Source organism: Enterobacter sp. 01-M-03-SI-ECC (assembly GCF_047530215.1).
Lineage (GTDB): Bacteria > Pseudomonadota > Gammaproteobacteria > Enterobacterales > Enterobacteriaceae > Enterobacter > Enterobacter chengduensis.
On sequence record NZ_JBLKDA010000025.1, the window covers coordinates 1 to 57,671 of the forward strand.

General features: G+C 56.6%; 50 protein-coding genes (1 of these 50 running past the window's edge). 31 read left to right on the plus strand and 19 right to left on the minus strand.

Annotation, left to right across the window (positions count from 1 at the left end):
• Positions 1 to 280 precede the first annotated feature (280 nt).
• Complete coding sequence (locus ACMWKK_RS19645; RefSeq protein WP_045327762.1) at positions 281 to 2,671, minus strand: glucose/quinate/shikimate family membrane-bound PQQ-dependent dehydrogenase; 2,391 nt, start codon at positions 2,669 to 2,671, stop codon at positions 281 to 283.
• Positions 2,672 to 2,879: 208 nt separating this feature from the next.
• Here ACMWKK_RS19645 and hpt point away from each other — a divergent pair, with 208 nt between their 5' ends.
• Positions 2,880 to 3,416: a hypoxanthine phosphoribosyltransferase gene (hpt, locus tag ACMWKK_RS19650; RefSeq protein WP_112781042.1), complete on the plus strand. Its 537-nt coding sequence runs from the start codon at positions 2,880 to 2,882 to the stop codon at positions 3,414 to 3,416.
• 86 nt (positions 3,417 to 3,502) lie between these two features.
• Here hpt and can read toward each other — a convergent pair whose 3' ends face one another.
• Entirely contained in the window at positions 3,503 to 4,165 is a 663-nt protein-coding gene (gene can, locus ACMWKK_RS19655; protein ID WP_014882586.1) for a carbonate dehydratase, read from the minus strand.
• Positions 4,166 to 4,272: 107 nt separating this feature from the next.
• Here can and ACMWKK_RS19660 point away from each other — a divergent pair, with 107 nt between their 5' ends.
• From ACMWKK_RS19660 to ACMWKK_RS19675, 4 genes are all read left to right on the plus strand, one after another.
• Positions 4,273 to 5,199: an ABC transporter ATP-binding protein gene (locus ACMWKK_RS19660; protein WP_023332105.1), complete on the plus strand. Its 927-nt coding sequence runs from the start codon at positions 4,273 to 4,275 to the stop codon at positions 5,197 to 5,199.
• Complete coding sequence (locus ACMWKK_RS19665; RefSeq protein ID WP_023334536.1) at positions 5,196 to 5,966, plus strand: ABC transporter permease; 771 nt, start codon at positions 5,196 to 5,198, stop codon at positions 5,964 to 5,966. The genes ACMWKK_RS19660 and ACMWKK_RS19665 overlap by 4 nt, the downstream gene beginning before the upstream one ends.
• Before the next feature lie 104 nt (positions 5,967 to 6,070).
• Positions 6,071 to 6,511: a PTS sugar transporter subunit IIA gene (locus ACMWKK_RS19670; protein ID WP_112781043.1), complete on the plus strand. Its 441-nt coding sequence runs from the start codon at positions 6,071 to 6,073 to the stop codon at positions 6,509 to 6,511.
• A gap of 64 nt (positions 6,512 to 6,575) precedes the next feature.
• The gene (locus tag ACMWKK_RS19675) at positions 6,576 to 7,823 is read left to right on the plus strand and encodes a polysaccharide deacetylase family protein (RefSeq protein ID WP_406542916.1); all 1,248 of its coding nucleotides are present in this window, start codon (positions 6,576 to 6,578) and stop codon (positions 7,821 to 7,823) included.
• 3 nt (positions 7,824 to 7,826) lie between these two features.
• On the opposite strand, the gene panD is transcribed toward ACMWKK_RS19675, so the two are convergent.
• From panD to thpR, 9 genes are all read right to left on the minus strand, one after another.
• Positions 7,827 to 8,207, minus strand: a complete 381-nt coding sequence (gene panD / locus ACMWKK_RS19680) for an aspartate 1-decarboxylase (protein ID WP_003856284.1) — start codon at positions 8,205 to 8,207, stop codon at positions 7,827 to 7,829.
• 33 nt (positions 8,208 to 8,240) lie between these two features.
• Positions 8,241 to 9,092, minus strand: coding sequence for a pantoate--beta-alanine ligase (gene panC, locus ACMWKK_RS19685; protein WP_045327771.1), 852 nt, complete (start codon positions 9,090 to 9,092; stop codon positions 8,241 to 8,243).
• Positions 9,093 to 9,103: 11 nt separating this feature from the next.
• Positions 9,104 to 9,895, minus strand: a complete 792-nt coding sequence (gene panB, locus ACMWKK_RS19690; protein ID WP_112781044.1) for a 3-methyl-2-oxobutanoate hydroxymethyltransferase — start codon at positions 9,893 to 9,895, stop codon at positions 9,104 to 9,106.
• Between the two features lie 123 nt (positions 9,896 to 10,018).
• Positions 10,019 to 10,498, minus strand: coding sequence for a 2-amino-4-hydroxy-6-hydroxymethyldihydropteridine diphosphokinase (gene folK / locus ACMWKK_RS19695; protein ID WP_112781045.1), 480 nt, complete (start codon positions 10,496 to 10,498; stop codon positions 10,019 to 10,021).
• Positions 10,495 to 11,892: a polynucleotide adenylyltransferase PcnB gene (gene pcnB / locus ACMWKK_RS19700; protein WP_072254544.1), complete on the minus strand. Its 1,398-nt coding sequence runs from the start codon at positions 11,890 to 11,892 to the stop codon at positions 10,495 to 10,497. The genes folK and pcnB overlap by 4 nt, the downstream gene beginning before the upstream one ends.
• A 42-nt stretch (positions 11,893 to 11,934) precedes the next feature.
• Complete coding sequence (gluQRS, locus tag ACMWKK_RS19705; protein ID WP_112781047.1) at positions 11,935 to 12,825, minus strand: tRNA glutamyl-Q(34) synthetase GluQRS; 891 nt, start codon at positions 12,823 to 12,825, stop codon at positions 11,935 to 11,937.
• Positions 12,826 to 12,883: 58 nt separating this feature from the next.
• Complete coding sequence (dksA, locus tag ACMWKK_RS19710) at positions 12,884 to 13,339, minus strand: RNA polymerase-binding protein DksA (RefSeq protein WP_001155232.1); 456 nt, start codon at positions 13,337 to 13,339, stop codon at positions 12,884 to 12,886.
• 176 nt (positions 13,340 to 13,515) lie between these two features.
• A complete protein-coding gene (gene sfsA / locus ACMWKK_RS19715; RefSeq protein ID WP_045327782.1) occupies positions 13,516 to 14,220 on the minus strand; it encodes a DNA/RNA nuclease SfsA in 705 nt (234 codons plus the stop codon).
• Positions 14,210 to 14,764: an RNA 2',3'-cyclic phosphodiesterase gene (gene thpR, locus ACMWKK_RS19720; RefSeq protein ID WP_112781048.1), complete on the minus strand. Its 555-nt coding sequence runs from the start codon at positions 14,762 to 14,764 to the stop codon at positions 14,210 to 14,212. The genes sfsA and thpR overlap by 11 nt, the downstream gene beginning before the upstream one ends.
• Positions 14,765 to 14,837: 73 nt before the next feature.
• Between thpR and hrpB the strand changes: the two genes are divergently transcribed.
• The 10 genes from hrpB to fhuB all read left to right on the plus strand — a co-directional run bounded on the left by hrpB (position 14,838) and on the right by fhuB (position 31,331).
• Positions 14,838 to 17,267, plus strand: a complete 2,430-nt coding sequence (gene hrpB / locus ACMWKK_RS19725) for an ATP-dependent helicase HrpB (protein WP_161656597.1) — start codon at positions 14,838 to 14,840, stop codon at positions 17,265 to 17,267.
• 190 nt (positions 17,268 to 17,457) lie between these two features.
• Positions 17,458 to 19,977: a bifunctional glycosyl transferase/transpeptidase gene (mrcB, locus tag ACMWKK_RS19730; RefSeq protein WP_045327787.1), complete on the plus strand. Its 2,520-nt coding sequence runs from the start codon at positions 17,458 to 17,460 to the stop codon at positions 19,975 to 19,977.
• Between the two features lie 343 nt (positions 19,978 to 20,320).
• Positions 20,321 to 20,893, plus strand: coding sequence for a fimbrial protein (locus ACMWKK_RS19735; protein ID WP_112781067.1), 573 nt, complete (start codon positions 20,321 to 20,323; stop codon positions 20,891 to 20,893).
• A gap of 42 nt (positions 20,894 to 20,935) precedes the next feature.
• Positions 20,936 to 21,649 carry a molecular chaperone gene (locus ACMWKK_RS19740; protein WP_072049975.1) on the plus strand — a complete coding sequence of 238 codons (714 nt, stop codon included), beginning with the start codon at positions 20,936 to 20,938 and terminating at the stop codon, positions 21,647 to 21,649.
• 20 nt (positions 21,650 to 21,669) lie between these two features.
• Positions 21,670 to 24,147, plus strand: a complete 2,478-nt coding sequence (locus ACMWKK_RS19745; protein ID WP_112781050.1) for a fimbria/pilus outer membrane usher protein — start codon at positions 21,670 to 21,672, stop codon at positions 24,145 to 24,147.
• 11 nt (positions 24,148 to 24,158) lie between these two features.
• Positions 24,159 to 25,157 carry a fimbrial protein gene (locus tag ACMWKK_RS19750; RefSeq protein ID WP_161656344.1) on the plus strand — a complete coding sequence of 333 codons (999 nt, stop codon included), beginning with the start codon at positions 24,159 to 24,161 and terminating at the stop codon, positions 25,155 to 25,157.
• Between the two features lie 204 nt (positions 25,158 to 25,361).
• Positions 25,362 to 27,617: a ferrichrome porin FhuA gene (fhuA, locus tag ACMWKK_RS19755; RefSeq protein ID WP_112781052.1), complete on the plus strand. Its 2,256-nt coding sequence runs from the start codon at positions 25,362 to 25,364 to the stop codon at positions 27,615 to 27,617.
• A gap of 50 nt (positions 27,618 to 27,667) precedes the next feature.
• Positions 27,668 to 28,465: a Fe3+-hydroxamate ABC transporter ATP-binding protein FhuC gene (gene fhuC, locus ACMWKK_RS19760; protein ID WP_032644120.1), complete on the plus strand. Its 798-nt coding sequence runs from the start codon at positions 27,668 to 27,670 to the stop codon at positions 28,463 to 28,465.
• Entirely contained in the window at positions 28,465 to 29,352 is an 888-nt protein-coding gene (gene fhuD, locus ACMWKK_RS19765) for a Fe(3+)-hydroxamate ABC transporter substrate-binding protein FhuD (RefSeq protein WP_112781053.1), read from the plus strand. The genes fhuC and fhuD overlap by 1 nt, the downstream gene beginning before the upstream one ends.
• Positions 29,349 to 31,331, plus strand: coding sequence for a Fe(3+)-hydroxamate ABC transporter permease FhuB (fhuB, locus tag ACMWKK_RS19770; protein WP_112781054.1), 1,983 nt, complete (start codon positions 29,349 to 29,351; stop codon positions 31,329 to 31,331). Before fhuD ends, fhuB begins: the two co-directional genes overlap by 4 nt.
• Before the next feature lie 67 nt (positions 31,332 to 31,398).
• On the opposite strand, the gene hemL is transcribed toward fhuB, so the two are convergent.
• A complete protein-coding gene (gene hemL, locus ACMWKK_RS19775; protein ID WP_032644123.1) occupies positions 31,399 to 32,679 on the minus strand; it encodes a glutamate-1-semialdehyde 2,1-aminomutase in 1,281 nt (426 codons plus the stop codon).
• Between the two features lie 112 nt (positions 32,680 to 32,791).
• On the opposite strand from hemL, the gene clcA reads away from it, so the two are divergent.
• Both clcA and erpA read left to right on the plus strand, forming a co-directional pair.
• The gene (gene clcA / locus ACMWKK_RS19780) at positions 32,792 to 34,192 is read left to right on the plus strand and encodes a H(+)/Cl(-) exchange transporter ClcA (protein WP_112781068.1); all 1,401 of its coding nucleotides are present in this window, start codon (positions 32,792 to 32,794) and stop codon (positions 34,190 to 34,192) included.
• Between the two features lie 85 nt (positions 34,193 to 34,277).
• Positions 34,278 to 34,622: an iron-sulfur cluster insertion protein ErpA gene (gene erpA / locus ACMWKK_RS19785; protein WP_008501923.1), complete on the plus strand. Its 345-nt coding sequence runs from the start codon at positions 34,278 to 34,280 to the stop codon at positions 34,620 to 34,622.
• Positions 34,623 to 34,680: 58 nt separating this feature from the next.
• On the opposite strand, the gene ACMWKK_RS19790 is transcribed toward erpA, so the two are convergent.
• The 3 genes from ACMWKK_RS19790 to mtnN are packed head-to-tail and all read right to left on the minus strand — an operon-like array spanning position 34,681 to position 36,823.
• Positions 34,681 to 35,304 carry a TRIC cation channel family protein gene (locus tag ACMWKK_RS19790; protein ID WP_045327799.1) on the minus strand — a complete coding sequence of 208 codons (624 nt, stop codon included), beginning with the start codon at positions 35,302 to 35,304 and terminating at the stop codon, positions 34,681 to 34,683.
• Positions 35,305 to 35,331: 27 nt separating this feature from the next.
• Positions 35,332 to 36,132, minus strand: coding sequence for a vitamin B12 ABC transporter substrate-binding protein BtuF (btuF, locus tag ACMWKK_RS19795; protein WP_045327802.1), 801 nt, complete (start codon positions 36,130 to 36,132; stop codon positions 35,332 to 35,334).
• The gene (mtnN, locus tag ACMWKK_RS19800; protein WP_032644127.1) at positions 36,125 to 36,823 is read right to left on the minus strand and encodes a 5'-methylthioadenosine/S-adenosylhomocysteine nucleosidase; all 699 of its coding nucleotides are present in this window, start codon (positions 36,821 to 36,823) and stop codon (positions 36,125 to 36,127) included. Before mtnN ends, btuF begins: the two co-directional genes overlap by 8 nt.
• Positions 36,824 to 36,905: 82 nt before the next feature.
• On the opposite strand from mtnN, the gene dgt reads away from it, so the two are divergent.
• The 3 genes from dgt to cdaR all read left to right on the plus strand — a co-directional run bounded on the left by dgt (position 36,906) and on the right by cdaR (position 41,295).
• Positions 36,906 to 38,420 (plus strand): dGTPase, encoded by a 1,515-nt coding sequence (gene dgt / locus ACMWKK_RS19805; protein WP_112781055.1) that lies wholly within the window; start codon positions 36,906 to 36,908, stop codon positions 38,418 to 38,420.
• A gap of 131 nt (positions 38,421 to 38,551) precedes the next feature.
• Positions 38,552 to 39,991 (plus strand): serine endoprotease DegP, encoded by a 1,440-nt coding sequence (gene degP, locus ACMWKK_RS19810; protein ID WP_112781056.1) that lies wholly within the window; start codon positions 38,552 to 38,554, stop codon positions 39,989 to 39,991.
• A gap of 146 nt (positions 39,992 to 40,137) precedes the next feature.
• Positions 40,138 to 41,295: a DNA-binding transcriptional regulator CdaR gene (gene cdaR / locus ACMWKK_RS19815; protein WP_045327810.1), complete on the plus strand. Its 1,158-nt coding sequence runs from the start codon at positions 40,138 to 40,140 to the stop codon at positions 41,293 to 41,295.
• Positions 41,296 to 41,384: 89 nt separating this feature from the next.
• Here the strand turns inward: cdaR and ACMWKK_RS19820 are convergent, their stop codons facing one another.
• The 4 genes from ACMWKK_RS19820 to map all read right to left on the minus strand — a co-directional run bounded on the left by ACMWKK_RS19820 (position 41,385) and on the right by map (position 46,275).
• Entirely contained in the window at positions 41,385 to 41,774 is a 390-nt protein-coding gene (locus tag ACMWKK_RS19820) for a DUF3461 family protein (protein ID WP_008501916.1), read from the minus strand.
• A gap of 111 nt (positions 41,775 to 41,885) precedes the next feature.
• A complete protein-coding gene (gene dapD / locus ACMWKK_RS19825) occupies positions 41,886 to 42,710 on the minus strand; it encodes a 2,3,4,5-tetrahydropyridine-2,6-dicarboxylate N-succinyltransferase (protein WP_008501915.1) in 825 nt (274 codons plus the stop codon).
• Positions 42,711 to 42,742: 32 nt separating this feature from the next.
• A complete protein-coding gene (gene glnD / locus ACMWKK_RS19830; RefSeq protein ID WP_045327869.1) occupies positions 42,743 to 45,418 on the minus strand; it encodes a bifunctional uridylyltransferase/uridylyl-removing protein GlnD in 2,676 nt (891 codons plus the stop codon).
• 62 nt (positions 45,419 to 45,480) lie between these two features.
• Positions 45,481 to 46,275: a type I methionyl aminopeptidase gene (gene map, locus ACMWKK_RS19835; RefSeq protein WP_015572721.1), complete on the minus strand. Its 795-nt coding sequence runs from the start codon at positions 46,273 to 46,275 to the stop codon at positions 45,481 to 45,483.
• 321 nt (positions 46,276 to 46,596) lie between these two features.
• Between map and rpsB the strand changes: the two genes are divergently transcribed.
• From rpsB to lpxD, 11 genes are all read left to right on the plus strand, one after another.
• On the plus strand, positions 46,597 to 47,322 hold the full coding sequence (gene rpsB, locus ACMWKK_RS19840; RefSeq protein WP_003856207.1) for a 30S ribosomal protein S2: 726 nt from the start codon (positions 46,597 to 46,599) through the stop codon (positions 47,320 to 47,322).
• Between the two features lie 116 nt (positions 47,323 to 47,438).
• A complete protein-coding gene (gene tsf / locus ACMWKK_RS19845) occupies positions 47,439 to 48,290 on the plus strand; it encodes a translation elongation factor Ts (RefSeq protein WP_014882627.1) in 852 nt (283 codons plus the stop codon).
• A gap of 150 nt (positions 48,291 to 48,440) precedes the next feature.
• On the plus strand, positions 48,441 to 49,166 hold the full coding sequence (pyrH, locus tag ACMWKK_RS19850) for a UMP kinase (RefSeq protein WP_008501910.1): 726 nt from the start codon (positions 48,441 to 48,443) through the stop codon (positions 49,164 to 49,166).
• A gap of 167 nt (positions 49,167 to 49,333) precedes the next feature.
• On the plus strand, positions 49,334 to 49,891 hold the full coding sequence (frr, locus tag ACMWKK_RS19855; RefSeq protein WP_014882629.1) for a ribosome recycling factor: 558 nt from the start codon (positions 49,334 to 49,336) through the stop codon (positions 49,889 to 49,891).
• Positions 49,892 to 49,985: 94 nt separating this feature from the next.
• On the plus strand, positions 49,986 to 51,185 hold the full coding sequence (gene ispC / locus ACMWKK_RS19860; RefSeq protein ID WP_112781058.1) for a 1-deoxy-D-xylulose-5-phosphate reductoisomerase: 1,200 nt from the start codon (positions 49,986 to 49,988) through the stop codon (positions 51,183 to 51,185).
• 186 nt (positions 51,186 to 51,371) lie between these two features.
• Complete coding sequence (gene ispU / locus ACMWKK_RS19865) at positions 51,372 to 52,130, plus strand: (2E,6E)-farnesyl-diphosphate-specific ditrans,polycis-undecaprenyl-diphosphate synthase (RefSeq protein ID WP_024907522.1); 759 nt, start codon at positions 51,372 to 51,374, stop codon at positions 52,128 to 52,130.
• Positions 52,131 to 52,142: 12 nt separating this feature from the next.
• Positions 52,143 to 53,000: a phosphatidate cytidylyltransferase gene (cdsA, locus tag ACMWKK_RS19870; RefSeq protein WP_047716626.1), complete on the plus strand. Its 858-nt coding sequence runs from the start codon at positions 52,143 to 52,145 to the stop codon at positions 52,998 to 53,000.
• An 11-nt stretch (positions 53,001 to 53,011) separates the two neighbouring features.
• On the plus strand, positions 53,012 to 54,364 hold the full coding sequence (rseP, locus tag ACMWKK_RS19875; protein WP_032644133.1) for a sigma E protease regulator RseP: 1,353 nt from the start codon (positions 53,012 to 53,014) through the stop codon (positions 54,362 to 54,364).
• A 31-nt stretch (positions 54,365 to 54,395) separates the two neighbouring features.
• Positions 54,396 to 56,813, plus strand: a complete 2,418-nt coding sequence (gene bamA / locus ACMWKK_RS19880; protein ID WP_045327819.1) for an outer membrane protein assembly factor BamA — start codon at positions 54,396 to 54,398, stop codon at positions 56,811 to 56,813.
• Positions 56,814 to 56,935: 122 nt separating this feature from the next.
• Entirely contained in the window at positions 56,936 to 57,430 is a 495-nt protein-coding gene (gene skp / locus ACMWKK_RS19885) for a molecular chaperone Skp (protein ID WP_032644135.1), read from the plus strand.
• A 3-nt stretch (positions 57,431 to 57,433) separates the two neighbouring features.
• A protein-coding gene (gene lpxD / locus ACMWKK_RS19890) for a UDP-3-O-(3-hydroxymyristoyl)glucosamine N-acyltransferase (protein WP_045327820.1) crosses the window boundary here: on the plus strand, positions 57,434 to 57,671 show its 5' portion. The gene runs 788 nt beyond the window's last position; the window shows 238 of its 1,026 coding nt (coding positions 1–238); it begins with the start codon at positions 57,434 to 57,436; its stop codon lies beyond the right edge, outside the window.

Here is a 57,671-nt window from a genome sequence, read left to right on the forward strand (position 1 = left end):
TCGGGCATGAGCCTGCATCCCTGCAGGCCACGCCCTCTCGGCGCATCCCTGCGCCTCGCCCCGGCCTTCCGGAAACGCTTCGGCGATTTACAGCCGGACCGGGGCATCGCTGTAAGGCATTCATAACCCTGATGGCACATACATTGCTTTAGGTTTGAAAATTACTGGGGATTTCTCAGCCCACGGGGAGAGGGAACAAACATAAAAACGGCAACCGAGGTTGCCGTTTTGCATCTTTCCGTAGGCCGGGTAAGGCGTAGCCGCCACCCGGCTTTTTCAGTTACTTGTTTTCGTCAGGCAGCGCATACGCGACGATATAGTCGCCCATCTTCGTGCCAAACGAACCGTGACCGCCCGCAGAGATGACAACGTACTGCTTGCCATTCACTTCATAGGTCATCGGGGTAGCTTGTCCACCCGCTGGCAGACGGCCTTGCCACAGTTTTTCACCGTTGGTCATGTTGTACGCGCGCAGGTAGTTATCTGCGGTTGCCGCGATGAACAGCACGTTACCGGCGGTGGAGATTGGGCCACCCAGCATTGGCATACCCATATTGAACGGCACCGGAACCGGCATCGGGAACGGCATGCTGTCCTGTGGTGTGCCAATACGTTTTTTCCACACGATCTGGTTAGTTTTCAGATCCAGACCGGAGATATAACCCCAGGCAGGCTGTTTACACGGCAGGCCAAACGGCGACAGGAACGGGTTCAGCGTTACGCCGAACGGTACGCCGTACTGCGGCTGGATGCCGGCTTCGGTGCCGGTTCCTTTCGCGTCTTTTGGCGGCTCCATCGGGTTGCCCGGACCGCGTGGGATCAGGCGGGAAACGAACGGCAGCGCCATTGGGTTGGCGATTGCCACCTGACGGTTAGGATCAACGGAGATACCGCCCCACTCGAACATCCCCAGGTTCCCCGGGAAGACCAGCGTGCCCTGCTCGGAAGGCGGCGTGAAGATGCCCTCATAGCGCAGCTGATGGAACATCACGCGGCACACCAGCTGGTCAAACATGGTGGCACCCCACATGTCTGCCCCGCTGAGGTCTTTCTTCGGACGGAAGCTCAGGTCAGAGAACGGCTGCGTTTTAGAGACGTAGTCGCCTTTCGCCGCGCCCTGCGGGACCGGTTTTTCCGGTGCAGGCACAACCAGCTTGCCGTTGCTGCGATCCAGCACGAAGATGTTGCCGGTTTTCGCCGGAGCGTAAATCACCGGAACGGTTTTGCCGTCAACGGTAATGTCCGCCAGCGTTGGCTGGGACGGCATATCCATATCCCACAGATCGTGGTGTACGGTCTGGTAGCTCCACGCCAGCTTGCCGGTGGTCGCGTTCAGCGCCACGATGGCGCTTGCATAGCGTTCCTGCTCCGGCGTGCGGTTACCGCCCCAGATATCTGGCGTGGTGACGCCCATCGGCAGGTAGACCAGGTCCAGCTTCGCGTCATACGCCGCAGGCGCCCAGGAGTTTGGCGAGTTGAAGGTAAAGGTGTGCTCGTCTGACGGGATCGCGTTCGGATCTTTCGCACCCGGGTCGAAGGCCCACAGCAGTTTACCGGTGTTCACGTCGAAGCCGCGGATGACGCCAGAGGTTTCGCGCGTGGAGAAGTTATCCGTTACCGAACCGGCAATCACGATGGTTTTATCGGTGATGATTGGCGGTGAGGTTGGCTCATACAGACCCGGCGTGGTGTCCGGCATGTTGGTCTGCAGGTTCAGGATACCTTTGTTGGCAAAGGTTTCGCACAGCTTGCCCGTTTCGGCATTGATGGCGAACAGACGACCATCGTTCACCGGCAGCATGATGCGGCGCGGACAGTCGGCAACCACTTCCGGGCTCGCATTATCGGCGCGCGCTTCGTGGTAAGAGACGCCGCGGCAGGTCACGTGCTGGAACGACGGGTTGGAGTTCAGCTGCGGATCGAAGTGCCATTTCTCTTTACCGGTGGCCGCGTCGAGCGCGAACAGACGCTGGTGCGCTGTACACAGATAAAGCATATTGCCGACCTTAATCGGGGTCACTTCGTTGGTCAGTTCACCCGGATCGTTCGGCATCTTCAGGTCGCCGGTACGGAATACCCAGGCTTCCTTCAGGTTCTTAACGTTGTCCGCGTTAATCTGCTTCAGCGGGGAATAGCGTTGACCTTCCTGGTTACGACCATAGGCCGGCCAGTCGCCGTCAGCAACCTGCGAGATAGCCGCAGCTGGCGTCGATTCGGTGTTCAGCGTGCCGTGAATTTCCTGCGGGTCGTTAAAGCCTGCCCAGGTGAGGATACCGCCGCTGATCAGCAGGGCCACCACCAGCGCCGCAACGGCACCGCTGGACGGCACGATCAGGCGACGCCAGACGAACGGCAGGATCAGCCAGATACCGAAGAAGACCAGGATATCGCTGCGCGGCGTCAGTGCCCAGAAGTCAAAGCCGACTTCCCAGACGCCCCAGATCATGGTGGCAAGGAGGAGTGCGGCATACAGCCACAGTGCAGATTGTTTTCTACGCCAGAGCAGGACGGTTACGCCAAGCATAACCAGGCCCGCAATCGGGTAGTACCAGGAGCCGCCGATCGCGACAAGCCAGACGCCACCGATTAACAGGTACAGGCCGCAGAAGGCGGCGAATAACGCTGTTAGTGTCACCAGTAGACGCGGCTGTTTAGAGTGTGTTTCAGCCATAGAAAGTGTACTCGTCAGTTTTTGTTAATAATTTGCTAGCAACTAATTATAGGTATTAACAAGTGTGATCGGAATCACAATATTTGCTTTTTATAACTCATACGCCAGGGTTATCCATTTGCTGATATAATAGCTGGCTTGCGTATCAGTGCTGGATATTAACTCATCCGTATTGAGAGATTTTCATTAAAATCATTTGGTTAGTAATATGAAACATACTGTTGAAGTGATGATCCCGGAAGCCGAGATCAAAGCGCGTATCGCCGAACTGGGTCGTCAAATCACCGAACATTACAAGGACAGCGGCAGCGAAATGGTGCTGGTTGGTCTGCTGCGCGGCTCTTTCATGTTCATGGCCGACCTGTGCCGTGAAGTGCATGTGCCCCATGAGGTCGATTTTATGACCGCCTCCAGCTACGGCAGCGGCATGTCCACCACCCGTGATGTGAAAATCCTGAAAGATCTGGATGAAGATATTCGTGGCAAAGATGTGTTGATCGTTGAGGACATTATCGACTCCGGCAACACGCTCTCTAAAGTGCGCGAGATCCTCAGCCTGCGCGAGCCGAAATCGCTGGCGATTTGTACGCTGCTGGATAAACCTGAGCGCCGTGAAGTACAGGTGCCGGTTGAGTTCGTCGGCTTCTCGATTCCGGACGAATTCGTGGTGGGTTACGGTATCGACTACGCGCAGCGTTATCGCCATTTGCCGTATGTGGGCAAGGTTGTGATTCTCGACGAGTAGCGCTTTTGCCCGGTGGCGCTGCGCTTACCGGGCCTGCGAGTGCGAAAATGTAGGCCGGGTAAGGCGCAGCCGCCACCCGGCTTTGTTTATTTGTGGTTCACATGCTTAAGCTTGAGGTTGGCAATCCCTGAACGGTAACGCTGCTCCAGCGTCTCGCGGTTGGTGGCGGTGACTTCCAGATTGCGCAGCAGACCGTCGTGAATGCCGTACGCCCAGCCGTGGATCGAAACCTTCTGCCCGCGTTTCCACGCTGACTGCATGATGGTCGAATGCCCAAGGTTATACACCTGTTCCATCACGTTAAGCTCGCACAGGGTGTCCATGCGGCGCTCCTGCGGCATTTCACCCAGCAGTGAGCTATGTTTGAACCAGATATCGCGGATGTGCAGCAGCCAGTTATCAATCAACCCAAGCTCCGGGTTTTCTACCGCCGCCTGCACGCCGCCGCAGCCGTAGTGGCCACAAATGATGATGTGCTCGACTTCCAGAACGTCAACGGCATACTGAACCACAGAAAGACAGTTGAGATCGGTGTGAATCACCAGGTTGGCGACATTACGGTGAACAAACAGCTCGCCAGGCTCAAGACCGGTCAGACGTTCGGCGGGCACGCGGCTGTCGGAACAGCCAATCCAGAGAAAGCGCGGGTTCTGTGCCTGCGCCAGTTTTCCAAAAAATCCGGGGTCTTCCTCCACCAGCATTTTTGACCATAGTGCATTGTTGCTAATGAGTGTATCTATGTCGTTCATGGAGGTTAGCGACCTGTAGCCAAGTAATTGCGTTGCGCTACTATAGGGTAACCCGACTTTTAATGAAACCACACAACGTGTGTCAGAACTGAAGGTAAGTTAAATTCATGGCAATTGCACTGGAGCTTGAGCAGCTTAAAAAAACCTATTCGGGTGGCGTTCAGGCGCTGCGCGGAATAGATCTGAAAGTAGAAGCCGGGGATTTTTACGCGCTTCTGGGGCCGAACGGGGCGGGGAAATCCACCACCATCGGGATCATCAGCTCGCTGGTGAACAAAACCTCCGGCCGCGTCAGCGTGTTCGGCTACGATCTGCAAAAAGATGTGGTTAACGCCAAGCGCCAGCTGGGGCTGGTACCGCAGGAGTTCAACTTCAACCCGTTCGAGACGGTGCAGCAAATCGTCGTTAACCAGGCGGGCTATTACGGCGTTGAGCGCAAAGAGGCGCTGGAGCGCAGCGAAAAATACCTGAAGCAGCTCGATCTGTGGGAAAAGCGTAACGAACGCGCGCGGATGTTGTCCGGCGGGATGAAGCGCCGCCTGATGATTGCCCGCGCGCTGATGCACGAGCCAAAGCTGCTGATTCTCGATGAGCCGACGGCGGGCGTAGACATTGAGCTGCGCCGCTCCATGTGGGGCTTCCTGAAAGATCTCAACGACAAAGGCACCACCATTATTCTGACCACCCACTATCTGGAAGAGGCCGAAATGCTGTGCCGCAACATCGGCATCATTCAGCACGGCGAGCTGGTGGAAAACACCTCGATGAAGAACCTGCTCTCCAAGCTGAAATCCGAAACGTTTATTCTCGATCTGGCGGCAAAAAGCCCGCTACCGAAGCTCGAAGGATATCAGTACCGTCTCGTCGACACCTCAACGCTGGAAGTTGAAGTGCTGCGCGAGCAGGGGATTAACAGCGTGTTCTCGCAGCTGAGCGCGCAGGGGATTCAGGTCTTGAGTATGCGTAACAAAGCGAACCGACTGGAAGAGCTGTTTGTCTCTCTGGTGCAGGATAAACAAGGAGACAAGGCATGACGCATCTTTACTGGGTCGCGCTGAAAAGTATCTGGGCGAAAGAGATTAACCGCTTTATGCGTATCTGGGTGCAAACCCTGGTGCCGCCGGTGATCACCATGACGCTCTATTTCATCATCTTCGGTAACCTGATTGGCTCCCGGATTGGTGAGATGCACGGCTTTACCTATATGCAGTTTATCGTCCCGGGGCTGATCATGATGGCGGTGATCACCAACGCCTATGCGAACGTGGCGTCGTCGTTCTTTAGCGCCAAGTTCCAGCGCAATATCGAAGAGCTGCTGGTCGCGCCCGTGCCGACGCACGTCATTATCGCGGGCTACGTCGGTGGCGGCGTGGCGCGCGGGCTGTGCGTGGGGATCCTGGTCACGGCGATTTCGCTGTTCTTCGTGCCGTTCCAGGTCCACTCGTGGCTGTTTGTCGCGCTGACGCTGCTCCTGACGGCAATTCTGTTCTCGCTGGCCGGTCTGCTGAACGCCGTGTTCGCCAAAACGTTTGACGACATTAGCCTGATCCCGACCTTCGTCCTGACGCCGCTGACCTATCTCGGTGGAGTGTTCTACTCCCTGACGCTGCTGCCGCCTTTCTGGCAGGCGCTGTCGCACCTGAACCCGATTGTTTATATGATCAGCGGCTTCCGCTTTGGCTTCCTTGGGATCACCGACGTGCCGCTGTTTACCACGGTGGCGGTGCTGGTGGTGTTCATCATTGCCTTCTACCTGCTGTGCTGGTATCTGATCCAGCGCGGGCGCGGTCTGCGCAGCTAATCTGTTGCCCGGCAACGTGCTGTTTGCCGGGCGCTTTCTTTGACAGCTATCACCGAAAGCTAACCTTCACTCCGCTAAACTACTTGCCTGCTAAGGAGAGAGTTATGCTGGGATGGGTTATCACCTGCCACGATGAACGGGCGCAGGACATGTTGCTGAAGCTGGAAGCCAGGTTTGGTCCGCTGCCACAGTGTCGTGCCGTCAACTACTGGCGCGGCTTAAGCACCAACATGCTGGGCCGGATGATGTGCGATGCCCTGCACGAAACCGACTCCGGAGAGGGCGTCATTTTTCTTACCGATAAATCCGGCGCGGCGCCTTACCGTGCTGCGGCCCTGCTGAGCCACAAGCACGACTGCTGCGAGGTGATCTCCGGTATTAGCTTTCCATTACTTGAAATGATGTATCCCCAGCGCGAAATATTAACCAGCGCGGCGTTCCGTAACGCTATCGTCGGGCAGGGTGCTCCGGACGTCAGCAGCTTATGGCATCAGCAGCAAAAAAATCCGCCCTTCGTCCTGCTCCATGACCTGTATAAGAATTAAACGTTGGTATTGATGTCGCTTTTGCTACAATGACATAAGTATTTCCGCTTCGAATAAGAACCTCATGTTCACGCGTATTGTTTTCCTGTTTTTGATGTTCGTGTCCGGCACGTCTTTTGCCAGTTTATTAAGTCAGCAAAGATTGCCTGCTCAATATATGCAAACCACCGAAGATGCGGCGATTTGGGCCCAGGTCGGCAATAGCGTTATTAACGTCGGCAACGTGCGGGCAGGGCAGATCCTCGCCGTGGTGCCTGCGGCGGCGGACTATTATGAATTTCGCTTCGGCTTCGGCTCGGGCTTTATCGACAAAGGCCACCTGGAGCCGGTGCAGGGCAAACAGCGCGTTGAGGATGGCCTGGGGGATTTGAATAAACCGCTGAGCAATCAAAACCTGATAACGTGGAAAGACACGCCCGTTTATAACGCCCCGAACAACGGCAGTGCCCCCTTCGGCACCCTAAGCGCCAATCTACGCTATCCGATCCTGAACAAACTCAAAGACCGTTTGAATCAGACCTGGTTCCAGATCCGCATCGGCAACCGCCTGGCCTGGATCAGCAGCCTGGACGCGCAGGAAGACAACGGCATTCCGGTGATTACCTATCACCATATCCTGCGTGACGAAGAGAACACCCGTTTTCGCCATACCTCCACGACGACCAGCGTGCGTGCGTTCAGCAACCAGATGACCTGGCTGCGCGACCAGGGCTACACCACACTGACGATGTACCAGCTGGAAGGGTACGTACGCAACAAGATGAACCTGCCGGCGAAATCGGTGGTGATTACCTTCGACGATGGCCTGAAGTCCGTTAACCGCTACGCTTATCCGATCCTCAAAGCGTATGGCTTTAAGGCCACGGCGTTTATTATCTCGTCGCGCATCAAGCGCCACCCGCAAAAGTGGGCGCCAAAATTCCTGCAGTTTATGAGCGTGTCGGAGCTGGAGCAGATGCATGACGTGTTCGACTATCAGTCCCACACGCACTTCCTGCATCGCGTTGACGACAACCATCAGCCCATTTTACTGAGCCGCAGCTATCACAATATTCTGTTTGATTTTAAGCGCTCACGACGGGATCTGGCGCAGTTTAACCCGCACGTGCTTTACCTCTCTTATCCGTTCGGCGGTTACGACGATAAGGCGATCAAAGCCGCGAATGACGCCGGGTTCCATCTGGCGGTGACGACGGTACGAGGGAAGGTTAAGCCGGGGGATAATCCGTTCTTATTGAAGCGTCTGTATATTCTTAGAACGGATTCGCTGGAGACGATGTCGCGGCTGATCAGCAATCAGCCGCAGGGGTAGCGCTTAGGCGACCTGAACCGGAATCGCCTTCGCGGTGCGCTTCATCTCATTGTCGCCTTCAAAGTAGGCGACTTTTGGCTGCCAGCGACGCGCCTCTTCGTCAGACATCATCACGAAGCTGGCGATGATCACGATATCGCCCACGTCCGCGCAGTGCGCTGCCGCGCCGTTGACGGAGATGATTTTGGACCCGCGCTCGGCGGCAATGGCATAGGTGGAGAAACGTTTGCCGTTGTTGACGTTCCAGATATCAATGGCTTCGTTTTCAAGAATACCCGCCGCGTCGAGGAAATCCTGGTCGATGGCGCAGGAGCCTTCATAGTGCAGGTCGGCCTGGGTGACTTTCACACGGTGAAGCTTACCTTGCAGCATTTTGCGAATCATTACGTTTACCTTTTATCTTCCGGCCAGGAGAACCTACGCCAGTTCAACCACTTTATTGTCGATTAGGCGGGCCTGACCAAGCCATGCCGCCACCAGAATGACCGCACGTTTGCTGGTCTGCGTAAGCTCCAGAAGCGTGTCGGCGTCGCGAATTTGAATATCATCAGCGCGGAAGCCTTTATCATTCAGCGCCTGTTCAGCGAGGGCGATAATCTCTTCTGCCGCCAGCTCTTTTGCCAGAAGCTGCTCCGCCATGGTGTTCATGACCTTGCTTAAGCCCGGGGCGATTTTACGCTGGTCGGCGGTCAGGTAGCCATTTCGCGAGCTGAGCGCCAGACCGTCTTTGGCGCGCACAATCGGTACGCCCACAATCTCGATATCGTAACCCATATCCGCAACCATTTTGCGGATCAGCGCCAGCTGCTGGAAATCTTTCTCACCAAAACAGGCCACGTCCGGCTGTACCAGGTTGAACAGCTTGCTGACGATGGTCGACACGCCGCGAAAATGGCCCGGCCGGCTGGCGCCTTCGAGCATGGTGGAAATGCCCGGCACGTCAACGTAAGTGGCCTCATCGGTACCCTGAGGGTACACGTCCGACGGCGCCGGAGAGAAGACAATATCCGCATGGCGTTTTTTGAGCTTCTCGCAGTCTTCCTGCAGGGTGCGCGGGTAGCGTGCCAGATCGTCGGCGCGGTCAAACTGCATGGGGTTAACGAAGATACTGACCACCACGATATCTGCACGGGCTCTGGCTTCGTCGACCAGCTTCATGTGGCCGTCATGCAGGTTGCCCATGGTCGGGACCAGTGCGATACGTTTACCTTCCTGACGCGCGCGGCGGATGTGCTGGCGAAGCAGCGGCAGGGTTTCAATGATTAGCACAACGAGACTCCTTAATGGAAACTGTGTTCTTCACCCGGGTAAACACCGGATTCAACGTCGGCAATATACTGCCTGACCGCGGCGCGCATGTCGCCCGCTTCGCTGAGGAAATTTTTGGCAAACTTCGGAATATGCCCGCCGGTGATGCCAAAGGCGTCGTGCATCACCAGAATCTGACCGTCGGTCACGTTGCCCGCGCCAATACCAATCACCGGAATGGACAGCGCGTCGGTGATACGCTTCGCCAGCTCAACCGGCACGCACTCCAGCACCAGCAGCTGGGCACCCGCGGCTTCCAGCGCCAGGGCATCATCAAACAGCGTCTGAGCGGCGTCACCGCGGCCCTGCACTTTATATCCGCCAAAGATGTTGACGGACTGCGGCGTCAGGCCCAAATGGCCGCACACCGGCACGGCGCGTTCGGTGAGCATTTTCACCGTCTCCACCAGCCAGGCGCCACCTTCAATTTTGACCATATTGGCACCGGCACGCATCACCGTCGCCGCGTTTTCGAACGCCTGCTCCGGCGTGGCGTAGGCCATAAACGGCAGATCGGAGAGCAGCAGGCAGGCCGGGGCACCCCGACGCACGGCGCTGGTATGGTAAGCGATATCCTCAACCGTGACCGGCAGGGTGGAATCATGTCCTTGTACCGTCATCCCTAACGAATCTCCCACCAGCATGACGTTGATACCCTCTTCGGCAAACAGTTTGGCGAAGCTGTAGTCATACGCGGTGATGGTGGCGAAGCGTTTTTTTTCCTGTTTGCATTTCTGCAGTAAGGAGATGGTGGTTGGTTTCATACTGTTTCCTGAGAGCCCAAAAGCGAATCTTTGCGCATTCTAACAGTAACATTCGAGGGAACAATGATTTTAGGTAATCGATTAGCCACAATTATTCTGAGGCTAATCGGCAGGGGAGCCCGATCACCAGCGGGCGGGTCTTTCCGCATTGAGGCTGTCCAGAATGGACCGAAGCGGGAGGCCATCCGGGAAGGTGAGATCGGGGGCGACTTCAAAGAGCGGCCAGAGCATAAACCCGCGATTTTTCATGTCGTAATGCGGAACGGTAAGACGCTCAGTGTTGATGGTCTCGTGACCAAACAGCATGATGTCGAGGTCCAGCGTGCGCGGTCCCCAGCGCTCGGCTTTGCGCACGCGGCCCTGCTGCAGTTCGATGCGCTGGGTGTGGTCCAGCAGCGTTTCGGCACCGAGGGCCGTTTCCAGCACCACGGCGGCATTGAGATAATCGGGCTGATCCTGCGGGCCCAGCGGCGGCGTGCGATAGAACGAGGAGACTGCCACGATCTGGCTCTGTGGGATCTCGCCCAGCGCCTGTACGGCAGCATTCACCTGCTCCAGCGGGGAGGCTAAATTACTGCCGATGGCGATATACGCGAGGGTCATGCTGTCCCTTCACGACGCGGCGCGCGTTTGCGCGGACGACGATGGCGGCGACGCGGTTCCGGCTCTTCATCCAGCCCGGTAAGCATATCTTTTTGCTCCGGCGGGGCGGAGACCTGGAATTCGGCCCACCACTGCGCCAGGCGCTGCAGCTCCTGATTGCGTTCGATTTCAGCACGCAGCGAGAGCAGATCGAACGCGGCGCGGAACTTAGGATGCTCCATCAGCTTCCAGGCGCGTTTACCCTGACGACGGGACATGCGCAGCTGAAGCTGCCAGATATCGCGCACCAGGGTGGTAATACGTTTCGGAATAGCGAGCGTGCGGCACCCTTCGTCCAGCACGTCGTTGGCGGCCAGGGCGAAGGCATCGTAATAGGCGAGCCCGCTCTCCTGGGTAATGCGCTGTGCCGTTTCCAGCAGCGGATACCAGAACATCGCCGCAAACAGGAACGCCGGGTTCACGCGCATGTCGTTGCGAATGCGGGTGTCGGTGTTTTTCAGCACCTGTGCAATCATCCGCTCCATTGGGCTGTCACCGTTTTCGGTGAAGTAGCGGGTAATGGTCGGGAACAGCGGCTGGAACAGGTTGTATTCGCGCAGCAGGTTATAGGTTTCAAAGCCGTGACCGGCCTGCAGCAGCTTCAGCGCCTCTTCAAACAGGCGGGCAGGCGGCACGTCGTTGATCAGCGTCGCCAGACGAGGAATAGGCTCTGCCGTTTCCGGGCTGATGCGCATATTGAGCTTGGCGGCGAAACGCACGGCGCGCAGCATGCGCACGGGATCTTCACGGTAGCGCGTTTCCGGCGTGCCGATCAGGCGAATCAGACCCTCTTTCAGGTCCTGCATGCCGCCGACGTAGTCGCGCACGGTGAAATCCGCCACGCTGTAATACAGGCTGTTGATGGTGAAGTCGCGACGCTGGGCATCTTCTTCAATAGAGCCGAAGATATTGTCGCGCAGCAGCATACCGTTCTGACCGCGTTGCGACGTGGTGCGATCGGACGCGCCCGCTTCGTGGTGGCCGCGGAAGGTCGCCACTTCGATAATTTCCGGCCCAAACATGACGTGAGCCAGACGGAAACGACGGCCAACGAGACGGCAGTTGCGGAATAATTTGCGCACCTGCTCAGGCGTGGCGCTGGTCGTCACGTCGAAATCTTTGGGTTTTTTGCCCAGCAGTAAATCACGCACTCCACCGCCCACGAGATAGGCCTCGTAGCCCGCTTTATTCAGACGATAGAGCACCTTGAGGGCATTTTCACTGATATCTTTGCGGGAAATAGTGTGCTGCTCACGCGGAATAACCGACATGTGTGGCTGTGCAATAGCATCGTTCGCCATGCTCTCTTCGCGGCTTAGCACTTTACGGCAAAAATTAGCGACTCGGGTAAAAATGGTACACCTCGTAGTGTGTTTTGTTATGAAAAAAGCGGCTAATCATAGCTCAGCGCAACGCATTTGAGAATGCTGGATTTTTGGCACCGCCGCGAGCGTCCAGTTGGCAACGGCCATTTTCAGCAGTTCGTCAATACGCAGATCCTGCCATTCGTTGATTACATTCTGGTTGAGAAATCGCAGCGCGTCGATCAAAACAGGACGCGGATCGCCGTCCGGCAGGGCCGGGGCGTGGTTCTGCTTTGACAATTTCAGGCCCTGCGCGTTGACCGCCAGCGGCAGATGAATGTAGTCCGGCGCCGTCCAGCTAAACTGGTGATACAGCGAGATTTGCCGCACGGTCGGCTCGACCAGATCCGCCCCGCGCACGATTTCCGTCACGCCCTGAAAATGATCGTCCACCACCACGGCAAGGTTGTAGGCGAACAAGCCATCGCGACGGTGGATGATAAAATCCTCCCGCGCGAGACGTTCATCGGCATGAATCTCGCCGGAGAGTAAATCGTTAAAGCACGTCACCGGAGAGCGCTGCTTAATGCGCACGGCGGCATTTTCCGAAGGGTGATTAAGCATGCGGCAGTGGCCGTCATAGACGCCCCCCACGCTCTGGATACGCGCGCGGGTGCAGGTGCAGTTATAGGAAAGCCCCCGATCGCGAAGCCAGGCCAGACGTTCCCGATAGGCCTCGTGACGTTTTGACTGCCACAGAACCTCGTCATCCCAGTGAAGACCGTAATGTTCCAGCTGACGCAGAATCCTCTCTGCTGCACCGGGAACTTCACGCGGTGGGTCAATATCTTCAATGCGGACGAGCCATTTTCCCCGACGGGCGTGAGCCTGCAGGTAGCTGCCGAGCGCGGCAATTAATGAGCCGAAGTGTAATTCACCGGAAGGAGATGGCGCAAAGCGCCCAATATAGTGTGATTCAGACATATCAACAGTAACAAGGCGGGAGAGACTCCCGCCTTTGAGTGGGTAAACAGCGCTGGTATTAACCGGCCATCTGTTTTTCGCGGATTTCGGCCAGCGTTTTACAGTCGATGCACAGATCGGCGGTTGGACGCGCTTCCAGGCGACGAATGCCAATTTCAACACCGCAGGATTCGCAGTAGCCAAAATCTTCGTCTTCGACTTTTTTCAGCGTTTTTTCGATCTTTTTGATCAGTTTGCGCTCGCGGTCACGGTTACGCAGTTCGAGGCTGAACTCTTCTTCCTGAGCGGCACGGTCTACCGGATCCGGGAAGTTAGCAGCTTCATCCTGCATATGAGTAACGGTGCGATCGACTTCATCCCTGAGTTGATTACGCCATGCTTCAAGAATACGCTTGAAGTGCGACAGCTGGGCTTCGTTCATATACTCTTCGCCCGGCTTCTCTTGATACGGCTCCACCCCAGCGATGGCGAGAATACTCAGGGACGATGTTTTACGGTTTTGCCCTTCTTGCATGTTGCTTCTCCTTAACACGCACTATCGATCCCCGTGTTGGGGGAAAAATCAGGTCGCTATAAATAGCAGATGCTTTTCCGGATGGCAATTATCTAAACGTAACACTTGACAAGCCTGTGAGGAAAAGCGTATTTGCGCACGCGGCCAGAACACTTAATCGTCAATCGTCTAATCCCTTATAAGACAATGGGAAGAGAGGATCTCAGAGTCATATTATCGGCAGAAAGTTCCGCTTTATAAGCGAAAAGCTCTACCCCCTGCTTTTGTGCCTCATTCAACAATTGCGCGTATTTAGGATCAATATGGCGGGCAGGGGAGAAACGTTCAATGGCTGAATGCAATACCGCAAACAGCAATACGGCGCGTTTGCCCGCCGCCGCAACACTCATTAGCTCTCGCAGGTGCTTCTGACCACGTAGCGTCACCGCATCCGGGAAGTAGCCGTTTTCCTGTTCTGCTAACGTCACTGATTTCACTTCAATATAGCACTCCGGCCTGTCTTCCGCCTGTAACATGAAGTCAATTCTGCTGCCTTCATCGCCATATTTCACTTCACTTTTATGCGTGCCATATCCCACCAGTTCAGGAATTGTGCCATGGGTCAGCGCTTCCTTAACCAGCTGATTTGCGCGCAGGGTGTTAACGCAAATAAATGCCCCGTTTTGGGTTTCAGTCATTTCCCAGGTATGGGCATATTTGCGTTTAGTATTTTCTGATGTGGAATACCAGACCGTGTCACCCGGGGTGGCGCAACCGGTCATGGCTCCGGTATTGGGGCAGTGCAGAGTGAGCGTCTCCCCTTCAGGTGTCACCACGTCGGCGAGGAAGCGTTTGTAGCGTTGGACAAGCGTAGCGTGCTGCAGGGGAGGACTAAACTTCATCAGAATTCCTTTCGGTGTCGCCCAGCGTCCAGCGCTGTAGCGGCGTGTAGCGTGTGCGTCCTTGAGTAAAGACGGATTCGTAAAGCGCGAATTCATTGACCGGGAAGGCCCAGTGAAAGCCCGGGGCCGGGAGGGCAACGGCCTGACCGGCATCGCGCAGCAGCGTGATATGCGGATGAAACGGCTGCGGGCTCTGATAGCAGCCGCTGCGCGCCGCCTGCGCGCGCAGCATATTTGCCAGCTGTAACAAACCGCGCGGCGGCTGGCGCGTGCCCAGCCAGACCACGCGCGAACGCAGCCACTGGCCCGCGTCGTCGAGGTGTAGCGTAAACGGCGGCTGAGAAATCCGCCCGGCCATGGCGGCTAGCGCCCGCTGCTTTTCGGCGCTGACGTCGCCCAAAAAGGCCAGCGTCAGGTGCAGGTTGGCCGCCGCTACGGGGCGGCCTGCCTCCGGCGGGAAGCGATCGGCGCGCCAGCGAACAATCTGACGCTGTATCGTGGTGGGCAATTCAATGGCAAAAAACAGCCGTTTCGACTCGGGCATACGGAGGACTCGGTAATGATATGCGCCGATGCTACAATGTACGCCGACTAATGTTAACCCTCTGGAGCTGTTAGTGTCCTCATTGCCGGTCGCCGTTATTCTTCCCGAGCTTCTCGCTGCCTTACGCCATGCCCCGCAGGTTCTGCTGAATGCCCCGACGGGCGCGGGTAAGTCCACCTGGCTGCCGCTGCAGATCCTGAAAGACGGAAACATCAGCGGGAAAATTATCCTGCTGGAGCCGCGCCGGCTGGCCGCGCGCAACGTGGCGCAGCGTCTGGCGGAGCTGCTGAACGAAAAGCCGGGCGAAACGGTAGGTTACAGGATGCGTGCCGAAACCTGCGTGGGACCCACCACGCGGCTTGAAGTGGTCACCGAAGGCATTCTTACCCGTATGCTGCAAAACGATCCGGAGCTGACCGGCGTCGGGCTGGTGATACTGGATGAGTTCCACGAGCGCAGCCTGCAGGCGGATCTGGCCCTCGCGCTGCTGCTGGACGTTCAGCAGGGGCTGCGCGACGATCTCCGGCTGCTTATTATGTCGGCCACGCTGGACAACGCGCGGCTACGGCAGGCGCTACCCGATGCGCCGGTCATCAGTTCTGAAGGGCGGGCCTTTCCGGTTGAGCGCCGCTATCAACCGCTTCCCTCCCACCAGCGCTTTGACGAAGCGGTCGCCATTGCCGCCGCCGAGCTGCTGCGTCAGGAAGCCGGTTCCCTGCTGCTGTTTTTGCCGGGCGTCGGCGAAATCCAGCGCGTGCAGGAGCAGCTTTCTACCCGCGTTGGCGGCGATGTGCTGCTTTGCCCGCTCTACGGCGCACTGTCGCTTCAGGAGCAGCGTAAAGCCATTCTTCCTCCCCCGGCGGGGCAGCGTAAGGTGGTGCTGGCAACCAATATTGCTGAAACCAGCCTGACCATTGAAGGTATTCGCCTGGTGGTGGATAGCGCGCAGGAGCGGGTGGCAAGCTTTGACCCGCGCACCGGGCTGACAAAACTCCTGACGCAGCGCATCAGCCAGGCGTCGATGGTGCAGCGCGCGGGCCGCGCGGGGCGTCTTGAGCCGGGTATCTGCCTGCATTTGACCAGCGCGGAACAGGCGGAGCGCGCCGCGCAGCAAAGCACGCCGGAAATTCTACAAAGCGATTTGTCTGGCCTGGTGATGGATCTGCTGCAGTGGGGCTGCCCGAACCCTGAGCAGCTCACCTGGCTTGATGCTCCGCCTGTTGTGAACCTTGCTGCCGCGCGCACCCTGCTGACCGCGCTTGGCGCGCTGGAAGGCGAGCGTCTGACGGCGCGGGGCCAGAAAATGGCGGCGCTGGGCAACGATCCGCGTCTGGCCGCGATGCTGGTGGCCGCGCAGGGGGATGATGAAATTGCCACGGCGGCCAAACTGACGTCTATCCTTGAGGAGCCGCCGCGCGGTGGCAGCAGCGATCTGGGGCAGGCGTTTTCACGCAGTCAGGGAAACTGGCAGCAGCGGGCGCAGCAGCTGTGTAAACGCCTCAATAGCCGGGGAGGGTCGCCCGACAGCGAAAAGATCGCCTTTCTGCTGGCCCAGGCCTTCCCGGACAGGATTGCCCGTCGGCGCGGGCTGGATGGTCGCTACCAGCTGGCAAACGGCATGGGGGCGATGCTGGACAGCGATGATGCGCTGACGCGTCACGAATGGCTGATTGCGCCGCTCTTGCTCCAGGGGAGTCACTCCCCGGATGCGCGTATCCTGCAGGCGGTTGCGGTAGAGATAGACGCCCTGGCGCGAGCCTGTCCGCAGCTGCTACAGCAATCGGACATCGTGGAGTGGGACGACGCCCAGGGCACGCTGAAGGCGTTTCGCCGTAGCCAGATTGGTAAGTTGACGCTCGGGACGACGCCGCTGGCGAAGCCGTCGGAAGACGAGCTGCATCAGGCGATGCTCAACGGCATCCGGGAAAAAGGGCTGAGCGTCCTGAACTGGACGCCGGAAGCGGAGCAGTACCGCATTCGTCTGCGCTGCGCCGCGAAGTGGCTACCGGAAAACGATTGGCCCGCGGTGGATGATGAAACGCTGCTGGCTACGCTTGAGCGCTGGCTACTGCCGCAAATGAGCGGCGTGCACTCGCTGCGCGCCCTTAAGGCGCTTGATGTTAAGACTGCGTTACAGAATTTACTGGACTGGTCATTACGTCAACGTCTGGATAGTGAACTGCCAGGGCATTACACTGTGCCGACCGGAAGCCGGATTGCCGTCCGTTATCATGAGGATAATCCACCGGCGCTGGCCGTTCGGATGCAGGAGATGTTTGGTGAGGCCACCACGCCGTCGATTGCTGACGGGCGCGTGCCGTTAGTGCTTGAGCTGCTGTCGCCTGCGCATCGCCCGCTGCAGATCACGCGAGATTTGGGGGCGTTCTGGGCGGGAAGCTACCGTGACGTGCAGAAAGAGATGAAGGGGCGATACCCCAAACATGTCTGGCCGGACGATCCGGCGAACACTGCGCCGACGCGGCGAACGAAGAAATATTCGTAAGTTAGGTGAAAAAAGGGGAGTGCGGCCTGTTGCCCTCACCCCGGCCCTCTCCCACGGGGAGAGGGAGAAAACACTAAAGACTTTCCTGTCAGGAAAGTCTTGCTGTTTATTTTGAGAGATTTCTTCTTTCACAGGCCTGTGAAAGAAAAGAGAATCTGGCCTTTGCGCCTGAAAGTTGCGGAGAAAAAGCATGGCGGGGAATGACCGCGAGCCAATTGGACGTAAGGGAAAACCCTCGCGTCCGGCAAAAGAAAAAGTAAGCCGTCGCCGCCTCAGAGATGAGGACTATGACGATGACTATGAAGACGATGAGGATGAAGAACCGATGCCGCGGAAAGGAAAGGGCAAAGGGCGCAAGCCTCGGGGCAAACGCGGCTGGTTCTGGCTGCTGCTGAAGCTGTTTATTGTTTTTGTTGTGCTGATGGCGATTTACGGCGTGTATCTGGATCAGAAGATCCGCAGCCGTATCGACGGTAAAGTCTGGCAGCTACCTGCGGCCGTGTATGGCCGTATGGTGAACCTTGAGCCAGATATGTCCATCACCAAAAACGAGATGGTGAAACTGCTGGAGGCCACCCAGTATCGTCAGGTGTCAAAAATGACGCGCCCTGGCGAATTTACCGTGCAGGCCAAAAGCATCGAGATGATCCGCCGTCCGTTTGATTTCCCGGACAGCAAAGAAGGCCAGGTACGCGCGCGTCTGACCTTTGACGGCGATCGCCTTGATACCATCGAGAACATGGATAACAACCGTCAGTTCGGTTTCTTCCGTCTCGATCCGCGTCTGATCACCATGCTCTCGTCAGCAAACGGAGAGCAGCGTCTGTTCGTGGCGCGTAACGGCTTCCCGGATCTGCTGGTGGATACCCTGCTGGCAACCGAGGACCGTCACTTCTACGAGCACGACGGCATCAGCCTTTACTCTATCGGCCGTGCGGTACTGGCGAACCTGACGGCGGGTCGCACCGTGCAGGGGGCGAGTACGCTGACCCAGCAGCTGGTGAAGAACCTGTTCCTCTCCAGCGAACGCTCTTACTGGCGTAAAGCGAACGAAGCCTATATGGCCGTGCTGATGGATGCGCGCTACAGCAAGGATCGTATTCTGGAGCTGTACATGAACGAGGTGTACCTCGGTCAGAGCGGCGATAACGAGATCCGCGGCTTCCCGCTGGCGAGCCTGTACTACTTTGGTCGTCCGGTCGAAGAGCTGAGCCTGGACCAGCAGGCGCTGCTGGTGGGCATGGTGAAAGGGGCGTCCATCTATAACCCGTGGCGTAATCCGAAGCTGGCGCTGGAGCGTCGTAACCTGGTGCTGCGTCTGCTGCAACAACAGCAGGTGATTGACCAGGAGCTGTACGACATGCTGAGCGCGCGTCCGCTTGGCGTTCAGCCGCGCGGTGGCGTTATTTCTCCTCAGCCTGCGTTTATGCAGCTGGTACGTCAGGAGCTACAAACCAAGCTGGGTGATAAGGTCAAAGATCTCTCCGGCGTGAAGATCTTCACGACCTTTGATTCGGTAGCCCAGGACGCGGCTGAAAAAGCGGCGGTGGAAGGCATTCCGGCGCTGAAGAAGCAGCGCAAGCTCTCCGATCTGGAAACCGCGATGGTGGTGGTTGACCGTAACACCGGCGAAGTGCGCGCGATGGTGGGCGGCGCCGAGCCGCAGTTTGCAGGCTACAACCGCGCCATGCAGGCCCGTCGTTCGATTGGTTCTCTGGCAAAACCGGCGACCTACCTGACGGCCCTGAGTCAGCCAAACCAGTATCGTCTGAATACCTGGATCGCGGATGCGCCGATCTCCCTGCGTCAGCCTAACGGCCAGGTCTGGTCCCCGCAGAACGATGATAAACAGTTCAGCGGCCAGGTCATGCTGGTGGATGCGTTGACCCGTTCCATGAACGTGCCAACGGTGAACCTGGGCATGTCGCTGGGCCTGCCTGCTATTGTCGACACCTGGCAAAAACTGGGCGTGTCGAAAGATCAGCTCCACCCGGTTCCGGCAATGATCCTTGGCGCTCTTAACCTGACGCCAATTGAAGTCGCCCAGGCATTCCAGACCATTGCCAGCGGCGGTAACCGTGCGCCGCTGTCGGCCCTGCGTTCGGTGATTGCCGAAGATGGCTCCGTGCTGTATCAGAGCTTCCCGCAGGCGGAACGTGCCGTTCCGGCTCAGGCCGCTTATATGACGCTGTGGACAATGCAGCAGGTTGTGCAGCGCGGTACCGGGCGTCAGCTGGGGGCGAAGTATCCCGGTCTGCACCTGGCGGGGAAAACCGGGACCACCAACAACAACGTTGATACCTGGTTTGCCGGTATCGATGGCCGCGAAGTGGTGATCACCTGGGTAGGCCGCGATAACAACCAGCCGACCAAGCTTTACGGTGCGAGCGGGGCGATGTCGATTTACCAGCGCTATCTGGCCAATCAGTCCCCGGTGCCGCTGAACCTGGTTGCGCCGGAAGATATCGTTGATATGGGCGTGGACAGTTCCGGTAACTTCGTCTGCGGCGGTGGGATGCGTACCCTACCGGTCTGGACGGCCAATCCGGACTCGCTGTGTCAGCAAAGCCAGCCTGAACAGCCCACGGGCAACCCGTTCGATCAATCTTCTCAGCCTCAGCAGCCGCAGCAGCAACAGCCGCAGCAGAATGAGAAGAAAGACAGCGATGGCGTCGCCGGCTGGATTAAGGATATGTTTGGCGGAAACTAATTAGTTCGCTGAATAAAAGGCCGCTTTATTATAAAGCGGCCTTTTTTATTATTCACAATTTGTAATTTTTTAATAAAAATAAATCCACAATTAAGAATTACTAAGGCTCATTATTTTTTATTTAAAACATACTCTTGTGCACGAGCGCGTGGCGTTGATTTTTATACGGTCTGGACAGTTGCAAGAATTATCTGATGTAATGTTCTTAAGGAACCCCTGTTTTTCCTTAAACGTTGCTGGCTAAATTGCCCGGCGTGAGTGATATAAAAGATTAAATAACATTCTGACGCACTGCACAGGCGCGGGAATGGATGACTGCATCGGTATATATAAGGATATCATTATGAATAAGTCTGTTATTTCTTCATTTCTGGCTGGAAGCATTATGGCTGCGCTCTCTTTGCCTGCATTTGCCGCGGGTGACTCCGGCACGGTGAATTTTGCCGGAAGAGTGGTGGCGAACACCTGTGAAATTGATGTCGACGGCTCGGGTACGACATCGTCAACCGTGACGTTCGCCGATACGTATCCTTCGGACTTTGGCTCTGACGGCGCGGTAGGCACCACCAAAGCGTTTAAGATCGAAGTGAAAAAATGCGACCCGCTGGTTTCCAAGATAAACCTCAAGTTCAGCGGTACAACGACGGACGCCGCGAAAAAACGGCTCAAGAACGATCTCAGCGGCGCAGGCAATGCCAGCAACGTTGGCATCATCGTCAGCAATGAAAACGGCTCGAAAGGCGATGTGGTGTTTGACGGCTCCGAACCCGCTGCGGGCACCGATGTGGCAAACGATGCGACAGGAGCCACCGCCTCCGTCTTTAACTACATCGCGAAGGTGATTCAGATTGGCAATACGGCACCAACCGCCGGCCGTTACTCCTCTTCGGCAACTTTCGAGGTTATGTATCGCTAAATAATGACTGGCAGCCTTAACGGCTGCCCTTTGGAACGGTGTATGAAGACGCTATTTAAATTATTATGTGGTTGTTTAGTTATATCTTGCCTGTCAGCCCAAGCCAGCGTAGTGCTGGGTGGGACGCGTATTATTTATCCTTCAAATAAATCTGAAGTACAAATAGCCCTTAAAAATAAAGATCCGCATACCCGTTATCTGGTGCAAAGCTGGGTCAGCTACGTTAATAATGCAAAAGCGCCCTTTGTCATTACGCCGCCCGTATATAAGCTGCAGGAAAACCGGCAAACGCTGTTACACATTATTTTTACCGGCGATAAAAAAAGCCTGCCGTCAGACCGCGAATCGCTGTTCCTGGCGAACGTGAAATCGGTCTCCGCGCTCTCCCCTGAGCTGAAAGAGAAAAATACCCTGCAGTTCGCGATGAAAACGCGGCTTAAGCTTTTCTGGCGTCCGTCTCAGCTAAACGAGTCCGATGCGCTGGTGGCGGATGAAAAATTAACGTTCCGTCGTCAGGGCGACACGCTTATCGCCAAAAACCCGACACCGTTTTACATCTCCTTTGGCGAGCTGGCCGTGGGCGGGAAAAGCGTACCGGTGGAAGAGACGGAAGCGACGCCGGGGGCCATCTCGATGATGGTCGCGCCGTTTAGCGAGCAGCATTTTGCGTTGCCAAAAGGGGCGGCGGGTGCGGTGACCTGGACGGCCATCAATGATTTCGGGGCGCAAACCCCTCAGCGCAAGCAGGCCCTTTAACGAGATCGTGTTGGAATGCTATGTCATCGTCCTTTCACCATAAGCAGGTATTGTCCGGGATCGTGCTCGCGCTGTTCGCCGCGATCCCGCCTGCGTGGGCCGATGACGAATTCAACCTGCGGATCCTTGAGCTGGATACCCCGCTGGAAAATACCGCAACGCTCAAAAACTTCATTAACGATAACGGCTTGCTGGCAGGAAGCTATCTCACCACCATCGTGTGGGATCGGGACGTCGTGGATAAACGCGTCGTCAACTATGTACTTTCTGACGATAAGCAGCGGCTTCTGCCGGAGCTGACCAAAGCAGACCTGCGTGAATACGGCGTGAACGTCGACGCCGTTCCGGATCTCAAAGATCTGGACGACGCGGCCTGCATTCGGGATATCTACCATTTTATTGAACATGCTCGCTACGATTACAGTCAGGATAACCAGACTCTGACGCTGGTCATCCCGCAGGTCTATCGTAGCCGCGCGGCTGCGGGCGCGATTAACCCGAAATTCTGGGATGACGGCGCCCCGGTGGCCTGGACAAGCTATCAGCTCAGCGGCTCTCAGCAGCACTACAGCATGGGCCAAAGCTCATCCACCTGGCTTGGCCTGACGTCGGGTCTTAATTTCGGCGCGTGGCGGCTGCGCAACAACAGTACCTGGAGTGATGCCTCGGGCTGGGACGCCATCGCCACCACCCTGCAGCGCGATATCAAAACGCTGCAAAGCCAGCTTGAGCTGGGCCAGACTTACACCAACGGCGAGCTGTTCGACAGCGTGCAGATGACCGGCATGACGCTGGAGACGGATACGGCGATGCTGCCGGTCAGCCAGCAGGGGTTTGCGCCCGTCGTGCGCGGGATTGCCAACAGCGATGCAAAAGTCACCATTAAGCAAAACGGCTACATGGTTTATCAAACCAACGTCTCGCCGGGGCCGTTTGAGATCCGTGACCTAAGCCAGGTTTCCTCCGGCTCGGATCTGGAGGTGACCGTTGAAGAGGCGGATGGCACAGAGCACAGCTTCATACAGGCGAGCGCGTCGGTGCCGGTGCTCCAGCGCGAGGGCGGGTTTAAGTATTCGCTGGCGGCCGGACGCTATCGCGCTAATGAAGGGGAGGAGGAACCAGCCTTCGTGCAGGGCACGGCCATTTATGGCCTGCCGTACGGGGTGACGGCCTACACCGGAGTGCAGGGGGCGTCGCTGTATCATGCGCTGCTGCTGGGGGTTGGCGCGGATTTGGGCCGTCTGGGGTCTGCCTCGGTAGACCTCACTTCCGCCCGAACCGCCTTTGATGACGGGCGTGACGACGCAAATGGGCTTTCATGGCGTGCACAATATTCAAAAGATATTTCCGATACGGATACTACCGTTACGCTTGCGAGCTACCGCTATTCCACCTCCGGGTTTTATACCTTCCAGGAAGCCATCGATCAGCGCAACAGCGCGATCGATGACGGCATTTATACCTACCGCAGGACCAACAACCGCCGAAGCCGCATGCAGGTAAACCTTTCCCAGCGTCTCTCTGACTGGGGCTCGGCGTATCTTAACGGCTATCAGCAGGATTACTGGGATATGGACGGTCACGAGCGCAGCGTCAGCGCCGGGCTGAGCTCCAGCTGGCGGGATATTACCTGGTCGATAAGCTACAACCTGACCCGCACGCCCGATGCCGATACCGATCGGCAGCTGGCGCTGAACGTCAACATCCCGCTATCGCGCTGGCTTTCTAACGCGTGGGCCAGCTACAGCGTGAACACTGCAGGCGGCGGATTTGCCTCGCACCAGGTGGGGATCGGCGGAACCGCGCTTGAGGATAACAAGCTGAGCTATAACCTGCAGCAGACCTACGCCAACAAAGATACAGGCTATGGCGCGAGCGTATCAGGACGCTACCGCGGCTCGTCCGGCGAGGTTGGCATGGGGTACAGCTACGGCGGGGATAACCGACAGTGGAACTACAGCGCGCAGGGTTCCATCGTGGCCCACGGTCAGGGCATTACGCTGGGGCAGCCCGTGCGGGACGCCTTCGCGATTGTCCACATCGACGACGGCGAGAACGTCAACGTTCAGAACGGGCGGGGCATTTATACCGATGCCTTTGGCAATGCAATTGTGCCGTCGCTGACGGCATACCGACACAATATCCTTACGGTCAACACGCAGGATCGCAGCGATATTGATATTGACGCGGCAACGCTGGACCTCGTGCCGACAAAAGGGGCGGCGATACTGGCGACCTTCGAGGCCCGCGTTGGGCGTCGCGCGCTGGTCGCCCTGCGCCGTCAGGGTAAACCGGTGCCGTTTGGCGCCATCGTGGCGCTTGATAACACCACCGCGATTGTCGGTGATGAGGGCGAAGTCTACCTCTCCGGACTCAAAGGACACACCTCGTTCAGCGCGCAGTGGGGAGAGGCGCAGAACGAACAGTGCCATGGCGCCATCGATTTGCCGGATGGCAATCCCGACGGAATCATTAACATCGCGGCCAATTGCCGCTGAAGCAGGAGTAAATGCGCGTGACTACGCTGGTTAGAAGCTTTATCTCGGTCGTCCTGCTGGCAGCCGCCTCGTTGATACACCCGGCTTTTGCCGACTGTTCCTTCAGCGGCGGGGAGGGCGGTATCGTTACCTTTCAAATTCCTCAGACCATTATTCTCGACCCCGATACGCCTGTCGGCACCATCATTTACGACCATGCCGTCGAAAGCGATGTCATTACGGTGCACTGCGGCGGCGCAGACGAGAGGATCCGTCGCGGCTATTTAACCCTGACGGACGCTGACGCGCGCGAGGATGTTATGCCGGGGGTCTATAGAACCAACCTGCCGGGTATTGGCATCCGCGCGGCGGCCTCGACCGAGCGGGTCCCCGTCTACACGGTGGATGATCTTGTGCGCCCCTGGCAATATTACGGCTCCATCCATGGCTACTCTGATAATACGGTCATCTTTCGGGCCGCCGCCCAACTGGTGGTCATCGGTCCGGTTCAGGAAGGGGATGTGGATACCTCGCGCCTGACCGCGCAGGATACGCTAGGAGGAGCCGTAATTGGCGAGATGCGTTTTTCGCCCACCAGCGTTCATATCGCCACCAACACCTGTAACCTGGCTGACCGTAACATTTATGTTCCCCTCAAAACGGTCAACGCGCAGGATTTTGTTGGAAACTACTCCGACATACTGACTGACAGCAGCTTTAAAATTGCAATAAACGACTGCAGGGCGGGGACGAAGGTGGATTATCAGTTTGTCAGCTCGCGCTCAACGGGGCTCATTAACGACAATATTCTGGACATTGCCTCCGGCGATGCCGCCGCCCAGGGACTAGGCATTCAACTTCTCGACAAAAATAACAATGTGCTGCAGTTCGACCAGACCTATACCGCGTTAACCACCACGCAGGACAAGGCGCCGGTAGAGATCCCCCTGAAGGCTCGCTATATCAAAATGGGGCCGATCAAACCGGGAAAAGTTGAGGCTGTCGCCACGTTCGAGCTGTTTTATCGCTGATGCTTCCGGCCCGCTCCGGCGGGTTTTGGCGATCCTTTCGCTAACATCATTAACCCCCTGTTTTCATCTGGTTAATTCTTAATCCCTTAATTCTGGCAGGGCCGCTTATTGCTTGCTATGCAACCGGCGTTTCGCCTATTATTCTTGCGCTCATAATAATAATTCTCGTTTACGTTATCATTCACTTTTCCATCAGAGATAAACATGGCGCTTTCCAATACAGCTCAGCCAATTAACGCGTCGCTGCGAAAAGTCGCGGTTGTCGTTGCCACAGCGGTTGCCGGCATGTCTGCTTACGCGCAGGCCGCCGACGCCCCGAAAAAAGAAGAAACCATTACGGTAACCGCAGCGCCTGCGGCACAGGAAAGTGCCTGGGGGCCAGCGGCGACTATCGCGGCAAGACAGTCTGCCACCGGCACGAAAACGGACACCCCAATCCAGAAGGTGCCGCAGTCTATTTCAGTGGTCACGGCCGAAGAGATGGCGCTGCACCAGCCCCGCTCGGTGAAAGAAGCCCTGAGCTATACGCCGGGCGTAGCGGTGGGGACGCGCGGTGCGTCAAATACCTATGACTACCTGGTTATTCGCGGCTTTGCGGCCGATGGCCAGAGCCAGAACAACTACCTCGACGGTATGAAGATGCAGGGCAACTTCTACAACGACGCGGTGATTGACCCTTATATGCTGGAGCGCGCCGAGATCATGCGCGGTCCGGTTTCCGTTCTGTACGGCAAAAGCAGCCCTGGCGGTTTGCTGAATATGGTAAGCAAGCGCCCAACCACCGAGCCGCTGAAAGAAGTACAGTTCAAAATGGGTACCGACAGCCTGTTCCAGACCGGCTTTGACTTCAGCGATGCCATCGACGACGATGGCGTCTACTCATACCGCCTGACGGGCGTTGCGCGTTCGAACAACTCGCAGCAGGAAGGGAAAGGCGAACAGCGTTACGCCATCGCGCCTGCGTTCTCCTGGCGTCCGGATGACAAGACCATCTTCACGTTCCTCTCTTACTTCCAGAACGAGCCTGAGACGGGCTACTACGGCTGGTTGCCAAAAGAGGGAACCGTCGATCCGCTGCCAAACGGCGATCGTCTGCCGACGAACTTCAACGAAGGCGCGAAGAACAATACCTATTCCCGTAACCAGAAAATGGTGGGATACAGCTTCGACCACGAGTTCAACGACACCTTTACCGTGCGTCAGAACCTGCGCTATGCGCAGAATAAAACCTCGCAAAACAGCGTCTACGGCTACGGCATGTGTTCAGATCCGCTTTACTCGAGTAATCCGGCCTCCAGCCCTTGCGCGAGCGTTCCTCAGTCGCAGTGGGGACACACGCTGACTCGCCAGTATGTGATCGATAACGAGAAGCTGGAAAACTTCACTGTTGATACGCAGCTGCAGAGCAAGTTCGCGACGGGTTCCGTCGATCACACTCTGCTGACGGGCGTTGATTTCATGCGCATGCGTAATGACATCGACTCGTGGTTTGGCTATGCCGGCTCCGTTGCGCCATCTGATATTTATCACCTCGATCGTGGCGACTTCGATTTCGGTTCTCATCCTGGACCGTCAGGCGCCTATCAGGTGCTGAACAAGCAAAAGCAGACCGGCATTTACGCTCAGGATCAAATTGAGTGGGATAAAGTCCTGGTGACGCTGGGCGGTCGTTATGACTGGGCCAATCAGGAATCGTATAACCGCGTGTTGAATACTACTTCCGAGCGTAATGACACGCAGTTCACCTGGCGTGGTGGCGTTAACTACCTGTTTGATAACGGTGTCACCCCTTACTTTAGCTACAGCGAGTCGTTTGAACCTGCTTCTCAGACCGGAGCGAACGGCAACGTCTTTGCACCGTCTAAAGGTAAGCAGTATGAAGCGGGCGTGAAATACGTGCCGAACGACCGTCCAATTGTCGTCACCGGTGCGGTATACCAGCTAACCAAAACCAACAACCTGATGGCGGACCCTGCGGGATCCTTCTTCTCCGTTGAAGGCGGTGAAATCCGCGCCCGTGGCGTAGAAGTGGAAGCCAAAGCGGCCCTGTCGGCGAGCGTGAACGTTGTCGGTTCCTACACCTATACCGATGCGGAATACACCACCGATACGAACTACAAAGGCAACACGCCTGCTCAGGTGCCTAAACACATGGCATCCGTGTGGGGTGATTACACGATGTTTGATGGCCCACTGTCTGGCCTGACGCTGGGTACCGGCGTTCGCTACACCGGATCCAGCAAAGGCGATCCGGCGAACACCTTCACGGTAGGCAGCTACACCGTTGTCGATGCGCTGGTCAGATACGATCTGGCGCGCGTGGGCATGGCAGGCTCGAACGTGGCGCTGCACGTGAACAACCTGTTCGATCGCGAGTACGTTGCCAGCTGCTTCAACACCTACGGCTGCTTCTGGGGTGCTGAACGTCAGGTTGTTGCCACCGCGACCTTCCGCTTCTAACCGCTCTTTGGGCACGGTTCGCCGTGCCCTTTTTATTTAAGTTGGCTGATATGCAGGATAATCAAACGCAATCCGACACCACCTTCACGCTCAACCATCTCTCCTTTCGCGTACCCGGACGCACGCTGCTGCATCCGCTCTCTCTGACGTTCCCAGCCGGTAAAGTGACGGGCCTGATTGGCCACAACGGCTCCGGTAAATCCACGCTGCTCAAGATGCTGGGGCGCCATCAGCCGCCGTCTGAAGGGGATATCCTGCTGGATGACCAGCCGCTGGAGAGCTGGAGCAGCAAAGCCTTTGCGCGCAAAGTGGCCTATCTGCCGCAGCAGCTGCCGCAGGCGGAGGGGATGACGGTGCGCGAGCTGGTAGCGATTGGGCGCTATCCGTGGCACGGGGCGCTGGGACGCTTTGGCGTGGCCGACCGGGAGAAAGTGGAAGAGGCGATTGCGCTGGTGGGGCTAAAGCCGCTGGCGCACCGTCTGGTGGATAGCCTGTCTGGTGGCGAGCGTCAGCGGGCGTGGATTGCGATGCTGGTGGCGCAGGACAGCCGCTGCCTGCTGCTGGACGAACCGACCTCTGCGCTGGATATTGCCCATCAGGTCGACGTGCTGGCGCTGGTGCATCGCTTAAGCCAGCAGCGCGGCCTGACGGTCATTGCGGTCCTGCACGATATCAACATGGCGGCGCGCTACTGCGATTATCTTGTGGCGCTGCGCGGGGGTGAGATGATTGCCCAGGGCACGCCGTCAGAGCTGATGCGCAGCGATACGCTGGAACATATTTACGGTATTCCGATGGGTATTCTGCCTCACCCTGCCGGGGCTGCACCGGTGAGCTTCGTCTACTGATGCTGGACAACATGCGCATTAGCCGCCGTCGCCTGCTGACGGCGATGGCCCTCTCACCGCTGCTGTTAAAAATGAATACGGCGCGTGCTGACGTCGATCCACACCGCATCGTGGCCCTGGAGTGGCTGCCGGTCGAGCTGATGATGGCGCTCGGCGTGACGCCCTACGGCGTGGCGGATATTCCCAACTATAACCTCTGGGTGAACGAGCCGACGCTGCCGGACTCGGTGATCGACATCGGCCTGCGTACGGAGCCAAACCTTGAGCTGCTTACCCAGATGAAACCCTCGTTCCTGTTCTGGTCAGCGGGCTACGGTCCGTCAGAAGAGATCCTGGCGCGCATTGCGCCGGGGCGCGGTTTTTCCTTTAGCGACGGTAAAAAACCGCTGACCGTGGCGAAAAAATCCATAAACGAGATGGCGCATTTCCTCAACCGGGAAGCGGAGGCCAAAAAGCATCTCGACGAATTTGACGCTTTGATTGACTCGCTTAAGCCGCGCTTTGCGCACCGGGGCGATCGCCCGCTGCTGATGGTAACGCTGCTGGATGCCCGCCATGTGCTGGTCTTCGGTAAAAACTGCCTGTTCCAGGAGGTGCTCGACAGCTTCGGCATTCGCAACGCCTGGGAAGGGGAGATGACCTTCTGGGGCAGTAACGCCGTGGGTATCGATCGTCTGGCGGCGTTTCGCGATGTGGACGTGCTGTGCTTCGACCACGGCAACGAACGCGACATGCAGACCCTGATGGCGACGCCGCTCTGGCAGGCGATGCCGTTCGTGCGCGAGGGGCGCTTCCAGCGCGCGCCCGCAGTGTGGTTTTACGGCGCGACGCTGTCGGCCATGCATTTTGCCCGCGTGCTGGATAACGCGCTGGGAGGCAAAGCATGAGTCAGCGTATTGCCCGTTTCCCGCTGCTGCTGCTGTCCGCGCTTTTGCTGGCCGCGCTGGTACTCACCGGGTTCAATCTCTCGACGGCGTTACCGCGCGCGCAGTGGGGCGTCGCGCTGGCCTCGCCGGATATCGACAATATTCAGCAGATGCTGTTCCACTACAGCCTGCTGCCGCGTCTGGCGATCTCCCTTTTGGTCGGGGCCGGTTTAGGGCTGGTGGGCGTGCTGTTCCAGCAGGTTTTACGTAACCCGCTGGCGGAGCCGACCACGCTCGGCGTCGCGACCGGGGCGCAGCTTGGCATCACCGTCACGACGCTGTGGGCATTGCCCGGCGCGTTAACCTCGCAGTTTGCGGCCCTCGCGGGGGCGTGCGTCGTGGGGGCACTGGTCTTTGGCGTAGCCTGGGGAAAACGTCTTTCGCCGGTTACGCTAATCCTGGCCGGGCTGGTGGTCAGCCTCTATTGCGGGGCGATCAATCAGCTGCTGGTGCTGTTCCATCACGACCAGCTGCAAAGCATGTTCCTGTGGAGTACCGGCACCCTTACCCAGACTGACTGGAGCGTTGTTGAGCGCCTGTGGCCGCAGCTGGCTGGCGGCGCGCTGCTGACGATGCTGCTGCTGCGTCCGTTAACGCTGATGGGGCTGGATGATGGCGTGGCGCGCAACCTGGGCCTGGCGTTATCACTGGCGCGTCTGGCGGCGCTGGCGCTGGCGATTGTGCTCAGCGCGCTGCTGGTGAATGCGGTGGGGATTATCGGCTTTATCGGGCTGTTTGCCCCGCTGCTGGCGAAAATGCTCGGGGCGCGTCGCCTTCTGGCGCGTCTGCTGCTGGCTCCGCTGATCGGGGCGCTGATCCTCTGGCTTTCCGATCAAATTATTCTCTGGCTGGCCCGCGTCTGGATGGAAGTCTCTACGGGCTCGGTGACGGCGCTAATCGGTGCGCCGCTGCTGCTGTGGCTGCTGCCGCGTCTGCGCAGCATCAGCGCGCCCGCGATGGATGCGGGCGATAACGTTTACGCTGAGCGCCAGTCTGTGCTGTGGTTTAGCCTTGCGGGCCTGGCCGTGCTGTTGCTGGCCTCCTTTGCGGCGCTCGCGTTCGGGCGCGATGCAACCGGCTGGCACTGGGCCACGGGTGATTTGCTCAATGAACTGCTGCAGTGGCGCTGGCCGCGCATCTTCGCTGCGCTGATCGCAGGGGTGATGCTGGCGGTGGCGGGGTGCATTATTCAGCGTCTGACCGGCAACCCGATGGCGAGCCCTGAAGTGCTCGGGATCAGCTCCGGCGCCGCCTTTGGCGTGGTGCTGATGCTGTTCTTCGTACCGGGTAACGCGTTTGGCTGGCTGATGCCTGCCGGAAGTATCGGTGCGGCAGCCACGCTGATGATTATCCTGATAGCCGCCGGTCGCGGCGGGTTTTCACCGCACCGCATGCTGCTGGCAGGGATGGCGCTCAGCACCGCCTTTACCATGCTGCTGATGATGCTGCAGGCAAGCGGCGATCCGCGTATGGCGAAGATCCTGACCTGGATTTCCGGCTCAACGTACAACGCCACCGGCAGCCAGGTGCTCTGGTCCGGGAGCGTGATGCTCGTACTGCTGGCGATGGTGCCGCTGTGCCGCCGCTGGATGACCATTCTGCCGCTCGGCGGGGAAACCGCGCGCGCGGTGGGGATGGCGCTGACGCCAGCCCGTGTCGCGCTGCTGCTGCTCGCTGCGTGCCTGACGGCGACGGCAACCATGACCATTGGCCCGCTGAGTTTTGTCGGATTAATGGCACCGCACATTGCCAGAATGATGGGATTCCGCCGGACGATGCCGCATATCGTGATGTCGGCCCTGACGGGTGGGGTAATGCTGGTGCTGGCAGACTGGTGCGGAAGAATGGTGCTTTTCCCGTATCAGATCCCGGCGGGACTGCTGTCAACCTTTATCGGCGCGCCGTATTTTATTTATCTGTTGAGAAAGCAGAGCCGGTAATAAAAGCAAACGGCAATCTTTAGAACATCGTAGGCCGGGTAAGCGTTAGCGCCACCCGGCAATTCCCTTAGAGCTTCGCAAACACCTTACGCGCCGCGTCGATGGTGTTGTTGATATCCTCTTCGCTGTGCGCCACGGACATAAAGCCCGCTTCGAACGCTGACGGCGCGAGGTACACGCCTTCTTCCAGCATCAGGTGGAAGAAGCGCTTGAAGCGTTCAACGTCGCACTTCACCACGTCCTGATAGCAGGTCACGGTTTTCGCATCGGTGAAGAAGATCCCGAACATGCCGCCCACGTGGTTGACCACCAGCGGAATGCCAGCCTCTTCTGCGGCTTCCAGCAGACCGTTTGCCAGCTGGGTGGTACGGTCGGTCAGGGTTTCGTGGATGCCCGGCTGCGCCACTTCGGTCAGGCAGGCAAAACCCGCCGCCATCGCGATAGGGTTACCGGAGAGCGTGCCCGCCTGGTAAACCGGGCCGGTAGGCGCCAGGGCTTCCATCACGTCCTTACGGCCACCAAACGCGCCGACCGGCATGCCGCCACCGATGATTTTACCGAGGCAGGTCAGGTCCGGCTCGACGTCATAATAAGACTGGGCACCCGCCAGCGCCACGCGGAAGCCAGTCATGACTTCATCGATGATCAGCAGCGCGCCGAACTCATCGCACAGGGCGCGCAGGCCCGGCAGGAAGTCAGGCTGCGGTGGGATGCAGTTCATGTTGCCCGCAACCGGCTCAACGATGATGCAGGCGATCTCCTGCGGATACTGCTCGAACGCCGCGCGAACGGTGCTCAGATCGTTGTAGGTGCAGGTCAGGGTATGCTTCGCGAAATCTGCCGGTACGCCCGGGGAGTTTGGCTGTCCGAGGGTCAGCGCGCCGGAACCGGCTTTTACCAGCAGACAGTCCGCGTGGCCGTGGTAGCAGCCTTCGAATTTAATGATTTTATCGCGGCCGGTAAAACCGCGCGCCAGGCGGATCGCGCTCATGGTCGCTTCAGTACCGGAGTTCACCATACGCACCATGTCCATGGTCGGCACCAGTTCAGTCACCAGCTCCGCCATCTTCACTTCCATCTCGGTTGGCGCACCGAAGCTCAGGCCGCGCTGGGCGGCTTCAATCACCGCGTTACGAATGGCAGGATGGTTATGCCCCAGCACCATCGGCCCCCAGGAACCGACATAATCAACGTAGGCTTTGCCATCGACATCATACAGATATGCGCCGTCAGCGCGTTCAATAAACAGCGGCGTGCCGCCCACGCCGGTAAAGGCGCGCACGGGTGAGTTCACGCCACCCGGAATTAGCTCTCGGGCTGCACTGTAGAGATTTTCTGACTTGCTCATGGCATCGTTCCTGGTTCGTAGAAATAAGTTTAGGTGGCTATTCTAAGTGATCTACAGAAGGTGTGTCTGGTAAAATCCCGCAGGTTATTTGTATGACGAAAAAGAACAGGTAATGAAAGAAAACTCTCCTTCATTTGAAGAACAACAGTTTACGCGCGCCCAGCACCGAATCAGCATTCGGCGGCTGCTTAATCGCGATAAAACCCCGCTGGCTATCCTGCTGGCCGCAGCCGTGGTGGGAACGCTCGCGGGCCTGGCTGGCGTGGCGTTTGAAAAAGCGGTCAATGCCGTACTTAACTGGCGAGTGGGGACCGTGGCCGGTTTCGCCGACAGCGAGTGGCTGGTCTGGCTTATGGCATTCGGCCTGTCGGCGCTGTTTGCCATGGTGGGGTATTTTCTGGTGCGTAAATTCGCGCCGGAAGCGGGCGGCTCCGGCATCCCGGAAATTGAAGGGGCGCTGGAGGAGCTGCGCCCGGTGCGCTGGTGGCGGGTGATTCCGGTTAAATTTATCGGCGGCATGGGGACGCTGGGCGCGGGGATGGTGCTGGGCAGGGAAGGGCCAACGGTGCAGCTGGGGGGCAACGTCGGCCGCATGGTGGGCGATCTGTTTCGCATGCGAAGCGCCGAAGCGCGCCATACGCTGCTGGCCACCGGCGCGGCGGCGGGGCTTTCAGCCGCGTTTAACGCGCCGCTGGCGGGCATCTTGTTCATTATCGAAGAGATGCGCGCGCAGTTTCGCTACAACCTGATCTCCATAAAAGCGGTGTTTACCGGCGTCATTATGTCGAGCATTGTCTTTCGCCTCTTTAATGGCGAGGGGGCGGTGATTGAGGTGGGCAAGCTGACCAACGCCCCGGTCAACACCCTGTGGCTTTACCTGATCCTCGGCATGGTTTTTGGCGTCGTGGGGCCGCTGTTTAACACCTTTATCCTGCGCGCTCAGGATATGTTCCAGCGCATTCACGGCGGGAACACCACGAAATGGGTGCTGATGGGCGGCCTGCTGGGCGGAATGTGCGGCGTGCTTGGCTTTATTGAGCCGAATGCCGCAGGCGGCGGGTTCGGGCTGATCCCCATTGCGGCGGCGGGGAACTTCAGCGTCGGTCTGCTGCTGTTTATGTTTATCTCCCGCGTCATCACGACGGTGCTCTGCTTTTCCTCCGGCGCGCCCGGCGGGATATTCGCCCCGATGCTGGCGCTGGGTACGCTGCTGGGCACCGCGTTTGGTATGGCGGCTGAAGCGGGTTTTCCCGCCTATCATCTTGACGCCGGGACCTTTGCGGTGGCCGGAATGGGGGCGCTGCTGGCCGCCTCACTGCGTGCGCCGTTGACCGGGATCGTGCTGGTGCTGGAGATGACGGACAATTACCAGCTCATTTTGCCAATGATCATTACCTGTCTCGGCGCGACACTATTAGCCCAATTCCTGGGTGGAAAACCGCTATACTCCACCATCCTCGCGCGTACCCTGGCAAAACAAGAGGCTGAGCGGGCCGCCACGCAGAATACTTGAATGAATTACCAGGGTATTAGATAATGACACAAAGAATTGGGTGAATTTTGCCCAATGGCAGTAGCAGTATTCATGGGAGCATAAGATGAGTGATGATGTAGCTGTGCCGCTGGAGTTTACCGAAGCAGCAGCCAACAAAGTGAAAACCCTGATTGCCGACGAAGACAATCCGGATCTGAAACTGCGTGTTTATATTACCGGTGGCGGCTGCAGCGGCTTCCAGTATGGTTTTACCTTTGACGATCAGGTTAACGATGGCGATATGACCATCGAGAAACAGGGCGTCGCGCTGGTGGTTGACCCGATGAGCCTGCAATATCTGGTGGGTGGTTCGGTAGATTACACCGAGGGTCTGGAAGGATCGCGCTTTGTGGTGACCAACCCGAACGCGACAAGCACCTGCGGGTGTGGTTCTTCGTTCAGCATTTAAGCCTGAATGCGGATTGTAGGCCCGGTAAGCGAAGCGCCACCGGGCTTATAAACGACGCCTATCTTGAATTTTCATCCAGCGCAAACGTCGGCAGCTTGAGGTGCCAGCGTATCGCCGCCAGACGAATCACCAGCGTCACGACCATCCCCAGCATCGCGGCATTTTCCAGCGGGATTGCAAAGGTGTAGTACGCAGTCGCGTGAACAATCCCGCCCGCAATGCAGGCCGTTGCGTAAATTTCAGTACGCAGGATCATCGGCACTTCGCGCGCCAGAATGTCGCGAATGATCCCGCCGCCCACGCCGGTTAACACGCCCATGCAGATTGCCACCATCGGACCGGTACCCGCATTAAACGCCTTATTGACGCCAATACCGACAAACACGGCCAGACCGACGGCATCCAGTACCGGCAATATCCACTTGGGTAATCTGCGCGGCTGGCGAACCAGCACGATGGTTAACAGGCAGGTGACCATCGCGACCACCAGATCGGTCGGATCTTTCACCCAAAACACCGGGCCATTCGCCAGCGCCATGTCGCGGATCGTCCCGCCGCCGACGGCGGTCACCACGCCCAGCACCAGCACGCCAAACGGATCCATGCGTAGCTTTCCGGCGAGCAGGACGCCGGAGATAGCAAAAACGGCTGTGCCAAGAATATCCAGCCAATAAACGAGCATCGTTAAATCCTCGAAAAAGGTCTTCTGTTAGTGACTCTCTGCCAGCGCGGCACAGAGCTGTTTTGCGGCGAGGATAATACGCGGGCTGGCGCGTTCAAACCAGTCGCTGTTGAGGGGTATGACCGGTATTTTTAGCTGCTTTTGCCAGAATTGTTCAATTTTGGGAATTTCGCTCGCATTTCCGACCACGACGATGGCCTGCGGCTGGCGTGCCAGAACCTGCTCACGGCTTACCTGAGGCCACGGCACCCGGCTGGCTGCAAAAATGTTTTCACCCCCGCAGACTTCCAGCACCTGGTTCTGAATCGACCCTTTTCCGGTGGTGAACAGCGGCTGGCTGCCAAACTGCAGGAAGATGCGTTTTCTCGCAGGGGTATCGTATTGGGATTTCAGCGCGGCATAGTCGCTCAGCATCTGGTTCGCCGCAGCCTCGGCTTTTTTGGGCGCAGGGCTATAAGGGGCGAGGGCGCGCAGTGCCTGAGCGACCTGCTCAATGCTGACGGCATCAATCCACATGACCTTGATGCCTAGCGAGGCAAGCTGGTTGACCTGCCGCTCGGCGTTGCCGCCCCGCCAGGCCAGCACGAGATCCGGCTTGAGCGCCACGATGCGCTCAACGTTCATCCCCTGCCAGGTGGCCACCTGTTCAATACCCGCAGCCTGCGGCGGGTAATCCGAATAGCTGCTCACGCCAACCGGCGTGATCCCGGCGGCAAAGGCCAGTTCCGTATTTGCAGGGGAGAGCGTAATCACGCGCGGTACGGCATAGAGCCACAGCGGGGCGAGAAGAAGCAGGGCGACCAGCGCCCTGACGGTATGTTTAGCCACGTGCCAGGTTCTGCACCAGGCGTTCCACCATCACGGTGGACTGTTTTGCCGCAACGGTCAGGAACTCGTCGAAGCTGATGTGGGACTGCTGGTCTGCCACGTCAGAGATGGCGCGAACCACCACGAACGGTACGTTAAAGTTATGGCAAACGTGCGCAATCGCGGTCGCTTCCATCTCAACGGCCACCGCCTGAGGGAAGTTATGGCGGATTTTTGCCAGCCCAACGGAGCCGTTGATGAAGGCATCACCGCTAACGATCAGACCGCGTACCGCGTTGAGGTTGAGTTCTGCAATGCAGGTCTCTGCCGCCGCAATCAGCTTGTCGTCAGCTTTAAAACCCGCAGGACATCCCGGAAGCTGACCGTATTCGTAACCAAATGCGGTGACGTCGGCATCGTGGTAACGCGCTTCGTCGGAAACCACGATATCACCCACTTTCAGCGTCGGCGCCAGGCCGCCCGCAGAGCCGGTGTTAACGATAACGTCCGGCTTGCAGCGCTCAAGCAGCAGGGTTGCACCCAGCGCAGCAGCTACTTTACCGATGCCTGATTTCAGCAGAGCCACCTCAACACCGTTCAGCTGGCCGGTGTAGATCTCACAACCCCCCAGAGAGAGGGTCTGACGGTTCTCAATTTTGTCACGCAGCAGCGTAACTTCTTCTTCCATTGCACCAATAATGCCGATTTTCATAGATTTACTCGCGATGTGCCTTGTTAAGATGCATAGTCTATCATGCGGTTAAGGGGAAACGCATTCTCACGCGGGGGAGCACATGTCACCAATCGATTTTCGTACCAAAATTAACTGGCACCGACGTTTCCGTTCGCCGCAGGGCGACAAGAGCGAACATGAGATCCTGCGTATCTTCGAAAGCGATCGCGGGAGAATCATTAACTCGCCCGCCATTCGCCGTCTGCAGCAAAAGACCCAAGTGTTCCCGCTGGAACGTAACGCCGCGGTGCGCACGCGCTTAACCCACTCAATGGAAGTGCAGCAGGTTGGGCGCTACATTGCCAAAGAGATTTTGAGCCGTCTTAAAGAGCAGCGTTTACTGGAAACCTATGGGCTTGACGAGCTGACGGGGCCCTTCGAGAGCATCGTTGAGATGGCCTGCCTGATGCATGACATCGGCAACCCGCCTTTCGGCCACTTTGGCGAGGCGGCAATCAATGACTGGTTTAAACAGCGGCTTCATCCTTCGGATGCGTTAAGCCAGCCGCTGAGCGATGACCGCTGCACCGTTCGGGATTTACGCCTGCGTGAAGGCGAGGACGGGCTTAACGATCTGCGCCGCAAAGTACGTCAGGATCTCTGCCACTTTGAGGGCAACGCGCAGGGGATCCGGCTGGTTCATTCCCTGATGCGCATGAACCTGACCTGGGCACAGGTTGGCTGCATTCTGAAATATACGCGCCCCGCGTGGTGGATGGGGGAGACGCCCGCGTCCCACAGCTATTTAATGAAAAAGCCGGGCTATTACCTGTCCGAAGAGGCCTATATTGAACGGCTGCGTAAAGAACTTTCGCTGACGCCAAACGGCCGCTTTCCATTGACCTGGATTATGGAAGCCGCGGATGATATTTCCTATTGCGTGGCCGACCTGGAAGACGCCGTGGAGAAAAGAATCTTCAGCGTCGAGGAGCTGTATCAGCATCTTTATGCGGCCTGGGGCACTCATGAAAAAGGCTCGCTGTTTGCTCAGGTGGTCGAAAATGCCTGGGAAAAATCGCGTTCAAATACGTTAAGCCGCAGTACGGAAGACCAGTTCTTTATGTATTTGCGGGTCAATACATTAAATAAACTGGTACCGTATGCGGCGTCGCGCTTTATTGATAATTTGCCGCTCATCTTCAGCGGGGAATTCAACCACGCGCTGCTGGAAGACGACAGCAGTTTCAGCCAACTCCTTGAGCTTTATAAACATGTGGCGATGCGGCATGTATTCAGCCATCCGGATGTCGAGCAATTAGAACTGCAGGGCTATCGGGTCATCAGTGGCTTACTGGAAATTTATTCCCCGCTGCTCCAGCTGTCGGCCGAGGAATTCAGCGAGCTGGTGGAACACGAGCGCGTGCGCCGGATCCCGATTGAATCGCGGCTTTATCAGAAACTCTCTACCCGGCATCGTCTGGCGTATGTCGAAGCTATTGGCAAGCTGGATCGCCATTCTTCCCAATGGCCGGTGATGGAATATTATTATCGCTGCCGCCTTATTCAGGACTATATCAGCGGCATGACGGATTTGTATGCCTGGGATGAATACCGCAAGCTCATGGCGGTGGAATAACGTCGGAGTTTTGTAAAGACGGCCAATAAATTTTTACCTTTTCCATAAACTTATCGCCGGAACTAAGCGGTATAAAATGAATCTGAGTTACACAGCAATTTTGCGTTACCTGTAAATCGAGATTAAGAAACATGAAAAAAACCACATTAGCAATGAGTGCACTGGCTCTGAGTTTAGGTTTAGCGCTGTCTCCTCTGACTGCTACTGCAGCCGAGACCGCGTCGTCGGCAGCAACCGCGCAGCAGATGCCAAGCCTGGCACCGATGCTCGAAAAAGTGATGCCATCGGTGGTGAGTATTAACGTTGAGGGTAGCACGACCGTCAATACGCCGCGCATGCCGCGTAACTTCCAGCAGTTCTTCGGTGACAACTCACCGTTCTGCCAGGACGGTTCGCCATTCCAGAGCTCGCCGTTCTGCCAGGGCGGCGGTGCCGGGGATGACGGCCAGGGCGGCGGCGGCCAGCAGCAGAAATTCATGGCGCTTGGCTCGGGGGTGATTATTGATGCCGCTAAAGGCTACGTCGTCACCAATAACCACGTTGTTGATAACGCCAGCACCATTAAGGTTCAGCTGAGCGATGGCCGCAAGTTCGACGCCAAGGTGGTGGGTAAAGATCCGCGCTCCGACATCGCGCTGATTCAGATTCAGGATCCGAAAAACCTGACGGCGATTAAGCTTGCCGACTCTGACGCGCTGCGCGTCGGTGACTATACCGTGGCGATCGGTAACCCGTTCGGTCTGGGTGAAACCGTGACCTCGGGCATCGTCTCTGCGCTGGGCCGTAGCGGCCTGAACGCTGAAAACTACGAGAACTTCATCCAGACGGATGCGGCGATCAACCGCGGTAACTCCGGCGGTGCGCTGGTGAACCTGAACGGCGAGCTGATCGGTATCAACACCGCGATCCTGGCCCCGGACGGCGGCAACATCGGTATCGGCTTTGCTATTCCGAGCAACATGGTGAAAAACCTGACCGCGCAGATGGTGCAGTACGGCCAGGTGAAACGCGGCGAGCTGGGTATCCTCGGTACGGAACTGAACTCCGAGCTGGCTAAGGCGATGAAAGTTGACGCTCAGCGCGGGGCATTCGTCAGCCAGGTGATGCCGAACTCCTCTGCGGCAAAAGCGGGCATTAAGGCAGGTGACGTGATCACCTCCCTGAACGGTAAGCCGATCAGCAGCTTTGCCGCGCTGCGCGCCGAAGTGGGCTCAATGCCGATTGGCAGCAAAGTGACCCTCGGCCTGCTGCGCGACGGTAAGCCGGTTAACGTGAGCCTGGAGCTGCAGCAGAGCAGCCAGAATCAGGTGGATTCCAGCACCATCTTCAGCGGTATTGAAGGGGCTGAGATGAGCAACAAAGGCGCAGATAAAGGCGTGGTGGTGAACAACGTGAAGGCGAACTCACCGGCAGCCCGCATTGGCCTGAAAAAAGGCGATGTGATTATGGGTGCTAACCAGCAGCCGGTGAAAAACATCGCTGAACTGCGCAAAATTCTCGACAGCAAGCCGTCCGTGCTGGCGCTGAATATCCAGCGTGGTGATACCTCTATCTACCTGCTGATGCAGTAATCCTCTTAAGCCCCTGTTCGCAGGGGCTTTCTCGTTTCTGTGACGCTTAGCACAACTCCATACATCTTCCTCTCTCTTTGTGCATTCGCACAATGCAGCCGATACTGAACTTCCCTATGCTTGAGCTCTGCTCAAAGGAGGATTCCATGGCTGGCTGGCATCTTGATACCAAAATGGCGCAGGATATCGTGGCGCGCACCATGCGCATCATTGATACCAATATCAACGTAATGGATGCCCGTGGGCGCATTATTGGCAGCGGCGATCGTGAGCGTATAGGGGAATTGCACGAAGGTGCGCTGCTGGTGCTTTCTCAGGGGCGGGTCGTGGATATCGACGATGCGGTAGCGAAACACCTGCACGGCGTTCGCCAGGGCATCAACCTCCCGCTGCGCCTTGAAGGCGAGATTGTCGGGGTCATCGGCCTGACCGGCGAGCCGGAGTCTCTGCGAAAATACGGCGAGCTGGTCTGCATGACGGCAGAGATGATGCTGGAGCAGTCGCGCCTGATGCACCTGCTGGCTCAAGATAGCCGCCTGCGTGAAGAGCTGGTGATGAACCTCATTCAGGCGGAAGAACATACGCCTGCACTCAGCGAATGGGCGCAGCGTCTGGGGATCGATCTGAACCAGCCGCGCGTGGTGGCGGTCATTGAGGTCGACAGCGGCCAGCTTGGCGTGGACAGCGCGATGGCCGAGCTGCAGCAGCTGCAAAATGCGCTGGCGACGCCGGAGCGCGATAACCTGGTGGCGATCGTTTCCCTGACGGAAATGGTGGTGCTCAAACCGGCGCTCAATGCGTTTGGCCGCTGGGATGCGGACGATCATCGCCGTCGCGTGGAGCTGCTGATCTCCCGCATGAAGGAGAATGGCCAGCTGCGTTTTCGCGTTGCGCTGGGCAACTACTTTACCGGGCCGGGCAGCATCGCCCGCTCCTGGCGTACCGCGCGCACCACCATGATGGTGGGCAAGCAGCGGATGCCGGAGAGCCGGAGCTACTTCTATCAGGACCTGATGCTGCCGGTGCTGCTCGACAGCCTGCGCGGAGGCTGGCAGGCCAACGAGCTGGCGCGGCCCCTGGCGCGTCTGAAAGCCATGGACAACAACGGCCTGCTGCGCCGGACGCTGCAGGCGTGGTTCCGCCATAACGTGCAGCCGCTGGCGACCTCGAAGGCGCTGTTTATTCACCGCAATACCCTTGAGTATCGGTTAAACCGGATTTCAGAGCTGACGGGGCTGGACCTGGGGAATTTTGACGACAGGCTGCTGCTGTATGTGGCGCTGCAGCTTGACGAACAGAGATGATGCTTTTTGCCGGGTGGCGGCTTCGCCTTACCCGGCCTACATGCGTTCGTAGGCCCGGTAAGCGAAGCGCCACCGGGCAATAAAACGGCTTATTTATTGCGCGTTAACTTCTCAAGATCCGCTTCAATCTCGCTGATCTTGTTGGTCACAACGCTTTCAAGGTGACGCAGATCGTCAAGGATCTTACGCTTGAGATCGACTTCGGTGCGGTCGCGCTGGCAGATCTGATCGAGTTCGTCGATCACATAGCGCAGGTTAGGGCTGATTTCCTGTACTTCTTTGTATCCCTGACCTACGCCGTCAGCAACAACGGTCTTACGCTGGCGTGGATATTTAAACTTCACGCTTTTGGCGAAAAACTCTCCTTTATCCTTGTGAAAATAGATTTTCAAAATATCGTTATTGGCTTCCTGACGGAGGCTGTAACGATCAATTTCATCAGGATTGGTAATGCCCAGACTTTTCAGATTATCGTACATAGCGGTACCCTTGATCTCAACATAACCTTTGAATAATTAACGAAAAAATCTATTTTCGCCACCCTCAGATATAAAAAAAGCGGGGTTGCCCCCGCTTTTTGTTATACCCGATTAATCGATGGTGCGCAGCAACTCGTTGATGCCCACCTTACCGCGCGTTTTCGCATCCACTTTCTTCACGATAACCGCACAGTACAGGCTGTATTTGCCATCTTTTGACGGCAGATTGCCGGAAACCACCACGGAGCCGGCCGGAACGCGACCGTAATGCACTTCGCCGGTTTCACGGTCGTAAATACGGGTGCTCTGACCGATGTAAACGCCCATGGAGATCACGGAACCTTCTTCTACGATCACGCCTTCAACCACTTCAGAGCGCGCGCCGATGAAGCAGTTGTCTTCGATGATGGTCGGGTTAGCCTGCAGCGGCTCCAGAACACCACCGATGCCCACGCCGCCGGACAGGTGAACGTTTTTACCGATCTGCGCGCAGGAACCCACTGTGGCCCATGTATCAACCATGGTGCCTTCGTCAACGTAGGCGCCGATGTTCACGTAGGATGGCATCAGCACGGTGTTGCGGGCGATAAAGGCGCCCTGACGCACTGCCGCAGGCGGTACCACGCGGAAGCCTTCTTTCTGGAAACGCGCTTCGTCGTAGTCAGCGAACTTCATCGGCACTTTATCGAAGTAGCGGCTTTCTGCGCCGTCGATAACCTGGTTATCGTTGATGCGAAAAGAGAGCAGCACGGCCTTCTTCAGCCATTGATGAGTGACCCACTGACCGTCGATTTTTTCTGCCACGCGCAGCGCGCCGGAATCCAGCAGGGAAATCACCTGGTTTACCGCTTCACGGGTCACGGTATCCACATTTGCCGGGGTAATCTCGGCGCGACGCTCAAAAGCGGACTCAATAACGTTCTGTAACTGCTGCATTGTTTACTCTTTCCATTTCACTAAAAAACATATCACCCTTTATCGTTTGGATTGAGGGCTGCTGTCAACCGTTGTTGCACTTCAAGCTGCAGGTCATTATTAAGGGCACGCCGGTCCGCTGTCGCGATTATAAATAAATCTTCTACTCGCTCGCCAATGGTTGTAATTCGGGCTCCATGAAGCGAAATTCCCAGATCGGCAAAAACCTGGCCGACGCGGGCAAGCAGCCCCGGCTGGTCGAGCGCGATCAGCTCCAGGAACGATTTACGGTCGGTGTGGGTCGGCAGGAAATTGACCTCGGTATCGACGGTAAAGTGGCGCAATTTCGCCGGCTGGCGACGCGGCTGCGGGGGCTGCCAGCTGCGCTGGGTAATGGCCTGCTCCAGACCAAAACGGATCCCTTCATGCCTGTCCGACGACAGCGGGCTGCCGTCCGGCTCCAGCACGATAAAGGTGTCCATCGCCATGCCGTCGCGGGTAGTGAAAATCTGCGCGTCGTGAACGCTCAGGTTACGCCTGTCCAGCTCGGCGCAGACCGCTGCAAACAGATAAGGTCGGTCAGGGCTCCAGATGAAAATCTCCGTCCCGCCGCGGGTGGCCTGCGGGCTCAGCAGGATCATCGGCTGGGAGAGATCGTGCTTCAGCAGATGCCGCGCGTGCCAGGCAAGCTGGTTTGGGCTGTGGCGGACAAAATAGTTGGCGCGGCAGCGGGCCCAAATCTGATGCAGCGCCTCTTCATCAATGTTGTCCATGCGCAGCAGCGCCAGCGCCTGAAGCTGATGATGACGCACGCGCTCGCGCATGTCCGGGGTATTTTGCATCCCGCGACGCAGCTGTTTTTCGGTGGCGAAGTACAGCTCGCGCAGCAGGCTCTGCTTCCAGCTGTTCCAAAGGGTTTCGTTGGTGGCGCAGATATCGGCCACCGTCAGGCAGACCAGATAGCGCAGACGGTTTTCCGTCTGGACCTCTTCGGCGAACTGCTTGATCACCTCCGGATCCTGAATGTCACGACGCTGTGCGGTGACCGACATCAGCAGGTGATGACGCACCAGCCAGGCCACCAGCTGCGTTTCACGCGAGTTCAGGCCGTGCAGTTCGGCAAATTTCAGCACGTCCTGCGCGCCGAGCACCGAGTGGTCACCGCCGCGGCCTTTGGCGATATCGTGGAACAGGGCGGCAATCAGGATCAGTTCCGGATGGGTGAGCCGCGGCCACAGCTCGACGCACAGCGGGTGGCGGGAGCGCGTCTCTTCTTTCGCAAAGCTTTCCAGCTTGAGCATCACGCGGATTGTGTGTTCATCCACCGTGTAGGCGTGGAACAGATCGAACTGCATTTGCCCGACGATGTGCGACCACTGCGGCATATAGGCCCACAGCACGCTGTGGCGGTGCATCGGCAGCAGGCCTCGGCTGACGGCGCCCGGGTGGCGAAGCATGCTCAGGAACAGCGAGCGCGCTTCCGGGATATAGCACAGCGGCTGCGTCAGATGGCGGCGCGCGTGGCGCAGGTGGCGCAGGGTGGTGGAGTAGATCCCGGTGATGGTGCTGTTGCGCACCATGGTATAAAACATCCGCAGAATCGCTTCCGGCTCGCGGATGAACAGCGTTTCGTCGCGCAGATCGATAAGCGTGCCGCGCAGCTGGAATTCGTCATCAATCGGTCGCGGCTTTTCGTCCGCCGTCAGGGCCAGAATGGCCTCGTCGAATAGCTGCAGCAGCATCTGGTTCAGCTCGGTCACCCGACGGGTGACGCGGAAGAAATCCTTCATCATCTGCTCAACCGGCTCGTTACCTTCGCCCTGATAATTTAGCCGCTGCGCTACGCTGAGCTGGCGGTCAAACAGCAGACGGTTATCGTAGCGGGTGACCTCCAGATGCAGGGCAAAGCGGATGCGCCAGAGCAGATGCAGGCACTCGTTCAGCTCGTTACGCTCCGCCTCGGTTAAGAAGCCGAAGCCGACCATCTCGTCCAGCGAGGTGGCGCCAAAATGGCGGCGGGCGACCCACTGCAGCGTGTGGATATCGCGCAGGCCGCCGGGGCTGCTTTTTATATCGGGTTCAAGATTATAGCTGGTGCCGTGGTAGCGCTGGTGGCGCTGGTTTTGCTCCTCGACCTTTGCGGCGAAGAACTTTTCTGACGGCCAGAAGCCGTCGCTGAAGATGTGTTTTTGCAGCTCCAGGAACAGCGCGACGTCGCCGATCAGCAGACGGGTTTCAATCAGGTTGGTGGCGACGGTCAGGTCAGATAATCCTTCCAGCAGACACTCTTCCAGGGTGCGCACGCTGTGGCCAACCTCCAGCTTCACGTCCCAGAGCAGCGTCAGCAGTTCACCAATTTTTTGCGCCTGTTCGTCCGGCAGCTTTTTGCGGCTTAAGATCAGAAGGTCGATATCGGAAAGCGGATGCAGCTCGCCGCGGCCATAGCCCCCGACGGCAACCAGCGCGACGTCGCTCACCTGACCAAATCCGTACTCGATCCACAGGCGCTGCAGCAGCTGGTCGATAAATTCGGTACGCGCTTCGATGAGCTGCTCGGCGGAGACGCCGGCGTCAAACGCGCTGCCCAGCCAGCGATGGAACGTTTCCATATGGGCTTTAATGTGGGCGCAGGACAGCTCGTGCGATGGCCAGACGCCCGGGTTATCGGGCTGGTCGGGGAGGGTGGGAAGGGCTGTGTTAGCATACTGTTCGGGTAAAAGATTACTCATCGTGCGCCACCCATAAGAAAAAGCTATCGCCATTAAAAAAGCCGGCATTTGCCGGCTTCTTATCACTCAATGTTCGTCAGTATCGCCGGGATGGTGTCATCCTTGCGCAACGTCATAATTTCGCAGCCGTTGTCGGTTACCACAATAGTATGCTCGTACTGCGCAGACAAGCTCCGGTCTTTGGTTTTCACCGTCCAGCCGTCTTTCATGGTGCGGATGCGGTAGTCACCCGCGTTGACCATCGGCTCGATGGTGAAGGTCATGCCTTTTTGCAGCACCACGCCGCCGTCATCGGCATCATAGTGCAGAACCTGCGGCTCTTCATGGAAGACGCGACCAATGCCGTGACCGCAGTACTCGCGAACCACGGAGAACCCTTCTGCTTCCACAAACTTCTGGATGGCTGCACCGATGGTGCGCAGGCGAATACCCGGCTTCACCATTTTCAGCGCCAGGTAGAGGCTCTCTTGCGTCACTTTGCACAGGCGCTCGCCAAGAATAGTCGGCTTGCCAACGATGAACATTTTTGAGGTGTCACCGTGGTACTCGTCTTTGATGACGGTCACGTCGATGTTAACGATGTCGCCATCTTTCAGCAGCTTTTCGTCGTCCGGGATGCCGTGACACACCACTTCATTAATAGAGATGCAGACGGATTTCGGGAAACCGTGGTAGCCAAGGCAGGCGGAAACCGCGTGCTGCTCGTTCACGATATAGTCGTTACAGATGCGATCCAGTTCACCGGTGCTGACGCCCGGCTTCACGAACGGTTCGATCATTTCCAGCACGTCCGCGGCCAGACGACCGGCAACGCGCATCTTTTCAATTTCTTCAGGTGTCTTAATAGAGATAGCCATGTAATCTGTCCATCGGTGTCGATTTTTTCGACAATACTAGTCTAAGTGTCGTCAATGGTATCAGTCAGGCACGCCCCGTGCCAAATTGAGAATCATTAACAGCACTCACAGCCAACAACTGTTGGTTTCTGGTCGTGTTTTGTGGTATAAAGCGCGCCGGACTTCCGATCCATCTCAGATACACAGGCTGGACGGGAGCGACAAATCTCACTTTGTGTAACAACACACACGTATCGGCACATATTCCGGGGTGCCCTTCGGGGTCGGTAATATGGGATACGTGGAGGCATAACCCCAACTTTCAATATAGAGGTTTTAAACATGGCAACTGTTTCCATGCGCGACATGCTCAAGGCTGGTGTTCACTTTGGTCACCAGACCCGTTACTGGAACCCGAAAATGAAGCCTTTCATCTTCGGCGCGCGTAACAAAGTTCACATCATCAACCTTGAGAAAACTGTACCAATGTTCAACGAAGCCCTGGCTGAGCTGAACAAGATCTCTTCCCGTAAAGGTAAGATTCTGTTCGTTGGTACTAAGCGCGCTGCAAGCGAAGCTGTGAAAGATGCTGCTAACAGCTGCGACCAGTTCTTCGTGAACCATCGCTGGTTGGGCGGCATGCTGACCAACTGGAAAACTGTTCGTCAGTCCATCAAACGCCTGAAAGATCTGGAAACCCAGTCTCAGGACGGTACTTTCGACAAGCTGACTAAGAAAGAAGCGCTGATGCGCACCCGTGAACTGGACAAGCTGGAAAACAGCCTGGGCGGTATCAAAGATATGGGCGGCCTGCCAGACGCGCTGTTCGTAATCGATGCAGACCACGAGCACATCGCAATCAAAGAAGCTAACAACCTGGGTATCCCGGTATTCGCTATCGTTGATACCAACTCCGATCCGGACGGTGTTGACTTCGTTATCCCGGGTAACGACGACGCAATCCGTGCTGTTAGCCTGTACCTGAGCGCTGTAGCTGCTACCGTTCGTGAAGGCCGTTCCCAGGATCTGGCTTCTCAGGCGGAAGAAAGCTTCGTAGAAGCTGAATAATAAGGTTTTACCCCTTATTAGTACCGTGTATGAATAGGGGCCCATTACCGGCCCCTTTTTTCAATTTACACTGTTTGGCCCCGGCCGGGCAGTTCACATCTCCCGAGGATTTAAGAATGGCTGAAATTACCGCATCCCTGGTAAAAGAGCTGCGCGAGCGTACTGGCGCAGGCATGATGGATTGCAAAAAAGCGCTGACTGAAGCGAACGGCGACATCGAGCTGGCAATCGAAAACATGCGTAAATCCGGTGCGATCAAAGCAGCTAAAAAAGCAGGCAACGTTGCTGCTGACGGCGTGATCATCACTAAAATCGACGGCAACTACGGCATCATTCTGGAAGTTAACTGCCAGACTGACTTCGTTGCTAAAGATGGTGGTTTCCAGGCATTTGCGAACAAAGTTCTGGACGCAGCTGTTGCTGGCAAAATCACTGACGTTGAAGTTCTGAAAGCACAGTTCGAAGAAGAACGTGTTGCGCTGGTTGCTAAAATCGGTGAGAACATCAACATCCGTCGCGTATCTTCTCTGGAAGGTGACGTTCTGGGCTCTTACCAGCACGGTGCACGTATCGGTGTTCTGGTTGCGGCTAAAGGCGCTGACGAAGAGCTGGTTAAACAGCTGGCAATGCACATCGCTGCAAGCAAACCAGAATTCGTTAAGCCAGAAGACGTATCTGCTGAAGTGGTAGAAAAAGAGTACCAGGTTCAGCTGGACATCGCGATGCAGTCTGGTAAGCCAAAAGAAATCGCAGAGAAAATGGTTGAAGGCCGCATGAAGAAATTCACCGGCGAAGTTTCTCTGACTGGCCAGCCATTCGTAATGGACCCAAGCAAGTCTGTTGCTCAGCTGCTGAAAGAGCACAACGCTGACGTAACTGGCTTCATCCGCTTCGAAGTGGGCGAAGGCATCGAGAAAGTTGAGACTGACTTCGCAGCAGAAGTTGCTGCAATGTCCAAGCAGTCTTAATGATTGAAAAGGAGCCGCCTGAGGGCGGCTTCTTTTTGTCACCCGTCACAGGAAATCAGACAGGCTCCAGTATCGCTGTACTGATTTGCGGCATATCATGTCGCCAGAATTAACCCCCATCTTAATCGTTGACAGTCTCAGGAAAGAAACATGGCTACCAATGCAAAACCCGTGTACAAACGCATTCTGCTTAAGCTGAGTGGCGAAGCGCTGCAGGGATCGGAAGGCTTCGGTATTGACGCAAGCATCCTTGATCGCATGGCACAGGAAATCAAAGAACTGGTCGAACTGGGTATCCAGGTTGGCGTGGTCATTGGCGGTGGCAACCTTTTCCGTGGCGCTGGTCTGGCGAAAGCGGGGATGAACCGCGTTGTGGGCGACCACATGGGTATGCTGGCCACCGTTATGAATGGCCTGGCAATGCGTGACGCGCTGCACCGCGCCTATGTGAATGCCCGCCTGATGTCCGCGATCCCCCTGAATGGCGTTTGCGATAATTACAGCTGGGCAGAAGCCATCAGCCTGCTGCGCAACAACCGCGTGGTGATCCTCTCCGCCGGTACGGGTAACCCGTTCTTTACGACCGATTCCGCTGCCTGCCTGCGCGGTATCGAGATCGAAGCCGATGTGGTTCTGAAAGCGACTAAAGTAGACGGCGTGTTTACTGCCGACCCGGCAAAAGATCCTTCTGCCACCATGTACGATCAGCTGAGCTACAGCGAAGTGCTGGATAAAGAGCTGAAAGTGATGGATCTTGCCGCCTTCACGCTGGCTCGCGACCACAAACTGCCGATCCGTGTCTTCAACATGAACAAGCCTGGCGCACTGCGTCGCGTAGTCATGGGCGAAAAAGAAGGCACTTTGATCACGGAATAATTTCCGTTGGCGATAAATACAGGTAAGATTCCGCTTTATTTTGTAGTGGTATCTTACCCGGGCGCGCCTTTGGCGTTGTCATGAATTAAACGCGACTATACTTAGCACACCTGTAGCGCTGTGCTGGCGGATAGTCTGCCTGAGACAAGTTTTCAAGGATTCGTAACGTGATTAACGACATCAGAAAAGATGCTGAAGTACGCATGGAAAAATGCGTAGAAGCGTTCAAAACCCAAATCAGCAAAATCCGTACCGGCCGTGCTTCCCCAAGCCTGCTGGATGGCATCATCGTAGAATACTACGGTACGCCAACCCCGCTGCGTCAGCTGGCGAGCGTGACGGTAGAAGATACCCGTACGCTGAAAATCAACGTGTTCGATCGCTCTATGAGCCCGGCGGTTGAGAAAGCGATCATGGCCTCTGACCTCGGTCTGAACCCAAGCTCTGCGGGTTCTGACATCCGCGTTCCGCTGCCTCCGCTGACGGAAGAGCGTCGTAAAGATCTGATCAAAGTCGTGCGTGGCGAAGCTGAGCAGGGTCGTGTATCCGTGCGTAACGTCCGTCGTGACGCGAACGATAAAGTAAAAGCGCTGCTGAAAGAAAAAGAGATCAGTGAAGATGACGATCGTCGTTCTCAGGACGACATTCAGAAAATGACCGACGCGGCCATCAAGAAAATTGATGCGGCGCTGGCAGACAAAGAAGCGGAACTGATGCAGTTCTGATTTCTGTCGTACACTGATAAACGCCGTTCAGAGGGACTTTGGGTCTTGCTGGCGGCGTTTTGCTTTTATCTGGTCTAACTTTTTCGGGCATCTCATGAAGCATTTAACACTCCTCGGCTCAACCGGCTCTATCGGTTGCAGCACTCTCGACGTTGTTCGCCATAATCCTGAACTTTACACCGTGACAGCGCTGGTGGCCGGTAAGAATGTGCAGCGAATGGTCGAGCAGTGCCTGGAGTTTGCGCCTCGCTACGCGGTGATGGATGACGAAGAGAGCGCACGCCTGCTGAAAGCACAGCTGCTTGAGAAGGGCAGCCGAACCGAAGTGCTGAGTGGCCAACAGGCAGCCTGCGAGATGGCGGCGCTGGATGAGGTGGATCAGGTGATGGCGGCTATCGTCGGGGCGGCAGGATTATTGCCGACGCTTGCCGCGATTGATGCCGGTAAGGATGTTCTGCTGGCCAATAAAGAGTCGCTGGTCACCTGTGGACGCCTCTTTATGGATGCGGTGAAGCAGCGCGGCGCGCGCCTTTTGCCGGTCGACAGCGAACACAACGCGATTTTTCAGAGTTTACCGCAACCTTTTCAGCAGAACCTGGGGTACGCTGACCTGGAGCAGAATGGCGTAGTGTCTATTCTGCTAACCGGGTCTGGTGGCCCGTTTCGTGAAACGCCACTGTCTGAACTGCGCGCCATGACGCCGGATCAGGCGTGCCGTCATCCGAACTGGTCGATGGGGCGTAAAATCTCCGTTGATTCTGCCACCATGATGAACAAAGGTCTGGAATACATTGAAGCGCGCTGGCTGTTTAATGCGTCAGCGAAACAGATGGAAGTACTGATTCACCCGCAATCGGTGATTCACTCGATGGTGCGTTATCAGGATGGCAGCGTGCTGGCACAGCTTGGCGAGCCGGACATGCGTACGCCGATTGCCCATTCTATGGCGTGGCCAAATCGAGTGAAATCCGGCGTGAAGCCGCTCGATTTCTGCAAGCTAAGTTCCCTGACGTTCAGTGAACCAGACTACGACCGCTATCCGTGTCTGAAGCTTGCGATGAATGCCTTTGACCAAGGGCAGGCGGCAACGACGGCACTTAATGCAGCCAATGAAATTACCGTTGAAGCATTTCTGAATCAGCAAATTCGATTTACCGATATCGCGTCGTTAAATTTATCGGTACTGGAGAAGATGGATTTGCGCGAACCACAAAGCGTGGAAGAGGTGCTGGCGGTGGATGCATCTGCGCGTAATATTGCGCGCCAACAGGTGACACGCCTCGCAAGCTGGTGATAAAGCAAGCACTAGTCGTCGTGCTATTTGTTAGCGTTGGGCTTCAGTGATATAGTCTGCGCCACCTGATCGCAGGTATTTGACTTAATGTGGTCAGGTGAGCCGTGGTTTGACACGGCTTTTTTATGTATAGGCTTCAGTATTCCTGAGTACCGTTAAATCCTTTTCAGGGACAAAAAACGCGTTATGTTGTCTGCGAATCAACCAATAAGCGAAAATTTGCCAGCTCATGGCTGCCGTCATGTAGCAATCATTATGGATGGCAATGGCCGCTGGGCGAAAAGACAAGGGAAGATACGAGCCTTTGGGCATAAAGCGGGGGCGAAATCCGTTCGCCGCGCCGTTTCTTTTGCCGCCAACAACGGCATTGATGCGTTAACGCTCTATGCTTTTAGCAGTGAAAACTGGAATCGACCGCTGCAGGAAGTGACTGCGTTGATGGAGCTGTTTGTGTGGGCGCTAGACAGCGAAGTAAAAAGCCTGCACCGCCACAACGTCCGCCTGCGCATCATTGGCGATACCAGTCGTTTTAACTCACGTTTGCAGGAACGGATTCGTAAAGCAGAGGCGCTGACGGAAAATAATACCGGTCTGACGCTGAATATTGCGGCGAATTACGGTGGACGCTGGGATATTATCCAGGGCGTTCGGCATCTTGCCGAACAGGTTCAGGAAGGGCTGTTGAGACCCGACCAAATTGATGAAGAGGCGCTGAGCAAGCAAATCTGCATGAATGAACAGGCGCCTGTGGATTTGGTAATTAGGACAGGGGGGGAGCATCGCATAAGTAACTTTTTGATATGGCAGATTGCCTATGCGGAACTTTACTTTACGGATGTTCTTTGGCCCGATTTTGATGAACAAGACTTTGAAGGTGCGCTGCATGCCTTTGCCAATCGAGAGCGTCGTTTCGGCGGCACCGAGCCTGGTGGCGACAAAGCCTGATGGGGGTAGCTTTTGCTGAAGTATCGCCTGATTTCCGCTTTTGTATTAATACCCATTGTCATTGCGGCGCTGTTTTTACTGCCCCCAGTGGGATTCGCGATTGTCACGCTGGTGGTGTGCATGCTCGCCGCGTGGGAATGGGGACAGTTTAGCGGCTTTACCTCGCGCTCTCAGCGAGTATGGCTTGCGGTACTTTGTGGCTTTATCCTGGCCATAATGCTGTTTACGCTGCCTGAATATCATCATGATATTCATCAGCCGCTGGTCGCCGGTTCCTTGTGGATATCGCTGGCCTGGTGGGTGGCGGCGCTGTTGCTGGTTCTTTTTTATCCAGGCTCAGCGGCTTTGTGGCGTCATTCAAAAGTGCTGCGACTGATTTTCGGTTTGCTCACAATTATTCCTTTTTTCTGGGGTATGGTTGCGCTGCGCGCCTGGCACTACGATGAAAATCACTACAGCGGTGCGATCTGGCTGCTTTATGTGATGATTCTGGTCTGGGGGGCTGACTCCGGGGCCTATATGTTTGGTAAACTGTTCGGCAAACATAAGCTGGCGCCGAAGGTTTCTCCGGGCAAAACCTGGCAAGGATTCATCGGCGGCCTGTTTACGGCAGCGATCATCTCCTGGGGCTACGGCGTCTGGGCGAATCTTGAAGTGGCACCGTCAATACTGCTGGTGTGCTCGATTTTTGCTGCGCTTGCCTCAGTGCTCGGTGATTTAACCGAAAGTATGTTTAAGCGTGAAGCAGGGATTAAGGACAGCGGACACCTGATTCCAGGGCATGGCGGCATACTGGATCGCATTGATAGCCTGACAGCGGCTGTTCCCGTGTTTGCGTGTTTGCTTTTACTGGTATTCGGGACGATTTAACGGAAGGTTTTATGCTGAGCATTCTCTGGAATCTGGCGGCGTTCATTGTTGCACTGGGTGTACTGATTACCGTGCATGAATTTGGCCATTTCTGGGTTGCTCGCCGCTGTGGCGTGCGCGTAGAGCGGTTTTCCATCGGTTTTGGTAAATCACTCTGGACGCGCACCGACCGTCACGGCACAGAATTTGTCATCGCTCTTATTCCGCTGGGCGGCTACGTCAAAATGCTCGACGAACGCGTCGAGCCCGTCGCGCCAGAGCTGCGACACAGCGCATTCAACAATAAAACCGTTGGACAACGCGCCGCCATCATTGCTGCCGGACCGGTAGCCAACTTCATCTTTGCGATTTTCGCTTACTGGCTGGTGTTTATCATCGGCGTCCCTGGCGTACGTCCGGTAGTGGGTGAAATTGCGCCCAACTCTATCGCGGCGAGTGCGCAAATTACATCCGGGATGGAACTTAAAGCGATTGATGGCATCGAAACCCCTGATTGGGATGCCGTGCGACTGCAGCTGGTAGCCAAAATCGGCGATCCGCAGACCACCATCAGCGTATCGCCGTTTGGTTCAGATGCGCGTCAGGACAAAGTACTCGATTTACGTCACTGGCGTTTCGAACCAGACAAAGAGGATCCCGTCGCTGCGCTGGGCATTCGTCCACGCGGCCCGCAAATCGAGCCGGTATTAGCCGAAGTCCAGGCCAATTCGGCGGCGAGCAAAGCGGGTTTGCAAGCGGGCGACAGGATCGTTAAAGTCGATGGTCAACCATTAACAGAGTGGATGACCTTTGTTACTCTGGTGCGCGATAATCCGGGAACGTCTCTCGCGCTGGAAGTTGAAAGGCAGGGCAGTCCGCTTTCGCTGACGCTGATCCCGGATACGAAGTCGGTCGGCAAAAAGGCAGAAGGGTTTGCAGGCGTGGTGCCAAAAGTGATCCCGCTGCCAGATGAGTACAAGACAATACGCCAGTATGGGCCGTTCAGCGCCATCCTTGAAGCCACGGATAAAACATGGCAACTGATGAAGCTGACGGTCAACATGTTGGGGAAATTGATAACCGGTGATGTGAAACTGAACAACCTCAGTGGGCCAATTTCGATTGCTCAGGGGGCTGGGATGTCAGCGGAGTTCGGGGCGATTTACTATCTCATGTTCCTCGCGCTCATTAGCGTGAACCTTGGGATAATCAACCTGTTCCCGCTTCCCGTTTTAGACGGGGGTCATCTGCTGTTTTTAGCGATTGAAAAGCTAAAAGGCGGACCGGTATCCGAGCGAGTTCAAGACTTTAGTTATCGCATTGGCTCGATTTTGCTGGTGCTGTTAATGGGGCTTGCACTTTTCAATGATTTCTCTCGGTTGTAAGAGAGTTAGTTAGGAAGAACGCATAATAACGATGGCGATGAAAAAGTTGCTCATAGCGTCGCTGCTGTTTAGCAGCGCCACCGTATACGGTGCTGACGGGTTCGTAGTGAAAGACATTCATTTCGAAGGCCTTCAGCGTGTCGCCGTTGGTGCGGCCCTCCTCAGTATGCCTGTGCGCCCCGGCGATACGGTTAATGATGATGATATCAGTAACACCATCCGTGCTCTGTTTGCCACCGGCAACTTCGAGGATGTCCGCGTCCTGCGCGATGGTGATACGCTGCTGGTACAGGTAAAAGAACGTCCAACGATCGCCAGTATCACTTTCTCCGGCAACAAGTCGGTGAAAGATGACATGCTCAAGCAGAACCTTGAAGCATCCGGTGTTCGTGTGGGGGAATCCCTGGACCGCACAACCCTTTCAGACATTGAAAAAGGTCTGGAAGACTTCTACTACAGCGTCGGTAAATACAGCGCCAGCGTGAAAGCGGTTGTCACTCCGCTGCCGCGTAACCGTGTTGACCTGAAGCTGGTCTTCCAGGAAGGTGTTTCTGCGAAGATCCAGCAGATCAACATTGTTGGTAACCACGCGTTCAGCACCGACGAACTGATCTCCACCTTCCAGCTGCGCGACGAAGTGCCGTGGTGGAACGTGGTGGGCGATCGCAAATACCAGAAGCAGAAACTGGCGGGCGACCTTGAAACCCTGCGCAGCTACTATCTCGATCGTGGCTATGCGCGTTTCAATATCGACTCGACTCAGGTCAGTCTGACTCCGGACAAGAAAGGCATCTACATTACGGTTAACATCACTGAAGGCGATCAGTACAAGCTTTCGGGTGTTGAAGTGAGTGGTAACCTGGCCGGACATTCTGCGGAAATCGAATCGCTGACCAAAATTCAGCCAGGCGAACTGTATAGCGGTTCCAAAGTGACCAAAATGGAAGACAGCATTAAGAAGCTGCTCGGCCGCTATGGTTATGCCTACCCGCGCGTACAGACGCAGCCGGAAATTAACGACGCGGATAAAACCGTTAAGCTGCATGTAAATGTGGATGCGGGCAACCGTTTCTACGTGCGTAAGATCCGCTTCGTCGGTAACGACACCTCCAAAGACTCCGTTCTGCGTCGCGAAATGCGTCAGATGGAAGGGGCATGGTTGGGGAGCGACCTCGTTGATCAGGGTAAAGAGCGTCTGAACCGTCTGGGCTATTTTGAAACGGTGGATACCGATACCCAGCGTGTACCGGGCAGCCCGGATCAGGTTGATGTCGTCTATAAAGTGAAAGAGCGCAACACCGGTAGCTTCAACTTCGGTGTGGGCTACGGTACGGAAAGCGGCGTCAGCTTCCAGGTCGGCGTGCAGCAGGATAACTGGCTGGGTACGGGTTACTCTGTCGGGATTAACGGCACCAAAAACGACTACCAGACCTATTCTGAGTTCTCTGTCACTAACCCATACTTCACCGTTGACGGTGTGAGCCTGGGCGGTCGTATCTTCTATAACGACTTTAAAGCAGACGACGCGGATCTGTCTTCCTACACCAACAAGAGTTACGGTGTAGACGGTACGCTTGGCTTCCCGGTTAATGAATACAACACCCTGCGTGCGGGCTTAGGTTACGTGCATAACGACCTGTCCAACATGCAACCGCAGGTGGCGATGTGGCGTTATCTGGACTCTATTGGGCAGTCAACCAGCAAAGATGGTCATAACAATGGCTTCGCGGCGGATGACTTCACCTTTAACTACGGCTGGACCTATAACCGTCTCGACCGTGGCTACTTCCCAACGGAAGGTTCTCGCGTCAACCTGAACGGTAAAGTGACCGTGCCGGGCTCCGATAACGAGTTCTACAAGGTGACGCTGGATACCGCGTCCTACTTCCCGATCGATGACGATCATAAGTGGGTAGTGCTGGGTCGTACCCGCTGGGGCTATGGCGATGGTTTAGGCGGCAAAGAACTGCCGTTCTATGAAAACTTCTATGCCGGTGGTTCCAGTACCGTGCGTGGCTTCCAGTCCAACAACATTGGTCCGAAAGCGGTCTATTACGGTGGTAACGACAAGGATAACTGTAACAAATCCTCGTCTTCTGAGGTCTGTAGCTCCAATGACGCGGTGGGCGGTAACGCCATGGCCGTTGCCAGCCTGGAGTTCATCACCCCAACGCCGTTTATCAGCGATAAATACGCGAACTCGGTCCGTACCTCCTTCTTCTGGGATGCGGGTACCGTGTGGGATACCAACTGGCAGAATACCGCCCAGATGCGTGATGCTGGCGTTCCAGACTACAGCGATCCGAGCAATATTCGCATGTCTGCCGGTATCGCATTACAATGGATGTCACCGCTGGGGCCGTTGGTCTTCTCTTACGCCCAGCCGTTTAAGAAATATGATGGAGATAAGTCGGAGCAATTCCAGTTTAACATTGGTAAAACCTGGTAATAATCCGCGGCAAAGGAATGCGTTGGCAGTGTAGCGCTGACAACTGGCGATCGGTAACACGGTCGCCTTGCCACGCAAAGAACGGTACCTTCTGGTGCCAATGGGATGGTAAGGAGTTAATTGTGAAAAAGTGGTTATTAGCTGCAGGTCTCGGTTTAGCGATGGCAACTTCTGCTCAGGCAGCAGACAAAATTGCAATCGTCAACATGGGTAATTTGTTCCAGCAGGTTGCACAGAAGACTGGTGTTTCTGCGACTCTGGAAAACGAATTCAAAGGCCGTGCAAGCGAACTGCAGGGTATGGAAAACGATCTTCAGTCCAAAATGCAGCGTCTGCAGCGTGATGGTTCTACCATGAAAGCAAGCGACCGCAGCAAGCTGGAAAAAGACGTAATGGCTCAGCGCCAGACGTTCTCCCAGAAAGCGCAGGCTTTCGAGCAGGATCGTCAGCGTCGTTCTAACGAAGAACGCGGCAAGCTGGTGACTCGCATTCAGACCGCTGTTAAGGCAGTGGCTGCCGATCAGAGCATCGATCTGGTTGTAGATGCGAACGCCGTTGCTTATAACAGCAAAGATGTTAAAGACATCACTGCTGATGTTCTGAAACAGGTTAAATAAGTAATGCCTTCAATTCGACTGGCTGATTTAGCTCAGCAGTTGGATGCAGAATTACACGGTGATGGCGATATCGTCATCACCGCTGTTGCGTCCATGCAATCTGCTAAAGCTGGCACGATTACCTTCATGGTAAGCCCTAAGTACCGTGAGCAACTGGCTCAATGCCAGGCGTCAGCGGTTGTTCTGACGCAGGACGACCTCCCATTTGCCACTGTAAGCGCGCTGGTAGTGAAAAATCCCT

What these genes read in the sequence shown, in the direction of transcription:
- ACMWKK_RS19645 (WP_045327762.1), bottom strand. Translation starts at nt 2,671, where the DNA reads ATGGCTGAAACACACTCTAAACAGCCGCGTCTACTGGTGACACTAACA.
- hpt (WP_112781042.1), top strand. Translation starts at nt 2,880, where the DNA reads ATGAAACATACTGTTGAAGTGATGATCCCGGAAGCCGAGATCAAAGCG.
- can (WP_014882586.1), bottom strand. Translation starts at nt 4,165, where the DNA reads ATGAACGACATAGATACACTCATTAGCAACAATGCACTATGGTCAAAA.
- ACMWKK_RS19660 (WP_023332105.1), top strand. Translation starts at nt 4,273, where the DNA reads ATGGCAATTGCACTGGAGCTTGAGCAGCTTAAAAAAACCTATTCGGGT.
- ACMWKK_RS19665 (WP_023334536.1), top strand. Translation starts at nt 5,196, where the DNA reads ATGACGCATCTTTACTGGGTCGCGCTGAAAAGTATCTGGGCGAAAGAG.
- ACMWKK_RS19670 (WP_112781043.1), top strand. Translation starts at nt 6,071, where the DNA reads ATGCTGGGATGGGTTATCACCTGCCACGATGAACGGGCGCAGGACATG.
- ACMWKK_RS19675 (WP_406542916.1), top strand. Translation starts at nt 6,576, where the DNA reads ATGTTCACGCGTATTGTTTTCCTGTTTTTGATGTTCGTGTCCGGCACG.
- panD (WP_003856284.1), bottom strand. Translation starts at nt 8,207, where the DNA reads ATGATTCGCAAAATGCTGCAAGGTAAGCTTCACCGTGTGAAAGTCACC.
- panB (WP_112781044.1), bottom strand. Translation starts at nt 9,895, where the DNA reads ATGAAACCAACCACCATCTCCTTACTGCAGAAATGCAAACAGGAAAAA.
- folK (WP_112781045.1), bottom strand. Translation starts at nt 10,498, where the DNA reads ATGACCCTCGCGTATATCGCCATCGGCAGTAATTTAGCCTCCCCGCTG.
- gluQRS (WP_112781047.1), bottom strand. Translation starts at nt 12,825, where the DNA reads ATGTCTGAATCACACTATATTGGGCGCTTTGCGCCATCTCCTTCCGGT.
- dksA (WP_001155232.1), bottom strand. Translation starts at nt 13,339, where the DNA reads ATGCAAGAAGGGCAAAACCGTAAAACATCGTCCCTGAGTATTCTCGCC.
- sfsA (WP_045327782.1), bottom strand. Translation starts at nt 14,220, where the DNA reads ATGAAGTTTAGTCCTCCCCTGCAGCACGCTACGCTTGTCCAACGCTAC.
- thpR (WP_112781048.1), bottom strand. Translation starts at nt 14,764, where the DNA reads ATGCCCGAGTCGAAACGGCTGTTTTTTGCCATTGAATTGCCCACCACG.
- mrcB (WP_045327787.1), top strand. Translation starts at nt 17,458, where the DNA reads ATGGCGGGGAATGACCGCGAGCCAATTGGACGTAAGGGAAAACCCTCG.
- ACMWKK_RS19735 (WP_112781067.1), top strand. Translation starts at nt 20,321, where the DNA reads ATGAATAAGTCTGTTATTTCTTCATTTCTGGCTGGAAGCATTATGGCT.
- ACMWKK_RS19740 (WP_072049975.1), top strand. Translation starts at nt 20,936, where the DNA reads ATGAAGACGCTATTTAAATTATTATGTGGTTGTTTAGTTATATCTTGC.
- ACMWKK_RS19745 (WP_112781050.1), top strand. Translation starts at nt 21,670, where the DNA reads ATGTCATCGTCCTTTCACCATAAGCAGGTATTGTCCGGGATCGTGCTC.
- ACMWKK_RS19750 (WP_161656344.1), top strand. Translation starts at nt 24,159, where the DNA reads ATGCGCGTGACTACGCTGGTTAGAAGCTTTATCTCGGTCGTCCTGCTG.
- fhuA (WP_112781052.1), top strand. Translation starts at nt 25,362, where the DNA reads ATGGCGCTTTCCAATACAGCTCAGCCAATTAACGCGTCGCTGCGAAAA.
- fhuC (WP_032644120.1), top strand. Translation starts at nt 27,668, where the DNA reads ATGCAGGATAATCAAACGCAATCCGACACCACCTTCACGCTCAACCAT.
- fhuD (WP_112781053.1), top strand. Translation starts at nt 28,465, where the DNA reads ATGCTGGACAACATGCGCATTAGCCGCCGTCGCCTGCTGACGGCGATG.
- fhuB (WP_112781054.1), top strand. Translation starts at nt 29,349, where the DNA reads ATGAGTCAGCGTATTGCCCGTTTCCCGCTGCTGCTGCTGTCCGCGCTT.
- hemL (WP_032644123.1), bottom strand. Translation starts at nt 32,679, where the DNA reads ATGAGCAAGTCAGAAAATCTCTACAGTGCAGCCCGAGAGCTAATTCCG.
- clcA (WP_112781068.1), top strand. Translation starts at nt 32,792, where the DNA reads ATGAAAGAAAACTCTCCTTCATTTGAAGAACAACAGTTTACGCGCGCC.
- erpA (WP_008501923.1), top strand. Translation starts at nt 34,278, where the DNA reads ATGAGTGATGATGTAGCTGTGCCGCTGGAGTTTACCGAAGCAGCAGCC.
- ACMWKK_RS19790 (WP_045327799.1), bottom strand. Translation starts at nt 35,304, where the DNA reads ATGCTCGTTTATTGGCTGGATATTCTTGGCACAGCCGTTTTTGCTATC.
- mtnN (WP_032644127.1), bottom strand. Translation starts at nt 36,823, where the DNA reads ATGAAAATCGGCATTATTGGTGCAATGGAAGAAGAAGTTACGCTGCTG.
- dgt (WP_112781055.1), top strand. Translation starts at nt 36,906, where the DNA reads ATGTCACCAATCGATTTTCGTACCAAAATTAACTGGCACCGACGTTTC.
- degP (WP_112781056.1), top strand. Translation starts at nt 38,552, where the DNA reads ATGAAAAAAACCACATTAGCAATGAGTGCACTGGCTCTGAGTTTAGGT.
- cdaR (WP_045327810.1), top strand. Translation starts at nt 40,138, where the DNA reads ATGGCTGGCTGGCATCTTGATACCAAAATGGCGCAGGATATCGTGGCG.
- ACMWKK_RS19820 (WP_008501916.1), bottom strand. Translation starts at nt 41,774, where the DNA reads ATGTACGATAATCTGAAAAGTCTGGGCATTACCAATCCTGATGAAATT.
- dapD (WP_008501915.1), bottom strand. Translation starts at nt 42,710, where the DNA reads ATGCAGCAGTTACAGAACGTTATTGAGTCCGCTTTTGAGCGTCGCGCC.
- glnD (WP_045327869.1), bottom strand. Translation starts at nt 45,418, where the DNA reads ATGAGTAATCTTTTACCCGAACAGTATGCTAACACAGCCCTTCCCACC.
- map (WP_015572721.1), bottom strand. Translation starts at nt 46,275, where the DNA reads ATGGCTATCTCTATTAAGACACCTGAAGAAATTGAAAAGATGCGCGTT.
- rpsB (WP_003856207.1), top strand. Translation starts at nt 46,597, where the DNA reads ATGGCAACTGTTTCCATGCGCGACATGCTCAAGGCTGGTGTTCACTTT.
- tsf (WP_014882627.1), top strand. Translation starts at nt 47,439, where the DNA reads ATGGCTGAAATTACCGCATCCCTGGTAAAAGAGCTGCGCGAGCGTACT.
- pyrH (WP_008501910.1), top strand. Translation starts at nt 48,441, where the DNA reads ATGGCTACCAATGCAAAACCCGTGTACAAACGCATTCTGCTTAAGCTG.
- ispC (WP_112781058.1), top strand. Translation starts at nt 49,986, where the DNA reads ATGAAGCATTTAACACTCCTCGGCTCAACCGGCTCTATCGGTTGCAGC.
- ispU (WP_024907522.1), top strand. Translation starts at nt 51,372, where the DNA reads ATGTTGTCTGCGAATCAACCAATAAGCGAAAATTTGCCAGCTCATGGC.
- rseP (WP_032644133.1), top strand. Translation starts at nt 53,012, where the DNA reads ATGCTGAGCATTCTCTGGAATCTGGCGGCGTTCATTGTTGCACTGGGT.
- bamA (WP_045327819.1), top strand. Translation starts at nt 54,396, where the DNA reads ATGGCGATGAAAAAGTTGCTCATAGCGTCGCTGCTGTTTAGCAGCGCC.